This is a genomic window from Roseateles amylovorans (assembly GCF_025398155.2).
Lineage (GTDB): Bacteria > Pseudomonadota > Gammaproteobacteria > Burkholderiales > Burkholderiaceae_C > Roseateles > Roseateles amylovorans.
Genome location: NZ_CP104562.2, coordinates 1718527 through 1776197, shown reverse-complemented (window position 1 = coordinate 1776197; position 57671 = coordinate 1718527). Strand labels below are relative to the sequence as shown.

The window sequence follows — 57671 nt, the reverse complement described above, 5'->3', positions numbered from 1 at the left end:
GAAAGCTTCGTGAAATCAGGCCTCGGACAAAGCGGAATCAAGGGGTTGGGCGGCACGGCCACCGGAGGGACGTCACAGGATGTCCACGGTACGCGCCTCACAATCGCTTGCAAAGACGCGGTTCGGCGGCTCATGACTGAGCGTGAGTCTTTCGCTCGACCAGGCGCTTCGCGTGGCTGTGACCCAGTGACACCGAAACGCCTGCCCAAGCGCATGGAAAGAATTTCGATCCGGTCGGTGTTCGCGCACAGCGCGCCCACCCTCGATCACCGCACCCGCCCGCCAGGCCAGACAGCAAAGGACAGGCATGAAAGCCGCAGAGATCCGCAACACGTTCCTGAAGTTCTTCGAATCCAAGGGGCATCAGATCGTCGCCTCCAGCCCGGTCGTGCCTGGCGACGACCCGACCCTGCTGTTCACCAACGCGGGCATGAACCAGTTCAAGGACGTGTTCCTGGGCCAGGACAAGCGGCCGTACTCCCGCGCCACCACGGCGCAGAAGTGCATCCGCGCCGGCGGCAAGCACAACGACCTGGACAACGTCGGCTACACCGCGCGTCACCACACCTTCTTCGAGATGCTGGGCAACTTCAGCTTCGGCGACTACTTCAAGAAGGACGCGATCAGCTTCGCCTGGGAACTGCTCACCGAGCACTTCAAGCTGCCCAAGGACAAGCTCTGGGTCACCGTCTATTCCGAGGACGACGAGGCCTACGAGATCTGGAACAAGCAGGTGGGCGTGCCCGCCGAGCGCATCGTGCGCATCGGTGACAACAAGGGCGGCCGCTACATGTCCGACAACTTCTGGATGATGGGCGACACCGGTCCCTGCGGCCCGTGCACCGAGATCTTCTTCGACCACGGCGCGGACATCCCCGGCGGCCCTCCGGGCAGCCCGGATGAAGACGGCGACCGCTACATCGAGATCTGGAACAACGTCTTCATGCAGTTCAACCGCACCGAAGACGGTGTGATGCATCCGCTGCCCAAGCCGTCGGTGGACACCGGCATGGGCCTGGAGCGCATCGCTGCGGTGCTGCAGCATGTGCATTCGAACTACGAGATCGACACCTTCGTCGCGCTGCTGGCCGCCGCCAAGGCGGCGGTGGACGGTGCCAGCGCCGGTGACTGCGACAAGGACTCCGCCTCGCTGAAGGTGATTGCGGACCACATCCGCGCCTGCTCGTTCACCATCGTCGACGGCGTGATCCCGGGCAACGAAGGCCGCGGCTATGTGCTGCGCCGCATTGCCCGTCGCGCCATCCGCCACGGCTACAAGCTGGGTGCCCGCACCCCGTTCTTCCACAAGATCGTGGCGGAGCTGGTCAACCAGATGGGCGAAGCCTACCCGGAGCTGCGCCAGGCACAGGGCCGCGTGGTGGAGGTGCTCAAGCAGGAAGAAGAGCGCTTCTTCCAGACCATCGCCAACGGCATGGAAATCCTGGAGGCGGCCTTGTCCGGCCTGACCGGCGCCTCCCGCCAGCTCGACGGCGAGACCGCCTTCAAGCTGCATGACACCTACGGCTTCCCGGTCGACCTGACGGCGGATGTCTGCCGTGAGCGCGGCGTCACCGTCGACCAGGCCGGCTTCGACGCCGCCATGACCCGCCAACGCGAGCAAGCCCGGGCCGCCGGCAAGTTCAAGATGCAGCAGGGCCTGGAGTACACCGGCGCCGCCACCACCTTCCACGGCTACGAGCACCTGGTCACCGAGACGGCCACCGTCACGGCGGTCTATGTGGACGGCGCGTCCGTTGCCCAGGCCCAGGCCGGTGATGACGTGGTGGTGGTCCTGGACCACACCCCGTTCTATGCCGAGAGCGGCGGCCAGGCCGGCGACAGCGGCGAGCTGCGCAACCACACGACCCGGGTCGCGGTGGAAGACACGCTGAAGATCCAGGCCGATGTGTTCGGTCACCACGGCCGGGTGCTGGAAGGCACGGTCAAGGTCGGTGATGTGTTCAAGGCGCAGATCCATGCAGAAGCCCGTGCCCGCACGGTGCGCAACCACAGCGCCACCCACCTGATGCACAAGGCGCTGCGCGAAGTGCTGGGCGCCCATGTGCAGCAGAAGGGCTCGCTGGTCAATGCCGAGCGCACCCGCTTCGACTTCGCCCACAACGCCCCGATGACGGCGGAGGAGATCCGCAAGGTCGAGGCCATCGTCAATGCCGAAATCCTGGCCAATGCCGACGCGCAAGCGGAAGTCATGGCCCTGGACGATGCGCAGAAGAGCGGCGCGATGATGCTGTTCGGCGAGAAGTACGGCGACACGGTCCGGGTGCTGAGCATCGGCAGTTCCAAGGAACTGTGCGGCGGCACCCATGTGCGCCGCACCGGTGACATCGGCCTGTTCAAGATCGTCTCCGAAAGCGGCGTGGCCGCCGGCATCCGCCGGGTCGAGGCGATCACTGGCGACAACGCGCTGCACTACCTGCAATCGCTGGAGTCGACGCTGGGCGCCGTCGCCGGCACCCTGAAGGCCGCGCCCAACGAGGTCGAACTGCGGGTGCACTCGGTGCTGGATCAGGTGCGGTCGCTGGAGAAGGAACTCGCTGCAGCCAAGAGCAAGCTCGCTTCGGCACAAGGCGACGAACTGCTGGCACAGGCGGTGGACGTCAAGGGTCTGAAGGTGCTGGCCGCCACGCTGGTGGGCGCCGATGCCAAGACGCTGCGCGAGACCATGGACAAGCTCAAGGACAAGCTCAAGACGGCCGCCATCGTGCTGGCCGCGGTCGATGGGGACAAGGTCCAGTTGGCCGCCGGCGTGACCGCCGACAGCACCGCCAAGGTCAAGGCTGGCGAGCTGGTGAACTTCGTGGCCCAGCAGGTGGGCGGCAAGGGCGGCGGCAAGCCGGACCTGGCCATGGCCGGCGGCACCGACGCCAAGGCACTGCCCGCGGCGCTGGCCAGCGTGCAAGGCTGGGTGGGCGAACGCCTGTGACCTTCCGCGCCCTTGTGGGCGCACCGATTGCCGCGTGCCGACCCTGTCTCACCGGGCCGGCACGCACCACTTCCGCGAAGGGCCCCGGTCGGGGCCCTTTGTCTTGATCGAATCCCGCACCCTGACGGAGCCCCGATATGGCACACACCGACGACATGGACACCCCTTCCCTCGACATCGAGAACGCGCAGCGCCTGGCTGAATACCTGACCCTGCTGGCTGGCGCCGCCAACCAGGATGCGCCCGCGGTCACCCTGGACACGCTGGACGGCTACATGACCGCCCTGCTGGTTGGCCCGCAGCCGACCGCGCCGCTGCAAGCGATGGATGCCCTGTTCGGCGACAACTGGCCCGCTGCCTTCGAGGAACAGGACCTGACCGACGCCTTCATGGATGCCCTGCACCTGCGCTGGAACGAGATCGGCGACAGCCTGGATCCGCAGCCGCTGCTGGATGCCCCGGAACAGATGCATCTGACCCCGCTGATCTCCGAGTTCGACGACGAGACCAAGGAGCGTCTGATCGCCGAGGGCGCGCTGAGTGCCGATCTGCTGGCGCGCCTGCCTGCGCCTGGCGCGATGTGGGCCCAGGGCTTCCTGCAAGCCGTGGAAGACCTCGACACCTGGGAACTGCCCGAAGGCGATGCCGACGAGGACCTGACGCTGATGCTCCAGGCGATCCAGGCTGTGACCTTGGCCGAGGGTTCGAGCGCCCGCGCCGAGTACATCGAGCAGGCCTACGAAGAGCCGGAAGGCATCGACCAGAATGCGCTGATCGACGACATGCTGTTCACCGCACAGGACATGCGCCTGTTCTGGATGCAGCAGGCGGTGCTGAAGGGTGCCCATGCCCAGGGCGCTGACGACGACAGCGAAGGTCAGACGACGCACTGATCCCGCATGGCCACCTGAGCGGCCCGCGTGAGCCAAAGAAAAGGCGCCCTCTTGGGGCGCCTTTTTCGTTCGTCCATTGACCTAGGCAGTCGGCGATCAGCGATCAGCGATCAGCGATCAGCAGTCGGAGGTCGGAGGTCGGAGGTCGAAGGTCGAAGGTCGGCATCGGTATCAGCATCAGCATCAGCATCAGCATCAGCATCAGCAACTGAATCGTGTGCGCTCACGCCTCGCGCTTCAGAGCCGGCCTTTGCAATTCGGCGCGCCGCACCGGCACCGCAGGCGGCCCTCGTGATGGCTCTCGCCGTAGTCCGCGCAGATCTCTTCGCCGGGCTCGATGTCACGCATGGCATAGAACTCCGCACGACCCTGCCGAATCCGCAGCACCGCATTAGGGGAACAGCTGTGATTGACATGCCGCAGCGCGCAGTCCGAGCGGGTGGCATCAATGGCGGTCTTGTGGGTCACCTCGACCACATGAATGCGACGCTTGCCCTCGATGCGCCGGCGGGCCTCCCGCACAGGCACGACCTCGCCGCGCATCTCGCCGATCTTGCGCCGGGCGGGGATGGCCTCGCCGGCGAAGACGCCGAGGCCGTCGATCGGGCTCGGTCCCACGGTGAGCTCAAAGCGCTCGGCGGGCAGCGGCTGGCCTTTCTGGCCGGGCTGGCGCGAGACCGGCACACGCGCATCGGCATCGACCGCAGCCGGCGGCGCGACAGGAAGGGAACTCAGACGAGGCATGGCACTCAGGTCGCGGCGCAGACCGCAGCAAATCGACGAGTGTGCATTGTCGCGCCGTTGCCACTGGGATCGCGCCTTCTTCGCTTGACCGCCCTGTGGGCTCAACAACATACTGGATCGCATGTCCCGCTCACACCACCCGTTCGTCCTAGGCCATCAGATGCCGGTGCACACGATGCACCAGCACCTGTGTGCAGCCATGGATGGCAGGCGTCGAACGCGGTAGACGCCCCAGGACCCGATCCAGGACAGCCCCCCGGCTCTCCGAGATCCCAAAGTCCCCACCCTCCCCCCACAAGGCCCGCGCAACCCGCGGGCCTTGTTGCTTTCCGCCCGGTCCCTGCCCCTTTCATCCATCCCCCAAGGAGATACCGATGCAGACCCCGACGCCGTCCCTCACCCGCCGCGACACCGGCCGCGATGACGGTCGCGATGACGGTCGCGACGTCAGCCCGACCCTGCGCCGCCCTCGTGCCGACGACGCGCCCGCCCTGGCTGAGCTGTTGGGCCACCCCGGGGTGCAGCCGTGGCTGCTGCAATTGCCGTTCACCTCCGAAGCCTTCTGGCGTGAGCGTCTGGGCAAGACGCCCGATGTGCAGTCCGGCGAGTTGCAACTGCTGGCGTTCGACGGCGATCGGCTGCTGGGTTCGGCCGGTCTGCATCTGGTCGGCCCCCAAGCACGCCGCCGGCATGCAATGGCGCTGGGGATCGGCGTTCATCCGGACGCGCAAGGCACCGGCGTCGGCACGGCCTTGATGTCGGCCTTGATCCAGCAGGCGGATGACTGGCTGGGAACGCTTCGGATCGAACTCACCGTCTTTGCGGACAACCTGCGCGCGATCCGGCTCTATGAGCGTTTCGGCTTCGTGCATGAAGGCCGCTTGCGCGCCTATGCGCTGCGCAGCGGACGCTATGTCGATTGCCTGAGCATGGCCAGACTGCATCCCCATCCGCCGCGCTGGGATTGAGGCGCGCGGGCCGGCGTGTCACCGCCAGACGCCGCATCTGGCATCTGGCATCTGGCATCTGGCCGTGCACTGGCGCGGGACGTGATTGGCGTGCCGTGCGACGCGCGCGGCACCCGGCGAGCGCACTCGGTCATCACACGACACCACAGGACACCGCATCAAGGCGGCGCCAGGCCTCTGGCGCCGCTTTCCCAGCGGACGACGCACGAAGCCACCTACCGCAGCGCGCCGGGACCTGCCGATCCTTGGGACATCAGCGGCCCATCATTGGGACATCATTGGCCCATCAACTGGACGCCAGCAATTGGACGTCCGACACCGTCACCTCGGCAGAAGAGGCGGCCACCCCGCTGACCAGACTCCACAGGTCGTCGGTATCGAGCAGCGTCAGCATGTGCGGTCCCTTGCCTTTGAGCAGTCGCACTTGCGCCTGGGCCGCCCAGCCGGGTCGCGTGGGGCTGGCTTGCAACTGCGCGGTGCCCGCGACAAACACCTGCCCCAGCTGCTGTACGGCCAGCACCAAGCGCTGTCCACGGGCCGTGCGACACACCAGCAGCGCGGCCTCGTCGCCACACGGGCGATTGAAGAGCAACTGCCCCAGGTCCAGCACCGGCAGCATGCGGCCTTCGAAACCAATCATGCCGCGCACGGCCATCGGCGCTTGAGGCCAGGCGGTGACGCGTTGGCGCTCCAGGGCGGCAAGCACCTGGATCGCGGGCAAGCCCAGCCATTGGTGATCGACCAGGAAACTGGCGACATCCAGGTGCTCAGGGCCAGCGGGCGGCAACGGCACGAAGGCGGCTTCCGTCTCGGTCGCCGCCAGACCGCTCATGCGCGGTCCCAGCGGGAGCAGCACCAGCGCGGCGAGATCCTGCGGATCGGCGGGCATGTCGCGACGGTATTCGCGGTAGCCGCCGGACATGGCCAAGCCATACGCCTGCACGCGGCCGTCCAGTTCGAGTTCACCGGTGATGTGTTGATCGGCGCCCAGCGCGCTGAGTTCGGCCAAGGGCGCGGGTGAGCGGTCACCCGGTGCCCAGCGCTCGTCACTGCTGGCGACGACGATGCCGGCGCGCGTGACCAGCAACGCGGCCGATCCCGCCTGCGTCGGCAAGGCCGCGCGGAGCATGGCGCGGAATTGAGGCTGCCCATCGAAGACGATGGCGATGCCACCGGCGAGCCGGCCACCGTCCGGATGCGGCACGCCGGCCGCATACACGAGGCACGGCGCCTCGCCTTGCTCGCCATACAGGCCGCAAGGGGCGTGGTCGGAGACCACATACTGGCTGCTGTCACGCAGGGCCAGGGCGCCCTGAACCCAGTCGCCTTCCAGCCGCCGACCGACCTGGTGGGCCTGGGCCGGATCCGACACCGCCACCACCCGGCCATGGACGTCAAAGACCAGCAGCAGCGAATACACCGTATAGAGCGCGTGGATGCTGCCCAGCACCTCGGCCGCGACATCGGCCCGGCCATCGGCCAGCGCACGCTGCAGGCGCGCATCGAGGGCCCACCATCGGCAGTCATTGGCGCGTTCATAGAGATTGCGATTGACGATGGAGATCGCCAACTCCCCCTGAAAGCCCACGCTGTCAAAGATCGCGCCCAGCGCACCGTGTTCGAGTTGCGCAATCGCGCGTTCGAACACCTGGCGAAGCTGATCGCCGGTGCGTTGCACTTCATTGAGCAAGGTGACCGCGAAATCGGCGTTGCCGCTGCTGTCGGTGCCACCCGCCGCTGGCCCGGAACCGGACGGATGCGCATGGGCGCGGCTCTTGAGCTTGCCGTTCCACAACGACCGGGACAGTTCACGCTGGATGCGCCGCGCCTCGACCGGGATGCTGCGCAGTTCCTCGTCGAACAGATCCCGGGTGTCGATCTGCTGCGCGCGGCCTTGCGTCTGCTCAGGCGGCGCCTCAGCGAAGGCATGATTCAGCGGTTGCAGCATCTGGGCCGACCAACCGGGGCCGAAATAGCCTTCGTACCCACTGGCTGCGGCGCAGGTGGACAGGTAGTCACGTCCGGCGAAATCGATGCGCCAGCCCTGGCTGTTGCCGGCATCAGGCAGCGGCGCGCCCAGCGGGATCTGCCAGGGATCCGAGGTGAGCAGCACGCGGCCTTGCGCATCCTTGAGGACCAGGACCGACCGGGGCACACCCGCGCAGAGCGCGCGGAACAGCCCCAGCATCTCGTCCTCCAGCTTGAAGGACAGGCACAACACGCCCTGCGCGCCTGCGGCGCCCTTCACTGCGGCGGCATAGATCAGTCCCGCCGAGCCCCCCAGCAATCCGCTGGGCCCATGCACTTCGACGAAGGCCTGACCGGGCTGGAGCGCCGCCATCAGGCGCGGATCGTGGACCACCTCGGCGCATCGCTCGGCATCCAGGGCCGCCAGGCGGCGACCATCAGCCGCCAGCAAGACCACCTGGTCATAGACCGAGTACTTGGCGACGTAATCGCGGAATCGGCGCTGCAGCGACTCGGCGTCGCCAGACGCCAGGGACCCTTCGGCATCGGCCTGCAACAGCGCGCAGAGCGGCGCGTCGGCCGCCAGGAAGCCGACATCGGCGGTGCGCTCGAAGAGGTTGCGGATCAGGATGTCGATGGCCACCTGAGAACGGCCCTGCAGCTGCTGCACCGCGTTGTGCAACTGGCGGCGGGCCAGGCTGTCCAGCAGCCGGCCGGTGAGCGCCTCGAAGGCGCTGCGGGTGTCGGCCATGTCGGTGGCGGCACCGCTCATCTGGCCCAGCAAGGCCAGGCTGTCCCACGCGCCCTGCAGCCGCATGAGCGGCTCACGGTATTCATCCAGCAGCGGCATCGCCGCCAGCAAAGGTGCCACTTCCGTACTGAAGGGCAGGCCTTTTCTCCAGACCTTGGTCATTCCCCGATCCTCGTCGTCTCGCCCTTGTGGGGCTAAAGCGGCGCAGTGTGGGGCCGTCGGATGACGATGTCAGGTGGGGGAATCCGCGGTTTTGAGTGCGATGGCGAAATACCGCACAGCACTTGATCGTCAGGCACGAAGGCGGTGCGCCGAAGGTCAACGGTGGGGCGAAATGAGCGGAGACGGTGCAGGGTGAGAAAGGCCGGGTTCGAGCATTCTTGACGCATCCAGCAACGGCTTGCGCGGCTCGGGACTGCACCGCTCGGCACCTTCAGGCACCGCACGGTCGATCAGTCCACCATCGTGAGGGCAGCTTCGGGACCGCGCCGCTGTGAAGCGGCATGCAACTCGGCGTTGTCGCTGCTTCGGGTTTGAGGGCCAGTGCCCTCGGCACTGCCGCTGCGGTCGGTCGGCGCGGGTGCAGGCGCGGCCGGAGGGCGACTGGGTTGGCGCTTGCCGGTGATGAGCAGACGCGCCAGCTTGACCACCTCGCTGGCCTGGACCGGCGCGGTCGGCGCCAGCAACGCCAAGCCCAGCACGCTGGCGCTCAGGATGCGAAGTCGGGATGGACGGCGAAGGCTGCGGCTCATGGTGTCCCTTTGAGGCGGGATGCGACGATGATGGGAGTATCGAAAGTCAGGTGACCCCACGCCACCGATGCGCGACGAACTGCGTCCTGGACACGCTGACCTGCGGCTGGCGCGGACGAAGCCCATCAAAATCTGTGACGAATCCCACTGAATCTTGAAGGGCCGGCGCGCCGGCCACAATCCCCTGATGCATGACGATGTGAAGCTTCCGGCGCGTACGCTGAGCACGGATCGACTGATCTTGCGCGCGTCCGCACCGTCCCAGTACGCCGCAGTCAGCGATTTTCATCAACGCAATGGACGCCACTTCGCGCCTTGGTCACCACCACAGCCGCCCGGGTTCTGGGACTACGGCCCCACCCGCGATCGGCTGGCGCGGGAAGCCGATGATTTTGACGATGGGCGCCTGTGGCGTTATTGGATCAGCCTGAAGGCGAGTCGCGGCAGTGGCCTGTTTGTTCATACGGAGGACGACCTGCCTGAGGCCTCGGACGGCGAGCACCGGGTGATCGGGCAATGTCAGATCTCGCAAATCTCGCGAGGCGTCTACCAGAGCGCGATGCTGGGCTACAGCCTGGACGAGCAGGCGCAAGGCCGGGGGCTCATGCATGAAGCCGTCCGCCGCGTGATCCAGGAGATATTCAGCCCGGCGGTGTGGCTGCACCGGCTGCAAGCCTCGGTGCGCCCCGACAACGCGCCCAGTCTGCGGGTCCTGCAGCGCCTGGGATTTCAGCGCGAAGGCGTGTGTCCGCGTTACCTCTTCATCGACGGACGATGGCGGGACCACGAGACCCATGCACTGCTCAATCCGGCCTGGGATGACGAACAAGCGCCTCGGTGAAGACAGTGACGGATCAGGGTCGGCGCGGGTCACTGCCTCGATACGGCGTCGGGCATCACCCCTCAGCGAATCAACGCGGGCGCGACCGGAGGGCGGCCGCTGCCCGGTGACGCCACAGTTGCGGATCCCACCGGCGGCGCGCCGGGCGGCCCGGAGGCGCGCAGGCCCGCGCCACGGACCTCGAACCGCACGCGCTGCAGTTCACGTCCGCGATCATCCAGCAGCGCCAGCTCGTGCCGGCCCGGCATGGGCATCCAGTCGAACGACGGCCCCCGACCGACCACCCGCCCATCCAGGCGCCATTGCGCCCTCGCCTGCCGGTCCAGATGGCCCTCATGCGCAAATCGCAAACGCTGGGCCGCGGGCGGAATGTCCGGATCCAGCGCATAGATGGCGCCGGGCGCTGGATTGCGAATGCTGACTGGCGTGGCGGCCAAGCGGATCACCGACTGCTCGGTGCCCGCCACGAACAGCTCGCGGCGCGGCGGCTCGCCATTGGCCTCGAATTGCATCTCGCGGGTCACGATGCCGGAGGGCGGCGCCAGCGGCTTGGGCGAGCTTCCCGCGTGCAGCGCCAGCATCAGCTCTCGCCAGATGGGTGCGGCCCCGCTGACCCCGGACACCTGCTGCATGGCCTGGCCACTGGAGTTGCCGACCCAGACGCCCACGGTGTAGCGGCTGGTCCAGCCGATGCACCAGTTGTCGCGCATGTCCTTGCTGGTGCCCGTCTTGACTGCGGCGGGGAACGGCAGCGCCAGCGCGCTCGCCAGTCCAAACGTGAGCGCCCGGGCGTTGTTGTCGCTCAGCATGTCGCCGACGATGTAGGCCGCTCGCGCATCGGCGACCTGACGAGACACGACAGGCTTCGACAACGGTCCGGCACGCGCAGCGGCAGCCGCATTCGCGGATGGCGGCATCCCTGTGGTCGGTGACGTCACGGGGCGAGCCCTCCCGAACGCCGACGGCGATGGGGGTGAAGGCGGCGCTGAAGAAGATGGCGGAGACACCGGTGGTGTCGACCCACTCGGCGTTGCGAGCGAGGCAGTAGAAATGGTTGCAGACCCTGTGGCGATGTCGACGGGAAGTTTCACGTCGCTGTAGCGCCCGCCGTTGGCGAGTGCACGGTAAGCATTGGTGAGCGCGAGCAAGCTCACATCGGCGCTGCCCAGCGCGAGCGAATGGCCGTAGAAGCCGCCGGTCTCGGGCAGTTGAAGTCCGAGCGCATTCAGCCGCTCAAACAGCAGTTCGGGCGTGAGCATCAATGACACGCGTACCGCAGGGACGTTCAGGCTGTTGCCCAGGGCCGCACGCGCGGTCACCCAGCCCCGGTAGGTCTTGTCGTAGTTCTGCGGCAGATAGATGCCTGCGCCGGTCGGCACTTGTGCGGGCGAATCGTCCAGCAGGCTGGCGGCGGTGATCAGCCGACGCTCGATCGCCAGTTCATAGACGAAGGGCTTGAGGGTGGAACCCGGTTGCCGCCGCGCCAGCACATGGTCCACCTGAGCCGCCTCGGACAGACTGCCACTGGAGCCGACCCAGACACGCACCTCGCCGCTGGCGTTGTCGAGCACGACCACCGCGCCATCCTCCACCTGTCGCCCGTCCAGCTCGGCCAATTGACGACGCAGGGACTGTGTGGCCAAGCGCTGCCACCGCGCGTCGAGCGTGCTGCGCTGCCCGACCGGCCCGTCCGCGCGCAAAGCCAGGCGGGCAAAGTGTGGCGCCCACTGCGGCGTATCCGCCAGGAGCAGCGGCTTGCGGCGTAGCACCGCGCCGACTTCGTCGGGCAGACCGCCGCAGGTCGACCCCATGGCCTTCAGCAGACCGCAGGCCCGCGTGGCGATCACTTCGGCCGACGCATTCGGCCCGCGCAGCATGACCGCCAGCATCGCGGATTCCCGCGCATCGAGTCCAGCAGCTCGTTTTCCGAACAGCGCCTGCGCCGCTGCCGGCACGCCGATCAGTTCCCCCCGCAGCGGCACGCGGTTCAGATAGGCCTCGAGGATCTGCGCCTTGGTCCACCGCTTTTCCAGCCGACCAGCCACCCAGGTCTGACCGAGCTTCTGGGTCAGGCTGCGGCCACCGCGATGGGCCAGGTCCTCGTCCAGCAGACCCGCCAGTTGCATGGTGACGGTCGATGCGCCGCGGGTGCGGGTGTTCCAAAGGTTGCCCCAGGCACTGGCCGCCACCGCCGACCAATCCACGCCGCTGTGCGCATAGAAATGCTGGTCTTCCGACAGGAGGATCGCATGCAGCAACGCGGGCGACATCTGAGCCAAGGGCACCCAAGCCAGCGTGCGATGACGAAGATCGAGTCGCATCGACTGCAGCGGCTCGCCGCGGCGATCCAGAAGCAAGCGGTCGGAGGTCTGGTGGGCGGCGCGCGTCTGCTCGAAGCTGGGCAGCTCTGCGGCGTTGGCCGCAGAGGCTCCGACGATGCCGCCCCAGGCAAGCATGACCGCACAAACCCACGCACGAGCCCGGGCCCGAGCCCGAGCGGCAGTCACGTCCCACTGCGCAGGTGCCCGCCGAGCGACGGCGGCGGCCCACCCGCGCAGACGCCTCACGGCGCCACCTCCAAGGTCGCATTCGGCAGTTCACCAAAGCGGTCGGGGGCATACATCGCCTCCGCGCGGGTGGAGGGCATCTGGAAGCGGCCTGCGTTGTTCAGCCGCACCGTGTACTCCAGCACGTGATGGCCACGCGGCAGGTAGCTGAAGTAAGCCCGCCAGGCGGAGAAGCTCCGTTCGATGAAGTCGGGCCAGGCCTCTCCTTCTCGACGCTCGCCCTGGCTTTCGATGGTGCCATCCACGATGGAGGCGCCCGTGGGCAAGGGATCGCTGAGCACGACCCAGGTCATGTCCGCAGCCGCGTCGATCTCCAGGCGGACGCGCATCACGTCACCGCGCGTCCAAGCGGGCGCGGCCTTCTGCGACACCGGTTGCAGGCTGCGCTTGATCGAATAGCCGGCCGTCAGCGGCGCCTTCAACGGCACGGCGGCCAGCGCCTGGACGGTCGCCCAGGGCTTGCCGTCGCCGGTGTGGGTGATCGACAGGGGATTTGATCCCCCGGCCGGCCAGGGCAGCGGCAGCACGCTGCCGTCGGGCTTGACACTCCACTCCTGCACGGCGGACTTGCCGGCCAGTTGGGCTTCGGTCCGGCCCTTGACTGCCTGCGCCTCGAACTTGGCGGAGAACCGTTCCAACGCCAGCGCGCCCCACAGGTTGGCGGTCGTGCTGTACCAGGCGCCCCGCTCCTGACGGGCCAGCGTGCCGGTGATGATGCGCGGCAGGTCCTCGCGCCAGGATGGATCGTCCACCAGCGCGAGGATGACGCGAGCGGCATTGCCGTCGCCGCTGTCCATCAACCACCACCAGGCGTCGGTGTCTTCATTGACGAAGCGCAGCGTCGTCCCGGCGTAGCTCAGGCGCGAACGCAACTGGGTCTGGGCACCGCTGATCTGCGCCTCGCGCTGGGGGGCCTGGGTCATGCGCTGGTGGATCACCAGCCAATCGATGACCGCACTGGTCGGCCAGGTCGGCAGATTGCGGGCATCGACCGTGGCCAGCTGCCGCGGCGTCGCCCGTCCATACCGCGCCAGCGCGGCCAATGCGGCGACACGTCGAGGTTCGTCATCCGGGCGAGGCGACCAGTACCGGCGGGCGATCCGGCCTTCGACAAACGCCGACAGCCCATCGAGCGCCTTGTTCAACTGCGCCTCCGGCAACCGTCGTCCGCCCTCCTGCGCGGCGGACAGCACATAAGCTGTCAGCACGTCGCTGCCCTGGGTGATGTAGTTGGACAGCGGAAAGTAGGCAAACAGCCCATCGCCGTCCTGATAGGTGCTCAGCCGCCCCATCAGACCGTCCCAGCCGCCGGCATCATGCAGCGCGAGCAGTCGCGAGCTCTGCTGCTCCAGGCAGGTGTAGGGATAGGTCTCGAAGAAACGGCGAATGCCCGGCAGCGCGCTGGACAAGCGCGGCTGAAGTCCGATCTGCAAGCCACCGCGCTTTGCGCCCTGCGCCGGCAAGGCGTCTGAGGGTGGTGCGACCGGCAGGCTCATCGGCCCATCCAGTTGCTTCAGCGTGGCCTGCATCACCCGCAGTGGCACCGCGGGCTCGACCTGTTGGGTGGTGCGCATCGCATCCTTGGCGGCGCCAGCGCCTTGCTCGGTGGCCACGGCTTCCCAAGTGATGCGTTGGGCCCCTTCCGGCACCACGACGGACCAGCTCAATTCCTGCGCGGCCCCTGCGGCCAGCTTCAGGGTTTGCGGCTCCTGGATGAGCGGTTGTTCGCCGCCATCGGTCGTGGCTTTGCCCTGCAGCGTGATGCGAAGGTCCATGGCGCGATTGCTGGCATTGCGCAGCGTCATCATGGCCTGAACACGGTCGCCCTCACGCACCAACGGCGGCAAGCCGGACAGCAGTTGGAGGTCCTGGCTCACCTTGATGCTGTTTTCCCCGGTACCGAAACGCTGGCCCGGTGCATCCGCGACCGCGACCAGACGGAATCGGGTCAACGAGTCATTCAGCGGTACCTGCACGACGGCCTCTCCCTGGGCGTTGACCTGCACGGCGGGCTGCCAGGTGAGCAAGGTATCGAACAGCTCGCGCGTGGCAAAACCACCGCCACCGCCGGCCGCCACCGCCTTGCGTCCGTAATGACGGCGCCCGATGATTTCGCTGTGAGCGGTCGACGTCGACACCGCCCAGGGGCGCGTCTGGAGCAGGCTGTCCAACAGCTTCCAGCTCGTGTTGGGCGCCAATGCGAGCAAGCCTTCATCGACCGCCGCGAAGGCAATCAGCGCATCCGGGACGGGCTTGCCATCCTGCGTGACACGGAGCTTGACCTGCGCCGTCTGACGCACGCCGTATTGCGTCTCTTGAGGAACGACGTCGACCTGAAGCTGATGCTTTGCACGCCCGACCTCGATCATCGCCATGCCCAGCTTGAACGAGGGTTTGGAGAGGTCCACCATGGCCGTCGGCGGCTGGTAGTCACCGGATGCGCGCCATTCGCGCCACCAGTTCAACGGCTCACGCCAGCCCCAACTGAAAAACGAATACCACGGCACATCGCGAAGCCGACCACGCAGCACCATCACGCTCACGTAGGCGTTGGGCGTCCAGTCCTTTTGAATCTTCAGATCGATCCATGGGTCGGTGCCTGAAAGTTGCCGGACCTCGCTGTGCATCAAGCCTTCGCGCTCAACGGTCACCAGGGCGGTGGCTTCCCGATAGGGCATCCGCACTTGGAAACGCGCCGTCTCGCCCGGCTCCCACCGACGGCGCTCGGGGATCACATCGATGCGATCGTCGTTGTCCTGAGAGAACCAAAGCTGCCCGGCGCGGGTCACCCAGACCGACCGCGCGGCCTTGGCGCTGCGATTGCTGGTGTCGGTCGCGGTGGCGATCAATTCCAACTGGCCGCTTTGCGTCAATTTCACGTCACAACGGATCAGCCCCTGGGCGTCGCTGGTGCCACGGCACAACTCGCCCATGTCCTTGGCGGTGCTCTGATGTTCGTAGCCGTAGAAGCCGCCGACGAGACGTTTGCGCGTGCTCAGCGTTTGCAACTGTCGGCCCGAGATGCTGATCGAACGCCCCGACACCGGCTTGCCATTGGTATCGAGCGCGACCGCATTCACCTGCAATGTCTGGCCGTTGGCGACCCAGCTTGCGGCGCGAATCCCCACCTGGACTTCAGCCGGCCACAGCGTTTGGGAGGCCGCACGGGTGTGCGTTTGCCCATCGGGATCTCGGTAATTCAACTCCACCCGGAGTTCGGACGGACGGTCCAACGGCGCACGCACTGGCACTCGGAATTGCGCCGCACCTTGCGCATCGGTCTGCACGGCGAGCTTGTCCAGCAGCAGCCGATTGCCACGACTTTCTGCTGCGCTCTGTCCGCCGTCCCCTTCTCCGTCTTCAGGCCCATCGCCTTCGTCGACGGCGCCTCGCTGGGCATCTCGCTCGGAAGGCGGCTCAAAAGCAAAGTCTTCGTAGCCGGCCACCGATTGCCAACGCGGCTGCAGCACCGCATTGATCTGAACCGGCGACTTCGCCATCGGGCCTCCAGCCATGTAATTCAGCTGCGCGCCCCAGGTGTAGTCCTTGGCCCCGACGGACGGCGCCTTGGGTGGCAGCAACCGCGCGTCCACCAGAGGCACGCGGAACTCCTCCACGCGAACGCTGCCGCTGTCCCAACTCCGCCGGCGATTGGCCGTGCCGGTGGTGCGCTCAAGAATCAGCCGGTAGGTGCCCAGCTTCGCGCCGGGCGGCACTTTCCAGGTCGACAACGCATAACGGCTGCCTTGCCAAGGCAGGTCGATCGTGGTGACGTCCTCGCCCGTTCCCTCAAAGACGACCCGAAGACGATTCGGCAACTGATCAGGCGGCGCATCATTGAGCCCCTGCATCGTCTCAAGCCGGAAGAAATGCTTCATTGACAGCGTTTCGCCGGCCCGGAGCATCGGACGATCGGTCACGGTGTGGGCGCGGGCTTGGCTCTCACTGCCGTATGAAATCGGTGCATTGAAGCGCCAGGTCTCAATGCCTCGGTCCCAGGCGGTGAACATGAAGGAAAAGTCAGTCGGACGCCCGGCCTGCTCCAGACGCGCCGTCACGAACAGCCCGCTTTCTCCCACACAACGCTGACGCTCGTTGCGACCCAGGTTCTGCTGGTCGATGCGCGCCAGACCATTTGCGTCTGTCTTGCCCGTCCACAGTTGAGTGCCAGCGCAGTCATACACAGCGATCTGCGCATCGGAAACCGGTCGTCCCTTGTCAAGGCTGGTGACCCACGCGAGGCTGTTGTCACGCCCCCGTTTGAAGTGAAGGCCCAGGTTGGTCACCAGCACGCCGGTCCGCACATACATTGGTCGACGTGTCTCCAGGAGTGACTGGCCCAGCTGGGGAGACTGCAGCTCCAGCACGTGGTATCCCGGCTGCGTCAACGGGATGCCCACCACGTTGATGGACTTCTCAGCTGGCGACGGTGCCGGCACGGTCAATGTCTGCAGGCCGGACTCGCCGCGCAGCAACTCTTCCTTGCGGGTATCCCATTCGGCCTGGGATGCCTTGTACAGCTTTGCATGCCAGCGCAGCGCTTCCAGGTCCTCACCGATGCGCTTGACGCGCAATTGACCAGCGCCGCCGGCTCTCAACTCCTGCTGCACATGGCGAAGGCTGAGCGGAACCAAACTGGGACCTTCACGCTCCCATTCGACAATCCCAAACGGCGCCGCGGCGAATTTCGCCAACGGCGGGGCAGCGCCGGTGCGAACAGTCAGTGGGAAACTGGCTGAATTCGCCAAGGGGCGGCCACTCAAATCACGGATACCGCTTGGCAACTCGATCTTGAACTGCTGGTCCTCGGGCAAGGGCACCGGGAATCTCACGCTGGTGAGCGAGGCTGATTCGCTATCGGACCCATCGCTGTCGGGTGACACCGGCGCGATCAGTTGGTTATCACTTCCCCTGAGGCGTATTGCGAGCGCCTGAGCACGCGGAATCGCCTCCGAGAACGACACGCTCAGAGGGAGAATGGGAAGGCATGGCGCGTTCGCTCTTTCGCGCTCGCAGCTGAATTCTGCAGTCAGCGGCTGGCGCACCGTGAATCGATAACGGTGCTCGCCTCGGGTACGCACGGCGTCGTCCACAGCAGCAGCAATCCCCGGCCCCCACACGAGCGCCGAATCAACGCCAGCTGGCAACGGACGCTGGCAGCCGACCAACACCCAAGGCTGCTGTTTGGCGTCTAGCTTGAGCGCCTTCATCAAGCTGTCTCGCTCGCCCGCAGAATAAAGCTTCACCGGAATGCGCTCGCCGATGGCCTTGGACTCGCACCACATCCCGTTGGCGATCGTCGACTCGTTTGCCGCACCGGAGAGGCGCAGCAAGAATCGTTGGTCCTCTTCAATTTGCGAGCCTTCCCAGGGTCTCACCTGATCGACGGTCGGCGCCGCAATATTGAACGTGAAGCTCCGAGGCCCTTGCCACTGTGGGTTCGCCCCGGGCGCACTGGGCTTGAAATCTTCATTGACGCTGATTCGGCAACGCGCCCCAGACGGCAGCGCCTGTCGAAAATCAAAGACCCACTCCTTCTCGTTGGTCCATCGTCCTTGCCCATCCACACGCACGCCCGGTGAGCACTGCAGGGCCACCGGTGCAGAACCACGAGGATCACCGAGAGGTACGACAGCCTCCTTGAACTGCACCGACACGTTCTGCAATCGGCCGACCTCGCCCTGAGGCGAGACCTTCACCAATTCGATGGCGACAACCGATTTTCCGGCCAACAAAGCAACCGCAGCGACCGCATATCCGGCGTATGCGCGAAGGGACGAGGTATTGCGGGTGCATCGACGGAGCTTGGTGTTCGACATATCCGGCCAGATTGTTCGGGATGCCTTTAGTCTAGCGGCTGCGACAGCGCCAATCCGTCCCTCGAAAGGGGGCACGAATTTGTACAAATCGGGCCATACATACGTCTTACTGCCATCCACCAAAATGAATCGGGGAAGCAGGAATATGAAAGTATAAAAACACACCCCAAAAGCAAAAACCCCTTGAACCGATTGGTTCAAGGGGTTTGGCGGGATATTAGCCTGACGATGACCTACTTTCACACGGGAATCCGCACTATCATCGGCGCTGAGTCGTTTCACGGTCCTGTTCGGGATGGGAAGGGGTGGGACCGACTCGCTATGGTCATCAGGCTTAACTGGTTGGCTGCTGTCTGTCTTTGGGGGACGGGACAACGAGCCCAATTCGGTAGAGTCAAATCAGCTTTTGATTGCGTCTTCAGGAATGAAGAACGGTTGTTGATCTCTCCCTGCAGGGGGAGGAGATCTGCGTGACCACACACCTTGACGTTTTGAGTGTCAAAGTTATAGGGTCAAGCCTCACGGGCAATTAGTACTGGTTAGCTTAACGCATTACTGCGCTTCCACACCCAGCCTATCAACGTCCTGGTCTTGAACGACCCTTCAGGGGGCTCAAGGCCCCGGCAAGACTCATCTTGAGACGAGTTTCCCGCTTAGATGCTTTCAGCGGTTATCTCTTCCGCACTTAGCTACTCGGCGATGCCACTGGCGTGACAACCGATACACCAGAGGTGCGTCCACTCCGGTCCTCTCGTACTAGGAGCAGGCTCTCTCAATCTTGCAGCGCCCACGGAAGATAGGGACCAAACTGTCTCACGACGTTTTAAACCCAGCTCACGTACCTCTTTAAATGGCGAACAGCCATACCCTTGGGACCGGCTACAGCCCCAGGATGAGATGAGCCGACATCGAGGTGCCAAACACCGCCGTCGATATGAACTCTTGGGCGGTATCAGCCTGTTATCCCCAGAGTACCTTTTATCCGTTGAGCGATGGCCCTTCCATACAGAACCACCGGATCACTTAGTCCTACTTTCGTACCTGCTCGACTTGTCAGTCTCGCAGTCAAGCACGCTTATGCCTATGCACTATTAGCACGATTTCCGACCGTGCCTAGCGTACCTTCGAACTCCTCCGTTACACTTTGGGAGGAGACCGCCCCAGTCAAACTGCCCACCATACACTGTCCCCAACCCGGATAACGGGCCAAGGTTAGAACCTCAAACACACCAGGGTGGTATTTCAACGTTGGCTCCACCTGATCTAGCGACCAGGTTTCAAAGCCTCCCACCTATCCTACACAGATCTGTTCAAAGTCCAATGTAAAGCTACAGTAAAGGTTCATGGGGTCTTTCCGTCTTTCCGCGGGGAGATTGCATCATCACAAACATTTCAACTTCGCTGAGTCTCTGGAGGAGACAGTGTGGCCATCGTTACGCCATTCGTGCAGGTCGGAACTTACCCGACAAGGAATTTCGCTACCTTAGGACCGTTATAGTTACGGCCGCCGTTTACTGGGACTTCAGTCAAGAGCTTGCACCCCATCATTTAATCTTCCAGCACCGGGCAGGCGTCACACCCTATACGTCGACTTTCGTCTTTGCAGAGTGCTGTGTTTTTAATAAACAGTCGCAGCCACCGATTATCTGCGGCCTCATTGGGCTCCCCAAGTAAATGGTTCACCTACTAAAGGCACACCTTCTTCCGAAGTTACGGTGTCAATTTGCCGAGTTCCTTCTCCAGAGTTCTCTCAAGCGCCTTAGAATACTCATCTCGCGCACCAGTGTCGGTTTGCGGTACGGTCGTCTGTAGCTGAAGCTTAGTGGCTTTTCTTGGAAGCAGGGTATCACTCACTTCGTCTGCAAGCAGACTCGTTATCACACCTCAGCTAAGCCCTCCGGATTTGCCTAGAGGGCACGCCTACATGCTTGAACCGGGACATCCAACACCCGGCTGAGCTAACCTTCTCCGTCCCCACATCGCACTACAGATCGGTACAGGAATATTGACCTGTTTCCCATCAGCTACGCATCTCTGCCTCGCCTTAGGGGCCGACTCACCCTACGCCGATGAACGTTGCGTAGGAAACCTTGCGCTTACGGCGAGGGGGCTTTTCACCCCCTTTAACGCTACTCATGTCAGCATTCGCACTTCTGATACCTCCAGCAGGCCTCACGACCCACCTTCACAGGCGTACAGAACGCTCTCCTACCACGCACAGTAAACTGTGCATCCGCAGCTTCGGTAACTGGCTTAGCCCCGTTACATCTTCCGCGCAGGACGACTCGATCAGTGAGCTATTACGCTTTCTTTAAATGATGGCTGCTTCTAAGCCAACATCCTGACTGTTTTAGCCTTCCCACTTCGTTTCCCACTTAGCCAATTTTAGGGACCTTAGCTGGCGGTCTGGGTTGTTTCCCTCTTGAGTCCGGACGTTAGCACCCGGTGCTCTGTCTCCCAAGCTGTACTCTTCGGTATTCGGAGTTTGCATAGGTTTGGTAAGTCGCCATGACCCCCTAGCCTAAACAGTGCTCTACCCCCGAAGGTAATACTTGAGGCACTACCTAAATAGTTTTCGGAGAGAACCAGCTATCTCCAGGTTTGTTTAGCCTTTCACCCCTATCCACAGCTCATCCGCTAGTTTTGCAACACTAGTCGGTTCGGACCTCCAGCACCTGTTACGGTACCTTCATCCTGGCCATGGATAGATCACCTGGTTTCGGGTCTACACCCAGCGACTAATTCGCCCTATTCGGACTCGATTTCTCTACGGCTACCCTATTCGGTTAACCTCGCCACTGAATGTAAGTCGCTGACCCATTATACAAAAGGTACGCAGTCACCCTTGCGGGCTCCTACTTTTTGTATGCATGCGGTTTCAGGATCTATTTCACTCCCCTCCCGGGGTTCTTTTCGCCTTTCCCTCACGGTACTTGTTCGCTATCGGTCGATTACGAGTATTTAGCCTTGGAGGATGGTCCCCCCATATTCAGACAGGATTTCACGTGTCCCGCCCTACTCTATTCGTGCCTAGTTCCACAAAAGACATTTCTCATACGGGGCTATCACCCGCTATGGCCGGACTTTCCATTCCGTTCTGATATGCCAAATGCTAAATCACGAGGGCTACTCCGATTTCGCTCGCCACTACTTTCGGAATCTCGGTTGATGTCTGTTCCTCGAGCTACTGAGATGTTTCAGTTCGCCCGGTTCGCCTCGCATACCTATGTATTCAGTATGCGATACCTCTAAAGAGGTGGGTTTCCCCATTCGGAAATCTCCGGATCAAAGCTTATTTGCCAGCTCCCCGAAGCTTATCGCAGGCTATCACGTCCTTCGTCGCCTGTAATCGCCAAGGCATCCACCACATGCACTTAGTCACTTGACCCTATAACTTTGACATCCGCAGATGTCGTCAAGGACAGACGCTCAGCTTCCTGAGCGTTCAATTGAGTATCACGCGTTTCGCCGTTCTTCATTTCTTCTCTGAACTTGTCCAGAGTTGAAGTTTGGTGACGCAATCAAATGTCGCTGGCGGCACGGTGCCGAGTGCCCCTTTACGAGCACCAGCTTTCCGCCAGCAACGCTGATTCGACTCTACGAATTGTTAAAGAACAACAGCCGACTTCTTTCAAAGCCGAGACTGGCAAACCACAGCATCAATCGCTTGACGCTGTGGTTTGCCAACCCTTCAGGAGTGAGAAATTGGTGGAGGATGACGGGATCGAACCGACGACCCCCTGCTTGCAAAGCAGGTGCTCTCCCAGCTGAGCTAATCCCCCTTTCCAGTTCGGCGCGCTCGCCTCACTGTCCGTGGTGGGTCTGGCTGGATTCGAACCAGCGACCCCCGCCTTATCAAGACGGTGCTCTAACCGACTGAGCTACAGACCCACGCGTTCTGGCGTGACCCTGTCCTCAGCGCTCGCCCCTTCAAGGCCAGCTTGCCAGGCTCACGTGTTTTCTCACTCACTGTTGTGTCTGCAGCCGATAAGTGTGGGCGCACTGAACTGAGCTATGTGGACGCCGCTCAACGCTCAACCGAAGTTGATCATTGGCTTTGTCATTCTCTAGAAAGGAGGTGATCCAGCCGCACCTTCCGATACGGCTACCTTGTTACGACTTCACCCCAGTCACGAACCCTGCCGTGGTAATCGCCCTCCTTGCGGTTAGGCTAACTACTTCTGGCAGAACCCGCTCCCATGGTGTGACGGGCGGTGTGTACAAGACCCGGGAACGTATTCACCGCGGCAAGCTGATCCGCGATTACTAGCGATTCCGACTTCACGCAGTCGAGTTGCAGACTGCGATCCGGACTACGACCGGGTTTCTGGGATTAGCTCCCCCTCGCGGGTTGGCAGCCCTCTGTCCCGGCCATTGTATGACGTGTGTAGCCCTACCCATAAGGGCCATGATGACCTGACGTCATCCCCACCTTCCTCCGGTTTGTCACCGGCAGTCTCATTAGAGTGCCCTTTCGTAGCAACTAATGACAAGGGTTGCGCTCGTTGCGGGACTTAACCCAACATCTCACGACACGAGCTGACGACGGCCATGCAGCACCTGTGTTCAGATTCTCTTTCGAGCACTCCCAAATCTCTCTGGGATCTCTGACATGTCAAGGGTAGGTAAGGTTTTTCGCGTTGCATCGAATTAAACCACATCATCCACCGCTTGTGCGGGTCCCCGTCAATTCCTTTGAGTTTCAACCTTGCGGCCGTACTCCCCAGGCGGTCAACTTCACGCGTTAGCTACGTTACTGAGAAGAAACCCTCCCAACAACCAGTTGACATCGTTTAGGGCGTGGACTACCAGGGTATCTAATCCTGTTTGCTCCCCACGCTTTCGTGCATGAGCGTCAGTACAGGCCCAGGGGATTGCCTTCGCCATCGGTGTTCCTCCGCATATCTACGCATTTCACTGCTACACGCGGAATTCCATCCCCCTCTGCCGTACTCTAGCCATGCAGTCACAAATGCAGTTCCCAGGTTGAGCCCGGGGATTTCACATCTGTCTTGCATAACCGCCTGCGCACGCTTTACGCCCAGTAATTCCGATTAACGCTTGCACCCTACGTATTACCGCGGCTGCTGGCACGTAGTTAGCCGGTGCTTATTCTTCAGGTACCGTCATCCCTCCGAGGTATTAACCCAAAGGATTTCTTCCCTGACAAAAGCGGTTTACAACCCGAAGGCCTTCTTCCCGCACGCGGCATGGCTGGATCAGGGTTGCCCCCATTGTCCAAAATTCCCCACTGCTGCCTCCCGTAGGAGTCTGGGCCGTGTCTCAGTCCCAGTGTGGCTGGTCGTCCTCTCAGACCAGCTACAGATCGTCGGCTTGGTAGGCCTTTACCCCACCAACTACCTAATCTGATATCGGCCGCTCCAATTGCGCGAGGTCTTGCGATCCCCCGCTTTCACCCTCAGGTCGTATGCGGTATTAGCTGCTCTTTCGAGCAGTTATCCCCCACAACTGGGCACGTTCCGATACATTACTCACCCGTTCGCCACTCGTCGCCAGGTTGCCCCGCGTTACCGTTCGACTTGCATGTGTAAGGCATGCCGCCAGCGTTCAATCTGAGCCAGGATCAAACTCTACAGTTCGATCTTGATTTACTCAACGGAATTGAACAAAGACTATTTACATAGCTTCATTCTCTTTCCGTGAGCGTCTTTTCGATTTAACCTTCTCAGGTCGCTCGGCCCAGACGCCCACGCTTATCGGCTGCAAATTCTTAAAGAACATCAAAACAACTTGCGTCGTCTTGTTTCGCGTCGCTGACTTGTCAGCAGCGAAGAGATGAGACTATAAACAAGTTCGCTAGAACTTGTCAACCCCTTTGCAGCAACTTCTTCAAGAACCTGCTGCAGGTGTTGGTCTCACCCTCAGAGATCAGCACTCATCACAAGCACTCATCTCTACGGGTAAAAATAGGAACGCCCGGTCACACGACCGGGCGTCTCCTCGATATTAGCCTGACGATGACCTACTTTCACACGGGAATCCGCACTATCATCGGCGCTGAGTCGTTTCACGGTCCTGTTCGGGATGGGAAGGGGTGGGACCGACTCGCTATGGTCATCAGGCTTAACTGGTTGGCTGCTGTCTGTCTTTGGGGGACGGGACAACGAGCCCAATTCGGTAGAGTCAAATCAGCTTTTGATTGCGTCTTCAGGAATGAAGAACGGTTGTTGATCTCTCCCTGCAGGGGGAGGAGATCTGCGTGACCACACACCTTGACGTTTTGAGTGTCAAAGTTATAGGGTCAAGCCTCACGGGCAATTAGTACTGGTTAGCTTAACGCATTACTGCGCTTCCACACCCAGCCTATCAACGTCCTGGTCTTGAACGACCCTTCAGGGGGCTCAAGGCCCCGGCAAGACTCATCTTGAGACGAGTTTCCCGCTTAGATGCTTTCAGCGGTTATCTCTTCCGCACTTAGCTACTCGGCGATGCCACTGGCGTGACAACCGATACACCAGAGGTGCGTCCACTCCGGTCCTCTCGTACTAGGAGCAGGCTCTCTCAATCTTGCAGCGCCCACGGAAGATAGGGACCAAACTGTCTCACGACGTTTTAAACCCAGCTCACGTACCTCTTTAAATGGCGAACAGCCATACCCTTGGGACCGGCTACAGCCCCAGGATGAGATGAGCCGACATCGAGGTGCCAAACACCGCCGTCGATATGAACTCTTGGGCGGTATCAGCCTGTTATCCCCAGAGTACCTTTTATCCGTTGAGCGATGGCCCTTCCATACAGAACCACCGGATCACTTAGTCCTACTTTCGTACCTGCTCGACTTGTCAGTCTCGCAGTCAAGCACGCTTATGCCTATGCACTATTAGCACGATTTCCGACCGTGCCTAGCGTACCTTCGAACTCCTCCGTTACACTTTGGGAGGAGACCGCCCCAGTCAAACTGCCCACCATACACTGTCCCCAACCCGGATAACGGGCCAAGGTTAGAACCTCAAACACACCAGGGTGGTATTTCAACGTTGGCTCCACCTGATCTAGCGACCAGGTTTCAAAGCCTCCCACCTATCCTACACAGATCTGTTCAAAGTCCAATGTAAAGCTACAGTAAAGGTTCATGGGGTCTTTCCGTCTTTCCGCGGGGAGATTGCATCATCACAAACATTTCAACTTCGCTGAGTCTCTGGAGGAGACAGTGTGGCCATCGTTACGCCATTCGTGCAGGTCGGAACTTACCCGACAAGGAATTTCGCTACCTTAGGACCGTTATAGTTACGGCCGCCGTTTACTGGGACTTCAGTCAAGAGCTTGCACCCCATCATTTAATCTTCCAGCACCGGGCAGGCGTCACACCCTATACGTCGACTTTCGTCTTTGCAGAGTGCTGTGTTTTTAATAAACAGTCGCAGCCACCGATTATCTGCGGCCTCATTGGGCTCCCCAAGTAAATGGTTCACCTACTAAAGGCACACCTTCTTCCGAAGTTACGGTGTCAATTTGCCGAGTTCCTTCTCCAGAGTTCTCTCAAGCGCCTTAGAATACTCATCTCGCGCACCAGTGTCGGTTTGCGGTACGGTCGTCTGTAGCTGAAGCTTAGTGGCTTTTCTTGGAAGCAGGGTATCACTCACTTCGTCTGCAAGCAGACTCGTTATCACACCTCAGCTAAGCCCTCCGGATTTGCCTAGAGGGCACGCCTACATGCTTGAACCGGGACATCCAACACCCGGCTGAGCTAACCTTCTCCGTCCCCACATCGCACTACAGATCGGTACAGGAATATTGACCTGTTTCCCATCAGCTACGCATCTCTGCCTCGCCTTAGGGGCCGACTCACCCTACGCCGATGAACGTTGCGTAGGAAACCTTGCGCTTACGGCGAGGGGGCTTTTCACCCCCTTTAACGCTACTCATGTCAGCATTCGCACTTCTGATACCTCCAGCAGGCCTCACGACCCACCTTCACAGGCGTACAGAACGCTCTCCTACCACGCACAGTAAACTGTGCATCCGCAGCTTCGGTAACTGGCTTAGCCCCGTTACATCTTCCGCGCAGGACGACTCGATCAGTGAGCTATTACGCTTTCTTTAAATGATGGCTGCTTCTAAGCCAACATCCTGACTGTTTTAGCCTTCCCACTTCGTTTCCCACTTAGCCAATTTTAGGGACCTTAGCTGGCGGTCTGGGTTGTTTCCCTCTTGAGTCCGGACGTTAGCACCCGGTGCTCTGTCTCCCAAGCTGTACTCTTCGGTATTCGGAGTTTGCATAGGTTTGGTAAGTCGCCATGACCCCCTAGCCTAAACAGTGCTCTACCCCCGAAGGTAATACTTGAGGCACTACCTAAATAGTTTTCGGAGAGAACCAGCTATCTCCAGGTTTGTTTAGCCTTTCACCCCTATCCACAGCTCATCCGCTAGTTTTGCAACACTAGTCGGTTCGGACCTCCAGCACCTGTTACGGTACCTTCATCCTGGCCATGGATAGATCACCTGGTTTCGGGTCTACACCCAGCGACTAATTCGCCCTATTCGGACTCGATTTCTCTACGGCTACCCTATTCGGTTAACCTCGCCACTGAATGTAAGTCGCTGACCCATTATACAAAAGGTACGCAGTCACCCTTGCGGGCTCCTACTTTTTGTATGCATGCGGTTTCAGGATCTATTTCACTCCCCTCCCGGGGTTCTTTTCGCCTTTCCCTCACGGTACTTGTTCGCTATCGGTCGATTACGAGTATTTAGCCTTGGAGGATGGTCCCCCCATATTCAGACAGGATTTCACGTGTCCCGCCCTACTCTATTCGTGCCTAGTTCCACAAAAGACATTTCTCATACGGGGCTATCACCCGCTATGGCCGGACTTTCCATTCCGTTCTGATATGCCAAATGCTAAATCACGAGGGCTACTCCGATTTCGCTCGCCACTACTTTCGGAATCTCGGTTGATGTCTGTTCCTCGAGCTACTGAGATGTTTCAGTTCGCCCGGTTCGCCTCGCATACCTATGTATTCAGTATGCGATACCTCTAAAGAGGTGGGTTTCCCCATTCGGAAATCTCCGGATCAAAGCTTATTTGCCAGCTCCCCGAAGCTTATCGCAGGCTATCACGTCCTTCGTCGCCTGTAATCGCCAAGGCATCCACCACATGCACTTAGTCACTTGACCCTATAACTTTGACATCCGCAGATGTCGTCAAGGACAGACGCTCAGCTTCCTGAGCGTTCAATTGAGTATCACGCGTTTCGCCGTTCTTCATTTCTTCTCTGAACTTGTCCAGAGTTGAAGTTTGGTGACGCAATCAAATGTCGCTGGCGGCACGGTGCCGAGTGCCCCTTTACGAGCACCAGCTTTCCGCCAGCAACGCTGATTCGACTCTACGAATTGTTAAAGAACAACAGCCGACTTCTTTCAAAGCCGAGACTGGCAAACCACAGCATCAATCGCTTGACGCTGTGGTTTGCCAACCCTTCAGGAGTGAGAAATTGGTGGAGGATGACGGGATCGAACCGACGACCCCCTGCTTGCAAAGCAGGTGCTCTCCCAGCTGAGCTAATCCCCCTTTCCAGTTCGGCGCGCTCGCCTCACTGTCCGTGGTGGGTCTGGCTGGATTCGAACCAGCGACCCCCGCCTTATCAAGACGGTGCTCTAACCGACTGAGCTACAGACCCACGCGTTCTGGCGTGACCCTGTCCTCAGCGCTCGCCCCTTCAAGGCCAGCTTGCCAGGCTCACGTGTTTTCTCACTCACTGTTGTGTCTGCAGCCGATAAGTGTGGGCGCACTGAACTGAGCTATGTGGACGCCGCTCAACGCTCAACCGAAGTTGATCATTGGCTTTGTCATTCTCTAGAAAGGAGGTGATCCAGCCGCACCTTCCGATACGGCTACCTTGTTACGACTTCACCCCAGTCACGAACCCTGCCGTGGTAATCGCCCTCCTTGCGGTTAGGCTAACTACTTCTGGCAGAACCCGCTCCCATGGTGTGACGGGCGGTGTGTACAAGACCCGGGAACGTATTCACCGCGGCAAGCTGATCCGCGATTACTAGCGATTCCGACTTCACGCAGTCGAGTTGCAGACTGCGATCCGGACTACGACCGGGTTTCTGGGATTAGCTCCCCCTCGCGGGTTGGCAGCCCTCTGTCCCGGCCATTGTATGACGTGTGTAGCCCTACCCATAAGGGCCATGATGACCTGACGTCATCCCCACCTTCCTCCGGTTTGTCACCGGCAGTCTCATTAGAGTGCCCTTTCGTAGCAACTAATGACAAGGGTTGCGCTCGTTGCGGGACTTAACCCAACATCTCACGACACGAGCTGACGACGGCCATGCAGCACCTGTGTTCAGATTCTCTTTCGAGCACTCCCAAATCTCTCTGGGATCTCTGACATGTCAAGGGTAGGTAAGGTTTTTCGCGTTGCATCGAATTAAACCACATCATCCACCGCTTGTGCGGGTCCCCGTCAATTCCTTTGAGTTTCAACCTTGCGGCCGTACTCCCCAGGCGGTCAACTTCACGCGTTAGCTACGTTACTGAGAAGAAACCCTCCCAACAACCAGTTGACATCGTTTAGGGCGTGGACTACCAGGGTATCTAATCCTGTTTGCTCCCCACGCTTTCGTGCATGAGCGTCAGTACAGGCCCAGGGGATTGCCTTCGCCATCGGTGTTCCTCCGCATATCTACGCATTTCACTGCTACACGCGGAATTCCATCCCCCTCTGCCGTACTCTAGCCATGCAGTCACAAATGCAGTTCCCAGGTTGAGCCCGGGGATTTCACATCTGTCTTGCATAACCGCCTGCGCACGCTTTACGCCCAGTAATTCCGATTAACGCTTGCACCCTACGTATTACCGCGGCTGCTGGCACGTAGTTAGCCGGTGCTTATTCTTCAGGTACCGTCATCCCTCCGAGGTATTAACCCAAAGGATTTCTTCCCTGACAAAAGCGGTTTACAACCCGAAGGCCTTCTTCCCGCACGCGGCATGGCTGGATCAGGGTTGCCCCCATTGTCCAAAATTCCCCACTGCTGCCTCCCGTAGGAGTCTGGGCCGTGTCTCAGTCCCAGTGTGGCTGGTCGTCCTCTCAGACCAGCTACAGATCGTCGGCTTGGTAGGCCTTTACCCCACCAACTACCTAATCTGATATCGGCCGCTCCAATTGCGCGAGGTCTTGCGATCCCCCGCTTTCACCCTCAGGTCGTATGCGGTATTAGCTGCTCTTTCGAGCAGTTATCCCCCACAACTGGGCACGTTCCGATACATTACTCACCCGTTCGCCACTCGTCGCCAGGTTGCCCCGCGTTACCGTTCGACTTGCATGTGTAAGGCATGCCGCCAGCGTTCAATCTGAGCCAGGATCAAACTCTACAGTTCGATCTTGATTTACTCAACGGAATTGAACAAAGACTATTTACATAGCTTCATTCTCTTTCCGTGAGCGTCTTTTCGATTTAACCTTCTCAGGTCGCTCGGCCCAGACGCCCACGCTTATCGGCTGCAAATTCTTAAAGAACATCAAAACAACTTGCGTCGTCTTGTTTCGCGTCGCTGACTTGTCAGCAGCGAAGAGATGAGACTATAAACAAGTTCGCTAGAACTTGTCAACCCCTTTGCAGCAACTTCTTCAAGAACCTGCTGCAGGTGTTGGTCTCACCCTCAGAGATCAGCACTCATCACAAGCACTCATCTCTACGGGTAAAAATAGGAACGCCCGGTCACACGACCGGGCGTCTCCTCGATATTAGCCTGACGATGACCTACTTTCACACGGGAATCCGCACTATCATCGGCGCTGAGTCGTTTCACGGTCCTGTTCGGGATGGGAAGGGGTGGGACCGACTCGCTATGGTCATCAGGCTTAACTGGTTGGCTGCTGTCTGTCTTTGGGGGACGGGACAACGAGCCCAATTCGGTAGAGTCAAATCAGCTTTTGATTGCGTCTTCAGGAATGAAGAACGGTTGTTGATCTCTCCCTGCAGGGGGAGGAGATCTGCGTGACCACACACCTTGACGTTTTGAGTGTCAAAGTTATAGGGTCAAGCCTCACGGGCAATTAGTACTGGTTAGCTTAACGCATTACTGCGCTTCCACACCCAGCCTATCAACGTCCTGGTCTTGAACGACCCTTCAGGGGGCTCAAGGCCCCGGCAAGACTCATCTTGAGACGAGTTTCCCGCTTAGATGCTTTCAGCGGTTATCTCTTCCGCACTTAGCTACTCGGCGATGCCACTGGCGTGACAACCGATACACCAGAGGTGCGTCCACTCCGGTCCTCTCGTACTAGGAGCAGGCTCTCTCAATCTTGCAGCGCCCACGGAAGATAGGGACCAAACTGTCTCACGACGTTTTAAACCCAGCTCACGTACCTCTTTAAATGGCGAACAGCCATACCCTTGGGACCGGCTACAGCCCCAGGATGAGATGAGCCGACATCGAGGTGCCAAACACCGCCGTCGATATGAACTCTTGGGCGGTATCAGCCTGTTATCCCCAGAGTACCTTTTATCCGTTGAGCGATGGCCCTTCCATACAGAACCACCGGATCACTTAGTCCTACTTTCGTACCTGCTCGACTTGTCAGTCTCGCAGTCAAGCACGCTTATGCCTATGCACTATTAGCACGATTTCCGACCGTGCCTAGCGTACCTTCGAACTCCTCCGTTACACTTTGGGAGGAGACCGCCCCAGTCAAACTGCCCACCATACACTGTCCCCAACCCGGATAACGGGCCAAGGTTAGAACCTCAAACACACCAGGGTGGTATTTCAACGTTGGCTCCACCTGATCTAGCGACCAGGTTTCAAAGCCTCCCACCTATCCTACACAGATCTGTTCAAAGTCCAATGTAAAGCTACAGTAAAGGTTCATGGGGTCTTTCCGTCTTTCCGCGGGGAGATTGCATCATCACAAACATTTCAACTTCGCTGAGTCTCTGGAGGAGACAGTGTGGCCATCGTTACGCCATTCGTGCAGGTCGGAACTTACCCGACAAGGAATTTCGCTACCTTAGGACCGTTATAGTTACGGCCGCCGTTTACTGGGACTTCAGTCAAGAGCTTGCACCCCATCATTTAATCTTCCAGCACCGGGCAGGCGTCACACCCTATACGTCGACTTTCGTCTTTGCAGAGTGCTGTGTTTTTAATAAACAGTCGCAGCCACCGATTATCTGCGGCCTCATTGGGCTCCCCAAGTAAATGGTTCACCTACTAAAGGCACACCTTCTTCCGAAGTTACGGTGTCAATTTGCCGAGTTCCTTCTCCAGAGTTCTCTCAAGCGCCTTAGAATACTCATCTCGCGCACCAGTGTCGGTTTGCGGTACGGTCGTCTGTAGCTGAAGCTTAGTGGCTTTTCTTGGAAGCAGGGTATCACTCACTTCGTCTGCAAGCAGACTCGTTATCACACCTCAGCTAAGCCCTCCGGATTTGCCTAGAGGGCACGCCTACATGCTTGAACCGGGACATCCAACACCCGGCTGAGCTAACCTTCTCCGTCCCCACATCGCACTACAGATCGGTACAGGAATATTGACCTGTTTCCCATCAGCTACGCATCTCTGCCTCGCCTTAGGGGCCGACTCACCCTACGCCGATGAACGTTGCGTAGGAAACCTTGCGCTTACGGCGAGGGGGCTTTTCACCCCCTTTAACGCTACTCATGTCAGCATTCGCACTTCTGATACCTCCAGCAGGCCTCACGACCCACCTTCACAGGCGTACAGAACGCTCTCCTACCACGCACAGTAAACTGTGCATCCGCAGCTTCGGTAACTGGCTTAGCCCCGTTACATCTTCCGCGCAGGACGACTCGATCAGTGAGCTATTACGCTTTCTTTAAATGATGGCTGCTTCTAAGCCAACATCCTGACTGTTTTAGCCTTCCCACTTCGTTTCCCACTTAGCCAATTTTAGGGACCTTAGCTGGCGGTCTGGGTTGTTTCCCTCTTGAGTCCGGACGTTAGCACCCGGTGCTCTGTCTCCCAAGCTGTACTCTTCGGTATTCGGAGTTTGCATAGGTTTGGTAAGTCGCCATGACCCCCTAGCCTAAACAGTGCTCTACCCCCGAAGGTAATACTTGAGGCACTACCTAAATAGTTTTCGGAGAGAACCAGCTATCTCCAGGTTTGTTTAGCCTTTCACCCCTATCCACAGCTCATCCGCTAGTTTTGCAACACTAGTCGGTTCGGACCTCCAGCACCTGTTACGGTACCTTCATCCTGGCCATGGATAGATCACCTGGTTTCGGGTCTACACCCAGCGACTAATTCGCCCTATTCGGACTCGATTTCTCTACGGCTACCCTATTCGGTTAACCTCGCCACTGAATGTAAGTCGCTGACCCATTATACAAAAGGTACGCAGTCACCCTTGCGGGCTCCTACTTTTTGTATGCATGCGGTTTCAGGATCTATTTCACTCCCCTCCCGGGGTTCTTTTCGCCTTTCCCTCACGGTACTTGTTCGCTATCGGTCGATTACGAGTATTTAGCCTTGGAGGATGGTCCCCCCATATTCAGACAGGATTTCACGTGTCCCGCCCTACTCTATTCGTGCCTAGTTCCACAAAAGACATTTCTCATACGGGGCTATCACCCGCTATGGCCGGACTTTCCATTCCGTTCTGATATGCCAAATGCTAAATCACGAGGGCTACTCCGATTTCGCTCGCCACTACTTTCGGAATCTCGGTTGATGTCTGTTCCTCGAGCTACTGAGATGTTTCAGTTCGCCCGGTTCGCCTCGCATACCTATGTATTCAGTATGCGATACCTCTAAAGAGGTGGGTTTCCCCATTCGGAAATCTCCGGATCAAAGCTTATTTGCCAGCTCCCCGAAGCTTATCGCAGGCTATCACGTCCTTCGTCGCCTGTAATCGCCAAGGCATCCACCACATGCACTTAGTCACTTGACCCTATAACTTTGACATCCGCAGATGTCGTCAAGGACAGACGCTCAGCTTCCTGAGCGTTCAATTGAGTATCACGCGTTTCGCCGTTCTTCATTTCTTCTCTGAACTTGTCCAGAGTTGAAGTTTGGTGACGCAATCAAATGTCGCTGGCGGCACGGTGCCGAGTGCCCCTTTACGAGCACCAGCTTTCCGCCAGCAACGCTGATTCGACTCTACGAATTGTTAAAGAACAACAGCCGACTTCTTTCAAAGCCGAGACTGGCAAACCACAGCATCAATCGCTTGACGCTGTGGTTTGCCAACCCTTCAGGAGTGAGAAATTGGTGGAGGATGACGGGATCGAACCGACGACCCCCTGCTTGCAAAGCAGGTGCTCTCCCAGCTGAGCTAATCCCCCTTTCCAGTTCGGCGCGCTCGCCTCACTGTCCGTGGTGGGTCTGGCTGGATTCGAACCAGCGACCCCCGCCTTATCAAGACGGTGCTCTAACCGACTGAGCTACAGACCCACGCGTTCTGGCGTGACCCTGTCCTCAGCGCTCGCCCCTTCAAGGCCAGCTTGCCAGGCTCACGTGTTTTCTCACTCACTGTTGTGTCTGCAGCCGATAAGTGTGGGCGCACTGAACTGAGCTATGTGGACGCCGCTCAACGCTCAACCGAAGTTGATCATTGGCTTTGTCATTCTCTAGAAAGGAGGTGATCCAGCCGCACCTTCCGATACGGCTACCTTGTTACGACTTCACCCCAGTCACGAACCCTGCCGTGGTAATCGCCCTCCTTGCGGTTAGGCTAACTACTTCTGGCAGAACCCGCTCCCATGGTGTGACGGGCGGTGTGTACAAGACCCGGGAACGTATTCACCGCGGCAAGCTGATCCGCGATTACTAGCGATTCCGACTTCACGCAGTCGAGTTGCAGACTGCGATCCGGACTACGACCGGGTTTCTGGGATTAGCTCCCCCTCGCGGGTTGGCAGCCCTCTGTCCCGGCCATTGTATGACGTGTGTAGCCCTACCCATAAGGGCCATGATGACCTGACGTCATCCCCACCTTCCTCCGGTTTGTCACCGGCAGTCTCATTAGAGTGCCCTTTCGTAGCAACTAATGACAAGGGTTGCGCTCGTTGCGGGACTTAACCCAACATCTCACGACACGAGCTGACGACGGCCATGCAGCACCTGTGTTCAGATTCTCTTTCGAGCACTCCCAAATCTCTCTGGGATCTCTGACATGTCAAGGGTAGGTAAGGTTTTTCGCGTTGCATCGAATTAAACCACATCATCCACCGCTTGTGCGGGTCCCCGTCAATTCCTTTGAGTTTCAACCTTGCGGCCGTACTCCCCAGGCGGTCAACTTCACGCGTTAGCTACGTTACTGAGAAGAAACCCTCCCAACAACCAGTTGACATCGTTTAGGGCGTGGACTACCAGGGTATCTAATCCTGTTTGCTCCCCACGCTTTCGTGCATGAGCGTCAGTACAGGCCCAGGGGATTGCCTTCGCCATCGGTGTTCCTCCGCATATCTACGCATTTCACTGCTACACGCGGAATTCCATCCCCCTCTGCCGTACTCTAGCCATGCAGTCACAAATGCAGTTCCCAGGTTGAGCCCGGGGATTTCACATCTGTCTTGCATAACCGCCTGCGCACGCTTTACGCCCAGTAATTCCGATTAACGCTTGCACCCTACGTATTACCGCGGCTGCTGGCACGTAGTTAGCCGGTGCTTATTCTTCAGGTACCGTCATCCCTCCGAGGTATTAACCCAAAGGATTTCTTCCCTGACAAAAGCGGTTTACAACCCGAAGGCCTTCTTCCCGCACGCGGCATGGCTGGATCAGGGTTGCCCCCATTGTCCAAAATTCCCCACTGCTGCCTCCCGTAGGAGTCTGGGCCGTGTCTCAGTCCCAGTGTGGCTGGTCGTCCTCTCAGACCAGCTACAGATCGTCGGCTTGGTAGGCCTTTACCCCACCAACTACCTAATCTGATATCGGCCGCTCCAATTGCGCGAGGTCTTGCGATCCCCCGCTTTCACCCTCAGGTCGTATGCGGTATTAGCTGCTCTTTCGAGCAGTTATCCCCCACAACTGGGCACGTTCCGATACATTACTCACCCGTTCGCCACTCGTCGCCAGGTTGCCCCGCGTTACCGTTCGACTTGCATGTGTAAGGCATGCCGCCAGCGTTCAATCTGAGCCAGGATCAAACTCTACAGTTCGATCTTGATTTACTCAACGGAATTGAACAAAGACTATTTACATAGCTTCATTCTCTTTCCGTGAGCGTCTTTTCGATTTAACCTTCTCAGGTCGCTCGGCCCAGACGCCCACGCTTATCGGCTGCAAATTCTTAAAGAACATCAAGACAACTCGCGTCGTCTTGTTTCGCGCCGCCAACTTGTCAGCAGCGCAGAAGCGAGATTATGAACGATTCTTTTCGAATCCGTCAAGCAGTCAGCGAATTATTTTTATCGTCGACTGCGAGAATCTCGCCGCCAAATGAAACCAGTGAATCGAATCAGATTAACTGGGCGCCAACTCGCTGACAAACTCGTTTCCGAATATCTGTCGAGCCATCTGGCTTATTCATTTGACTACCGCCAGCAGTTCCTCCGGCAGCTGCTGAAACAACGTCTGTCGTTCAGCGAAGAGCGCGACTGTAGCACAGCAAAACTTCGCGTTGCAAGAGGGAGCAGTGAGGTGATGCAGAAACGCGCGATTGACGCACGACACTCCGCTAAGTAATTGATTTTCAAGGCCATCGGCAGCGCCGCCTTACAAATCTCAGCACTCAGTCCATGCTACGGGTCTGAACAGCGCACGCTACAACGTCGGAAGTCGCCCCTCCAGACGCAGCAATTGTTCGAGGGTCTGACTGCGGAGACCATAAAACCGCTTGATCTCGTCCAACTGCCGAGCCAGTTCAGTGCGCCGGGACGCCGACAGCTCCTTTTGTCGACGTACCGCCAGCACCATCTTGTTCTTGCTGGTGTGCTCCAGAGCGATGAACTCGATCACCTGGGTCTCATAACCCATCATCTCCAACAGCAAGGCGCGCACGGAGTCAGTCACCATCTCGGCTTCCTGACCCAGGTGCACGCCGTGCTGCAGCAGAGGTCGCAATGCCGCCGGAGTCTGAATCTGCGGCCTCACCTCCTTGTGACAGCAAGGCGCACACATGATGATGCGTGCGCCGCTGCGCAGGCCGAAGTGCATGGCGTAGTCGGTCGCGATGTCACAGGCATGCAGCGCCACCATGACATCGAGGGCCGCGTCGCCACGCTCACGGACATCGCCTTGCTCGAAGCGCAGGCCCTGCAGGCGATGGCGAGCGACTGTCGCGTTGCCGACAGCCACCATGTCAGGCCTCAACTCCACGCCCTGCACATCGGGCTGGAGTCCGAGCGACCCGAGGTAGTCGTGCATTGCAAAGGTCAGGTAGCCCTTGCCGGAACCGAAATCGGCCAGACGGATGGGTGATGCCGATTCGGCAAGCCCAGCATGGCGCACGGCAGCACCGAAGATCTCGATGAACTTGTTGATCTGTTTCCACTTGCGCGCCATCGCTGGAACAAGTTGGGCCTGACCCTGCACCTCATGGGTCACGCCAAGCTCGCGCCAAAAGGGGCTGTTCAAGGTGAGGGCTCGCGACTTGCTGCGGTCATGACGGGTGCTGTCAATGGAAGGCACCTCGACAGGCACCTTGCGCTTGCCCACCTGAAGCAGGGCTTTGCCCTTGCGACTGAAGCGAAGCTGAACCTCTTCCTGAAATGTATCCAGATGGGCGTGTTCGAAGTCGCTGCCAATCAGGCGCTCGATCTCGGCCAGTCCCTCGTCGACCGCATGATTCTTGGTGACGTCCTTGGTCCGGTGTCGCCACAGGAAGCTCAGCGCCGGGGCGCCCTTGAGCTCAATGTCGCGCACGATGACGCGCTCGACCGTCTCATCGTCGCCTTGGTATTTGCCCAGCAACAGACGATCGAAGCGCCGCTCAGTCAGCGCAGTGCGCAGCAGACGCATGAAGCGTTGACGCTCATCGAGCGTCGGGCGGGTATCGGAGGAATCGAGAAGCGGGCTGAACATGGCGGATCCGGTATCAAGGGGGTGATTGTCCCGCCAAAGCCATGGGAAGGTGCGCAAGCGACGCGCTGGGATGACGCACGAGCGCTGCCAAACCGTTCCATGCCACCGTCCCACCCAGCGCCTATGCTGCCTTTACCCAACGCCCCCACCTACGGCTTCTGCGCCGACTTCTATCGATCGATGGTGCCGGCGACGGCCGTCGCCAGATCCGCCGCCGAGCCCGGAGCGGCCCGCCAGGACGTCTTGTCCACGCGTAGCTACGCGCCCTCGCCGCTCGCAGATATCGAGGCCGACCAGGCGTCGCTGACCGAGTTCTGCCGCAGCCCCTCCTTCCTGAAGGCCCGTGAGGAGTGGCAGCAAGCAATTGACGACATTCTGAAGGTCGCCGAAGACAACGAGTGGCAGGACGCTCTTCAATTGCTGAAAAGGGCGACCACCCGCCTTGGCCCCCCGCGCTCCCCGGTCGTGGACGTCCATACCGGCGCCGCACAGACGGAAGCCAAGGACTATCGACCGGATGTGAAGCTTCATCTGGAGAGCATCGCGCGCCACCTTCACGATGCTCGTGTCCCGATGGATACCCGACGCCTGGCCATCGAAGCCATGGCGGAGGGCTTCTACCATTGCCAGGAGCGCTTGAGACACGAACTATGGAGAGCGGCGCTGATGCTCAGCAGCTGGTGCAGTGAGCTGGGTGGAGAGGTGCGCCGGGCCTTTGACCTGATGGCCTTCAGCCAAGTCCAGGCCTTTCTTCGCACAGAGACCGAGCTCACGCTCAATCAGCTGAGCTCGCCCCACGTGGTCGATGCATTCGGCAGGGCACTCGGCTTGCCGTTCGGCGGGGTGCCCGACACCGTCGACCCCTTCGCGCACCCCATCCCGGACCAAACACAACTCGCCCAGCGCTGCGGCGCCCGCCTGGCGCGGAGCCTGACCCCCGCCACCGTCGCCCACGCGCTGGCACAGGAGTGTCTGGCCGACTTGACGCAATCATTGGAAGAACGGCTCAACGGGACACCGCTGTCACTGCGCCATGACGTCACCCACTGGCCGTTGGTGGAACAGGCGCTCGGGAAGCTGAGCGCGCGCTTTGGATCGCTTCGCATGCAGAGCGTCGTCTTGATGGACGACGATCTCATGCCCGTCGACCTGATTCGCCACCCGGGCCTGCTGGCGATCGACATCCGCCGCAACATGGCCAGCGGCCACATCGCGCCGCCCGCATCCGAAACCTCCTGGCACCGCTGGAAGACGGACAGCGGCGAGGTGGAGTTGGTCCTCGTGGATGACTGCCTCCCCTGCGTGCGAACCGTCCAGGAGCCCCCTCTCGAGCGTCTGCTCACCCTGGAAGAGGCCTGGAAGCTTCGCGAGCGCATGCCATGGACGTCGTCGCCAGCGACTCGCCCCCTGACCGAGGAACTCTGGGACCGTCTGAGCATGATGGCCACCTCCGCTTCATCCAACGACGACACGCTCCGACTGGCGCGCGCCTTCCCCAGCACCAGCACCATCCATGGTCTGATGGGTCGGCTCCGCGATGATGAGCTGGTCCAGTGGATCCGTCGGCAGATCCATGCCCAGACCCCAGAAGGTGTGCTGAATGAGGTGTTTGTGGAGGTGATGGCCCGACGCCCCACCGCCCCATTGATCGAGCTGTTGCGTCGTTGGAAGCGCGACCGTTTTGACGACGTGTGGGGCAACGAAGTCCGCGCACAGACGCGTCGCGATCAGGCACGGATGGCTGCAGGCCGCGCCGGCGCCGGGAGGCAGGTCGCGCAAGACACCAGTGCCCTGAAGAAGATTGCCGAATCCAACCTGCTGGACCGGATTGAACAGAAGCTGGAGGGGCCTCAAGCCCTGCTGGCCAGCAGGCGCGCGGTGCGGGCGTTCAGCGATCGGCACCCGATCGGCAGCGTCCGACGCTTGGACGACGACGCCCTGGCCCAAGTGCTGGCGCCGCTGAAGGCCATGCGCGAGGGCCCGCTGTCCATCCTCACCGTTCCCATCCTGCGGGCCGACGGCAAGCTGCCGGATGCGCTGTCGTCCACCGTGTGTTCATTCGGCAATGAGGCATTGGTCGCCGAACTGCAATTGATCCGGCGCCTGTCCGCCGAGCTGCATCTGGATGGTTTCGAGGTCGCAGGGCTGCTGCACGCGCGAGACCTCCGAGGTTCAGACTGCATCCCGCTGGTCAGCCTGTTATCGCTGCAGGCGCGAGCGGCCAAGGTCGAGCTGCTGTTCGACTGGGCTTGGCAGATGCATCGCGAGGCACGGCTCGATGGCGCCGCCATGAAACACATCCTGATGCCGGACGGCACGGAGGCTGACCGCATCATCACCTCGGTGCCGCACGGCCAGATCGCGACCACCTTGAACACTTATCTGCAATGCCTGATGGCGAGCTGTGAGGATCATGGGGCCCTGACGGAAGACGATCTGCGTCAAGCGAGCGGCCAAGCGCCCGGCGACATCCCGCCACTGCTGCAGTCGCTGCAACGGGCTGGCGGCGCGAGGGCGAACGAGATTTTTCCTCGTTGGCAGGCGGATGTCTCGAAGCGACTGAAACTCATCGCTGAGCGGCGAGCGAGCTGGTGGGATCTCTCGGCACCTTCGGCGGCTCACCCGGCCTGGACAAGCAGGAGTGCGCTCGGCCATGCCGGTGCCATTCGGGAACTGCTGAGCCAGGCGTTGGACCGGCGCGCGCAGGGCCGAATGGAGGCCAAGCAACTGCACCAACACTTGGCGCTGCGCGACGTGGCGCAGACCCCGGGGCTGTCGCGGGCGCTGGCGACCGGTCATCTAGAGCTGACACGGATCCTCTCGGACGCCTTGCGCCGAGCGGCCAGCCAGTCGCTTGTGACAGCGCACCAACTCGCGGAGCTGGTGCGCGCGGTGGATCGGGATGGCACACCAGCGCTCCTCCACGCGATGGCCTCAGGAACCGCCGAAACGCTGCTGCTCTACCTCCGGCTGATTTCGGACGCTGTTGCGGCCAACCAGCTTCCGCGCAGCGCCACCTTCTCGCTGCTTCAGGGTCGCAGAACCTCGGACAGCAGCACCGCCGCATTCGCCGCCATGCAGGCCGGGCGAGGGGACACCTTCCAGATCTGGCTGGGGCAGGTCCAGACCGCGCATCGCCGCGGCGATCTCACTCACCAAGAATGGGTGCAGTTGCTGAAGGCGGAGACCGGCGACGGACGTCCCGGCGCCGCCTGGGGGAAGGAGGCCGGGAGTGACGATGACAGCCGACGCCAACTCTGCGCTGTCTTGACGGCCGCGGCCCAGGCGGGCGAGCTGACGGAGGCCGAAACGACCGAGATCCTTGGCGAACCGCTGCCGTCAGACGCGGCCTGAGGGCCGCTGCGCCATGGGTTCTGCCTGTCTCCTGCCTGCCTCCTGCCTGTCTCCTGCCTGTCGCATCACGCAGCGCGTCGTGCGTCGTTCGTTGCTGAATGCCCGCGCCCCGCGTTCGACGTGCTGCCTGCCACCCTTCAATGGTCCGCTCGCAGGACTTGCCTGGCCTGCGCAAGCGCCTGATCCAGATTGGCGGATCCCAACCGATGGCAAAGCCCTTCCACTCGGCGCTGAAACGCCAGTTCGCCCAGCCCCAATGCGGCCGCCACGCGTGAGGTGTCCGTCTTGCCCTGCAGCAGGAACAGCAGCTCGGCATCGGGCTGAGGCAATGCCAGGCCATGAGCGAGCCGCGCAATGGCATCGGCCTCGTCCGCCTGATGCAGCACCAGCAGCCAATGGCCTTCGCCGATCACCGCCCCATCCGCGGCCATCAAGCTGAAGCTCAGCCGCTGACGCTGGGCATCAGACCGCGGCGCCACGGTCAACAAGGATGGCGCGGCGCCTGCGCGTCGACGAAGCGCCTCCCGATGCAGCCACGCCATCACTTCGGGCGGCAAGCGGGCATGTTCCGACCAGGGTGGCGGAAAATAATCGGCCATCAGCGCGCGGGCTTGCGGCGACTGCCAACTGCAGTGGCCGTCGCGCTCCCGCACCGTCATGCTGGCGACCGGGCGTGTGGGCTCGGCTGGACCGCGAGCGACCCGCGGCTGAATCAGGCGTTCGATGCGCGCCAGCAGTTCGCTCATCCGCACCGGTTTGACCAGGCACTCGGTGGCGCCGGCGGCCACCAGCGCACTCAGGCGCTGCACATCCTGCCGGCGACTGAGCGTCAGCACCGGTATGCCGCTCGATGCCAGACGATGAAGCAGCTCCAGTGGCGCATCACCCGGCAGGTCGGGCAGCTCCATGTCCATCAGCACCAATTGGGGCAACGCGGCCAGCCCGTCCATCGCGGCGATGGGATCGCCCGCCCGCATCAGTTCATAGCCGCTTTCCTCCAGCGCATCCGCCAGCGGCTGAACGGACAAGGCCTGCACCACCAGCAGGCGCGCGGGCGTGGAAGAGAGAGCGGGGTCGACGTACTGCAAGGCGGACATGAAGACCACCATACAAATCCCATGCCCGCTTCACAAGCCGGACGCGAAACCCGAAAAGCTTGAATTCCGGGGCAATCCGACCGGTTGTGTGCGTTTGGGCGGCGCAGCCCCTGACAGACAATGGCCGCGCCATGGATGAAACCTCCAGCCCGTCCCCAGAGCCCACGCCCGCGCCGACCGCAACCGCGACGCCCGCTGCGCCAGCCACGCCCTGGGAGGGCCCCACACCGGATGTGGTGGCCTGGACGCTGGTCAACTGGCACAACCGCCACCCGCTGGCCCGCCGCATCGGCATTGCCGATGTGCACACCGTGGGCGCGGTGGCCCTGCCCTTCATGGCGCAGCCGCTCCCCAAAGAGCCCAGCCTGGAGGGTGGCACCGCCGACATCCCGCCGCCGCCCGCCAAGCGACGCTTTCCATGGCAGCGAAAAGGCGCCGTCAGCGGACCACGCCGCGTCTGGAATGAAGCCTTCATCCCTGGTCTGACACCGGACCAGGTTGCCGCGCTGGCCCTGAACCATGGCTTCACCAGTGCGCCCGACGATCTCCCGATGCGGCGCGTCGATATCGCGAACAGTGAACTGGAATCGGGCGCCACGACCCAAAGCGGTGCCTGGCCGATGGAATTGATACTGCTGAGTGCAGCGATCGATGCCGGCCCGGCGCGCACCCGCGTCCTGATCGGACGGCGCGACAAGGTCGTCGGCAAGCGCGCGCTGGATCCGATCCGCCTGGCCCTGGCCGGCGGCTTTGCGCTGTTGTTGCTGGTGCTGTTGATCTGGGCGCTCTGGCCTGCGTCCCATGCCAAGGACGATGCCGCGCACGCTGCCGACACGGCCGCCTCCGCCGCGTCCGCCAGCGCCTCGACACCGCTAGCGGCCGCCTCACCCGCTTCCGCCCCAGGTCCGGCCGCCTCGGCCACGACGCCGGTCGCCGCCTCGGAAGCAAGTGCCAGCGCGCCGGAACTGGAAGCCTCGGCCGCATCGACGCCGCTGACAGGCATCACGGCGGCATCCTCACCCGCCGCATCAGCCCCGCCGGTGACAAGCAGTGCAGCCGCTTCGTCACCGGAGGCCGCCTCCGCACCGGGCATCCGATCCATCCGCCCCAGCCTTCAATCCAGCGCGGAGCGCACGCGGCTACAGGAGCAGGCGGCCAAGGAGCCACCACAGCCCCCGGGCAAGTCGTCGCCGTCCGCATCCGCCCCGACATCAACGGCCGGCAGTGCCACCGAGGCCGAGCAGCGCCTGAATGTGGACGATGCCGGTCTGGGCCAATTGATGAAGCGAGCCGCGCCCGGCGGCAAGCTGGTCGCACTGGTCAGCCTGCCGCAGAAGACACGTCCGGAAGCCGAGGCCCAGTTGGCGAAGATGAAGGAGCTGATCAGTCAGACCCTGCGCGGCTCCGCCGTGCCCAACGGCGAGGTCTTCCAGACCAAGGAAGGCTGGCGCGCCGCCGTCTGGCCCTTCGCCAGCCGTGAAGAAGCACAGCTGATCAATGCCACGCTGCTCGCGCGCGGCATGCGGGCTCGCGCAGTCGATTTCTGACCGCGCCGCCCTGACCGCCGCCCGCTGCAGGCACCGCTTCAGGAGCGGTAGTCGGCGTTGATGCTCACATAGTCGTGGCTGAGGTCGCAGGTCCAGACCGTGGTCTCGGCCGTGCCGCGGTTCAGGCCCACGCGCACGGTGATCTCACTCTGCTTCATCACCCGCTGGCCATCCTCTTCCTTGTAGGACGGATGACGGCCGCCCTGGGTCACGACGTGGACATCGTCCAGATGCAGCTCGATCAGCCCCTGGTCCAGGTCATCGATGCCGGCATAACCCACCGCCGCCAGGATGCGCCCCAGGTTGGGGTCGCTGGCGAAGAAGGCCGTCTTGACCAACGGGGAGTGGGCAATCGCATAGGCGGCCTGGCGGCATTCAGCCTCATCCTTGCCGCCTTGCACCACCACCGAGATGAACTTGGTCGCGCCTTCACCATCGCGCACGATGGCCTGCGCCAATTGCTGGGACACCGCGACCACGGCGTCACGCAGCGCCCGACCTTCTTCACTGCTGAGCGAGGTGATTTGGGCATGACCCGCCTGATGGGTCGCGATCAGCACGAAGGAATCGTTGGTGGAGGTATCGCCATCAATGGTGATGCGGTTGAACGACAGATCGGCGGCCTCGGTCACCAGCGGTTGGAGCAGTTCCGGCGCGATCGCCGCATCGGTCGCCACAAAGCCCAGCATCGTCGCCATGTTGGGACGGATCATGCCGGCGCCCTTGGAGATGCCGGAAATTGTCACCGTCTTGCCGCCGATCGTGACCTGGCGCGAACAGGCCTTGGGCAAGGTGTCGGTGGTCATGATGCCGGCTGCCGCCTCGGCCCAGTTGTCCGCCTTCAGCGCGTCGAGTGCCGCAGGCAGTCCGGCCACGATGCGGTCCACCGGCAGGGTTTCCATGATCACGCCGGTGGAGAACGGCAGCACCTGCGCCGGCTGGATCTTCATCAGCGCGGCCAACGCCTCGCAGGTCTGGCGGGCGCGGCCCAGGCCATCCGCGCCGGTGCCGGCATTGGCATTGCCGGTGTTGATGACGATGGCGCGGATCTGCGCGCCCGCGGCCAGATGCTCTCGGCAGATCTGCACCGGGGCGGCGCAGAAACGATTGCGGGTGAACACGCCGGCCACGCTGGCGCCCTCATCAATGGCGATCACACTGAGGTCGCGACGATTGGCCTTGCGCACGCCGGCCATCGTGACGCCCAGCCGCACGCCAGGCACGGGCAGCAGGGTTTGGGGATCAGGAGCAGTCAGATTGACGGGCATGGCAGGGTATCGATAGGTAGGGTGCGGCCACGAAGGGCCGGATGCCGCGGATTGTAGGAGCGTCAGAAACCACAACGGCGTCCCTGGGGACGCCGTCATGGCGATGCTTGCTGATCCGGAACGAGTGGGGTGGCGTGCCCACCCTTGCGCTCGCCGATCCGGCTGGGTTCAGTCGATCAAGCCAGCTTGCCGTGGCACTGCTTGAACTTCTTGCCGCTGCCGCACGGGCAGGGGTCGTTACGCCCCACATGGCCCCACTCGGCGGGCGCCGCTGGCGTGCCGTCTGCGGAGGCCACATCCTGCGACACCGAGCCATCCTCGTTTGGATGGGTGTAGGTCACGTTGCTCACGTTCTCGGCGCGTTGCTCGATCGCCTCGGCGGCCGCGCTGGCCTCCTCTTGCGACTGGATGCGCACATTCAGCAGCACGCGGGTGACTTCCAGCTTGACCGAGTCCAGCAGCTGCGAGAACAGCTCGAACGCTTCGCGCTTGTATTCCTGCTTCGGGTTCTTCTGCGCGTAGCCGCGCAGATGAATGCCCTGGCGAAGATAGTCCAGCGCCGCCAGATGCTCACGCCAATGCTGGTCGATGCTCTGCAGCAGCACCATGCGCATGAACGGGGTGAACTGCTCCAGACCGACCCGCTCCAGCTTTTCCTGGAAAGCGGTATCGCCCGCCTTCAGCACCTGGTCGAGGATGTCTTCGTCGGTCAGCGATTCGCTCTTCTTGAGCAGATCGGCCAGCGGAACGACCAGTTGCCACTCGTCCTTGAGCACGCGCTCCAGAGCGGGCAGATCCCACTGCTCTTCCAGGCTTTCCTCGGGCACGAAGCCGCGCACCACATCGGTCAGCGTGCCGCGACGCAGATGGCTGATCTGCTCCAGCAGCTCGGAGGCTTCGAGGATCTCGTTGCGCTGCTGATAGATGACCTTGCGCTGGTCGTTCGACACATCGTCGTACTCCAGCAGTTGCTTGCGGATGTCGAAGTTGCGCGCTTCCACCTTGCGCTGTGCGCTTTCGATCGACCGAGTCACGATGCCGGCTTCGATCGCCTCGCCCTCGGGCATCTTCAGGCGGTCCATGATCGCGCGGACGCGATCGCCGGCGAAGATGCGCATCAGTTGATCGTCCAGCGACAGGTAGAAGCGCGACGAGCCCGGGTCACCCTGACGACCGGAACGACCCCGGAGCTGGTTGTCGATGCGGCGGCTTTCGTGGCGCTCGGTGGAGATCACCCGCAGGCCACCTGCGGCCTTGACCTGTTCATGGACCGGCTGCCAAGCCGCCTTGAGTGCCGCCACGCGGGCGTGCTTCTCGGCGTCGGGCAGCGAGTCGTCGGTCTCGATCGCCTGCACTTCCTTTTCGATGCTGCCGCCCAGCACGATGTCCGTGCCGCGGCCCGCCATGTTGGTGGCGATGGTGATCACACCGGGGCGTCCGGCCTGGGCAATGATGTCGGCCTCGCGGGCGTGCTGCTTGGCGTTCAGGACCTGGTGCTCCAGGCCCGCCTTGGTCAGCAGCGTCGACACCTGTTCCGAGTTTTCGATCGAGGTCGTGCCCACCAGCACCGGCTGGCCGCGCTCATGGCAGGCACGGATGTCTTCGGTGACCGCCTTGTACTTTTCATCGGAAGTCTTGTAGACCAGGTCCAGTTCGTCGCGGCGCACCGTGGGACGGTTGGGCGGAATGACCACGGTTTCCAGACCGTAGATTTCCTGGAATTCGTAGGCTTCGGTATCGGCCGTGCCGGTCATGCCGGCCAGCTTGCCGTACATGCGGAAATAGTTCTGGAAGGTCACCGAGGCGAGCGTCTGGTTTTCCGCCTGGATCTGCACGCCTTCCTTGGCTTCGACCGCCTGGTGCAGGCCGTCGCTCCAACGGCGACCGGTCATGAGACGTCCGGTGAACTCGTCGACGATGATGACCTCGTCGTTCTGCACGACGTACTGCTGATCGCGCTTGTAGACGTGATGCGCCCGCAGCGAGGCATACAGGTGATGCATCAGCGTGATGTTGGCGGCGTCATACAGGCTGGCGCCTTCTGCCAGCAGGCCGGCCTGACTGAGCAGCCGTTCGGCATTCTCATGACCGTCTTCGGTCAGATAGATCTGATGGGATTTCTCGTCGACGGTGAAGTCGCCCGGATCGATCACGCCCTCGCCGGTGCGGGGGTCCAGTTCGCCGATCTGGCGCTTCAGCTTCGGGGCCACGACATTGATGGCCTGGTAGAGCGAGGTGTGATCCTCGGCCTGGCCGGAGATGATCAGCGGGGTGCGGGCCTCATCGATCAGGATCGAGTCCACCTCGTCGACGATGGCGTAGGCCAGGCCGCGCTGCACGCGGTCCCGCACTTCATAGACCATGTTGTCGCGCAACAGGTCGAAGCCGTATTCGTTGTTGGTGCCGTAGGTGACGTCGGCCGCGTAGGCGGCCTGCTTCTGCTCGCGCGGCGCGTGCGGCAGGTTGATGCCGACCGTCAGACCGAGGAAGGTGTAGAGGCGACCCATCCATTCCGCATCGCGGCGGGCGAGGTAGTCGTTCACCGTCACCACGTGCACGCCCTTGCCGGTCAGCGCATTCAGGTAGACCGGCAGCGTCGCCATCAACGTCTTGCCTTCACCGGTGCGCATTTCCGCGATCTTGCCGGCGTTGAGGACCATGCCGCCGATCAACTGCACGTCGAAGTGACGCATCTTCAGGATGCGCTTGCTGCCTTCCCGGCAGATGGCAAAGGCTTCCGGCAGGATCTGGTCGACGGTCTCGCCAGCGGCGATCCGTTGCTTGAATTCTTCGGTCTTGCCGCGCAATTGCTCGTCGCTCAGGCCCTCGAACTGCGGCTCCAGCGCGTTGATCTGCTGGACGACCTTGCGGTAAGTCTTGAGCAGGCGCTCATTGCGACTGCCAAAAATCTGGGTCAAAAGCTTGGGCAACATGAAGCTGGTGGAGTTCTTTGCATGAGGCTCGGAACTGCCTGGATCGTGTCCGGGCAGGCCCGTGCCGGAACCGCCCTTGGCCTGCATGGAGCATGCAGACCGGGGCGGCGACCGTCCTGGCGCCGACGGGCGGCGCGCGCGATCCATCCAGCTTGGGGTGCAAACACCGGATTGCAAGCAAGGACAAACCAACGCGTAGAAAAACCGGCGGAGTTTAGCACCCGCCCCTGGCGCCGCCGCGGCCACTACACTGCCGAGATGACGACCCGTTACCTGCCGCGCAGACCCAGGCCATCGGCACCCGATCCCATGGATTTCGGGCGGGCGATGTCGCGCCACGGCGCGCTGACGGTACTGGGGCAACGGCTGGCGGCCTCGCAGCGTCACCTGGCGGTGATCAGTGTGGCCCTGCCTGGCGCGATGAAACGTTTCGTGCAGGCTGGGACCCTGGACGATGCCGGATGGACCCTGGTCGCCGACAACGCCGCCGTCGCCACCAAACTGCGACACCTGCAGCCACAACTGTTGCGACTGCTGCAGGAGGAAGGCTTGTTGCTGGACGGGGAATTGCGCATCCGAGTGCGACAGTCCTGAACCGGACGACCGCACGGAAACGGAAGACGCGGCTGAAAAGAAAAACGGGATCCAGCACCAGGCTGGATCCCGTTTTTTGATTCACATCGCAGAATGCGTGGTGCCGGCTATCGGATTCGAACTGATGACCTACCGCTTACAAGGCGGTTGCTCTACCAACTGAGCTAAGCCGGCACGCTGAAACTGGTGAGCCGCAGATCCTGCGGCGCGGGTCGCATTCTAGTCGCAGAAATGCGGCTCAACGCACGAGCCGCACACCTTCATTTGATGCGTTTGAGCGCGGGACGCCCACCGGACGGCGCGCCGCCCGGATCGTCATCGCCGTCGCCCGACACCACCGGGGTGGCGGGCTCCTCCGGCTTGGCTGCCGGCGCCTCACTGTCCGAACCGGACGCCAGACGCAATCCCCGAGGGGCTGCGCCGGGCACGGCGGCGGGACGTTGATGCGGGGCGGCTTCGTCCGGAGACGGCGGCGGGAAGGCCATGCCCTGCCCGTTCTCGCGCGCATAGATCGCGACCACGTGATCGATCGGCACAATGATTTCGCGCGCCACGCCGCCGAAACGAGCCTTGAACTGGATGGTCTCGTTGCCGAGGTCCAGGTTGCTGGTCGCTTCAAAACCGACGTTGAGCACGATCTCGTTGTTGCTCACGTACTCCAGGGGCACCTGCACCGAACGGTCGACGTGAACCGCGATGTAGGGCGTGAAACCGTTGTCGGTGCACCACTCGTGCAGGGCGCGGACCAGATAGGGCCGCGTCGAGCTGGCGGCGGTGCCGCCGTCCTTGCTGTCATCCATGGGCGCGAGTGTATTACTTGCGCATCACCTTCTCGGACGGCGTCAGCGCTTCGATGTAAGCAGGACGCGAGAAGATGCGTTCAGCGTACTTCAGCAGCGGCAGCGCGTTCTTCGACATGTCGATGTCGTAGTAGTCCAGGCGCCACAGCAGCGGGGCGATGGCCACGTCCAGCATCGAGAAGTCGTCGCCGAGCATGTACTTGTTCTTCAGGAAGATCGGCGCGAGCTGGGTGAGGCGGTCGCGGATCTGCGAACGGGCCTTCTCCAGTTGCTTTTCCGTCGGCTTGACGGCCTGACCGCGGTTTTCCAGCACGTTGACGTGGGCGAACAGTTCCTTTTCGAAGTTGAACAGGAACAGACGCACGCGGGCGCGGGCCACCGGGTCGCCGGGCATCAGCTGCGGATGCGGGAAGCGCTCGTCGATGTACTCATTGATGATGTGCGATTCATACAGGATGAGGTCGCGTTCCACCAGGATGGGCACCTCGTTGTACGGGTTCATCAACGCGATGTCTTCGGGCTTTGCGAACAGGTCGACGTCCCGGATCTCGAAGTCCATGCCCTTCTCGAACAACACGAAACGGCAGCGGTGCGAATAAGGGCAAGTGGTTCCGGAATAAAGCACCATCATGGCGGCGGACTCCTGATCGAAGCCTTGCGGCTTCATCGTTTTCTGAAGGCCGGCGAACCGGCCCATTCAAGACCAAAGAAATGGCAAACGCAGTGGGGGCTTTTCAGCCCCCACTGCGCGGAGGACCCGACCGAAGTCGGGTCATCGGTTTACTTGACGTCCTTCCAGTAGGAAGCGTTCAAGCGCCACGCGAATACGGAAAACACCAACAGGAACAGCACCACGATGACGCCGAGGCGGAATCGTTGACCCTGGGCCGGCTCGCCCATCCACTGGAGATAGGCCACCAGATCGGCAACCGACTCGTCGTATTCCTGAGGCGTCATCGTCCCGGGCGTCACCTGCTCGAATCCCTTGAAGACATGCACGACTTTGGCGGAGTCATGCGGGTCTGGTCGATCCTCGAACGTGGCGGTGCGGATGCCCTGGAGTTCCCACAGCACATGCGGCATTGCCACGCTGGGGAAGGCGAGATTATTCCATCCCGTGGCCTTGGTTTCGTCCCGGTAGTATTTTCTCAGGTACGTGTAGAGGTAATCCGCCCCACTTCCCTTGGCGCCATCGGCCCTGGAACGGGCGATCACGCTCAGGTCGGGCGGGGTGGCGCCGAACCAGTCCTTGGCCTGTTTCGGGTCCAGGGAGACCTTCATGGTCTCGCCCACCTTCTCTCCAGCGAACAGCAGGTTGCCCTTGATCTGGTCGTCGGTGAGGTTCAGGTCCCTCAGCCGGTTGTACCGCATGGAACTGGCCGAGTGGCAGTTCAGGCAGTAGTTGACGAACAGCTTGGCGCCATGCTGCAGCGCGGCCACATCGTTCATCTTCTGCGTGGGGAAACGGTCCCACTCGATCCCGCCTTCGGCAGCCTGAGCCATCGGCATCAGCCCGCCGCACAGCGAGAGCGACGTCAGCAGCGTAGCGATGAGTTTCTTCATTCGGTCGACTCCGTGACGTTCGCGGTTCAGTGCGGATGGAAGGTGACGCGGTCCGGCACCGGCTTGAAACTGCCCAGCCGGCTCCACCAAGGCATCAGCAGGAAGAAGCCGAAGTAGAAGAGCGTGCCCACCTGAGACACCAGGGTGCCTGCATCCGAAGGCGGCTTGATGCCGAGGTAGCCCAGCGCCAGGAAGACCACCACGAACACCGCATACAGGTATTTGTGCCACTCGGGCCGGTAGCGGATCGACTTGACCGGGCTGTGATCCAGCCAGGGCAGGAAGAACAGGATGATGACGGCACCACCCATCACGACCACGCCCCAGAACTTCGCATCGAAGGCCTTCAGGAGTGCGATGCCGACCACCGCAGCCACCAGGGTGATCAGCTTGCCGCGGGAAGACAGGCCGCCGCGCAGCACGCTCAGCCCCGCGCCCAGCGCCACCACCACGCACAGCACCGTCACCATCACGTCGGTGGTGGCGCGGAGCATCGAGTAGAACGGCGTGAAGTACCAGACCGGCGCAATGTGCAGCGGCGTCTTCAACGGATCCGCGGGGATGAAGTTGTTGTACTCCAGGAAGTAACCGCCCAGTTCCGGTGCGAAGAAGATGATCGAAGTGAACACCAGCAGGAACAGGCTGACTGCGAAGATGTCGTGCACCGTGTAGTAGGGATGGAACGGCACGCCATCCAGCGGACGACCCTGCGCATCCTTGTGGGCCTTGATCTCGACCCCGTCCGGATTGTTCGAACCCACCTCATGCAGCGCAATGATGTGCGCCACCACCAGCCCCAGCAACACCAGCGGCACCGCGATCACATGGAAGCTGAAGAAGCGGTTCAGCGTCGCGTCGCCGACGACATAGTCACCGCGGATCATCAGCGCCAGGTCCTCGCCCACGAAGGGAACGGCAGCAAACAGGTTCACGATCACCTGCGCACCCCAGTAGGACATCTGGCCCCACGGGAGCAGGTAACCCATGAAGGCCTCGGCCATCAGGCACAGGAAGATGCCGCAGCCGAAGACCCAGACCAGTTCCCGCGGCTTGCGGTAGGAGCCATAGATCAACCCGCGGAACATGTGCAGGTACACCACGACGAAGAACGCGGAGGCGCCTGTCGAGTGCATGTAGCGCACCAGCCAGCCCCAGGGCACATCCCGCATGATGTACTCGACCGACGCGAACGCCTGCGCGGCGTCGGGCTTGTAGTGCATCACCAGGAAGATGCCGGTGACGATCTGGATGACCAGCACCAGCAGCGCCAGCGAGCCGAAGATGTACCACCAGTTGAAGTTTTTCGGAGCGTAATACTCCGACATGTGTTCCTTGAACAGCTTGGACGCCGGAAACCGGTTGTCCACCCATGTCAGGACCTTGACGCCCAAGGGGGCGCCGACGGGTGCTTCCTTGAATTCAGCCATGTCGTCTGCCTCGCTCGGGGTTAGGCCTTCTTGTTGTCTTCACCGATCACCAGCTTGGTGTCGGACAGGTACATGTGCGGCGGAACCTCGAGGTTGTCCGGCGCCGGTTTGTTCTTGAAGACACGCCCCGCCATGTCGAATGTGGAGCCGTGGCAGGGGCACAGGAAGCCGCCATGCCAGTTGTCCGGCAGCGAGGGCTGCGGGCCGGCCTGGAACTTGTCGCTGGGCGAGCAGCCCAGGTGCGAGCAGATGCCCACCACCACCAGGTATTCCGGCTTGATCGAGCGCCACTCGTTCTTGGCGTAGTCCGGCATCGGGAAAGCCTTGCGATCGGAATTCGGATCGGCCAGGCTGGCGTCGTTGCCCTTGAGCTCGTCGAGCTGTTCTTTGGTGCGGCGCACGATCCACACGGGCTTGCCGCGCCATTCGACGGTGAGCTTCTGGCCAGGCGCCAAGCCGCCGACATCCACCTCCACGGCCGCACCGGCAGCCTTGGCGCGCTCGGACGGCTGGAACGTGCTCACGAACGGCACGGCGGTGGCGACACCGCCGGCAGCTCCCACGCAGCTGGTGGCAATCAACCAGTTGCGTTTGCCTTGGTCCACTTGTTGGTCACTCATGAGGGTCCTTACAGGGAACTTCTGATCAGGGGCAACCGAAGATTCTAGGTGTGAAAAACTGCCATCACCCCTAGGCGCTCTACCAATGTGCATTCACGCACCAAGTTGACATTTATCGTAGCGAGAAGGCCGTTAGGATGCTTGGCTCGCGGCGACAGCGCCGCCATCCACCGCCAAGCGGAGAAGGAGCAGAGGAATGGGCTTCATGAGCGAATTCCGCGAGTTCGCGGTCAAGGGCAATGTCATGGATCTCGCCGTCGGCGTGATCATCGGCGGTGCCTTCGGAAAGATCGTGGATTCGGTCGTCAAGGATCTGATCATGCCGCTGGTCGGCCGGGTGGTCGGTGGCCTGGACTTCAGCAACTACTTCGTCATGTTGGGCAGCCCGCCGGCCAACTACAACGGCCCGATGACCTATGAAGCGCTGACCAAGGCCGGTGTGCCGCTGTTCGCGTACGGCAGCTTCCTGACGGTGCTGCTGAACTTCATCATCCTCGCGTTCATCATCTTCGTGATGATCAAGCAGATCAACCGCCTCAAGCGCGACAACCCGCCGCCGCCCGCCGCGCCGGCCGCGCCACCGGAAGATGTGCAGCTGCTTCGCGAGATTCGCGACGCACTGACTCGTGACAAAGCGTAAAGCTTCCTTCAAACGTCTGCTTTTGCGCATAGTCCGGGCGGGTTACGCCCGGGCAGGGCGTGAGCTTGGACGATACTGCACGCTGTGGTGTGGTCGCCACAATGCGTGCCTGATGCATCGATGAACCGTCTCAATCCCCACCTCGACGCGGCCCTCCATCGCGTGCGCACGGCGGTGGAACAAGCCGCCGAGCGTGGCGCCGAAGGTCTCGGTCTCGCCGCCCTGTCCTCAGGACAGGCCAAGCGGCGGGATGCGCTGCTGTCTGCGCAATTCATCTTCCGAAAGCAGCAAGCGCTGTTTTCGCAGCGCTTCGACCAGTCGATGCGCCAACAGGCTCTGGAAAGCGGCGCTGACTCCTCGTCGTCCTCCTCCTCCTCATCGCCCAAACACACCCAGTGGGACGAGCTCTCGCTGATGGACGATGCGCAGGTCAACGCGCTGGTCGCGGCCGACCGCATCGGCCTGGCGATCGGCCATCAGAGCGAATGGGAGCTGCGCGAGGTCGACACCTACATGGGCGGCATTCCCGGCATCGGCAAGGAAGACCGCCACCCGCTGCGCCCCCAGAACATCGCCCAGGCGCTGCTGGACGGCGTGAATGCCGTCACCGATGACCAGGACACCCGGCAAGTCCTGGTCGATGAACTCACCCGTTCGCTGGCGCAGGAAATGCGCGCCTGCTATTCGGACATCGCCGGTCTGTTCCGCAGCCGTGGATTGCGTCCGCAGGACCTCAAGGTGCGCGGCACCGAAAACACGCGGGGCCAGTCCTTGCGTGGCGGCATGGGCGCCGGCGGTCACAGCAGCCATGCGCCGCTGCACGACAGCCGCTACGCCACCCAACCCGGCGCCCTGCACAGCGGCCAGGGTTATCTGACCCGACCCGGCGGCTTGCATGGTCTGGGCGGAGGCATGCCGGGTGGAGGCAGCGGCGGCGGCGGCGTGGGTGGCCACAGCGGCCATGGGGCCTTTGGCGGCTATCCGGCCGGTGCGGTCGACCCCCAGTTGATGGACCTGATGCGCCGGCTGGCGATGAGCCCGATGGCCGGCGTGAGCGGATCCGCGGGCGGATTGGGCGGACCGAACTCCGGCGGCATGCCGCTGGGCACGCCGAGCCAGTGGCAGGGTTGGGATGGCGACGGCGCCGTCCTGGGCGACGGCCCGATCGTGCTGCCACCCAACCTGATCCACCTGCATCGCGACGAACTGCGCCAGGCGGCCACCGGCTCGCTGGATCACATGGTGATCGACGTGGTGGCGGGTCTGTTCGATCAGATCCTGGCGGACCCCAAGCTGCCGCCGCTGATGTCGCAGCAAATCGCGCGACTTCAACTGCCGGTGCTGCGCGCGGCGCTGGGTGATCGCACCTTCTTCTCGTCGCGCCGGCATCCGGTGCGGCGACTGGTCAACCGCATCGCCTCGCTGGCGGTGGCGTACGAGGACTACAGCGAAGACCCCGGCAAGAGCTTCCTCGCGCTGGTGCGCGAACTGATCCAGGACATCGTCAGCGGCGACTTCGACCGCATGGATCTGTATGACGCCAAGCTCAACCAGCTTGAGACCTTCATCGCGGAGCAAACGGCCCATTCGCTGAAGTCCCAAGGGGATGCCGCCGCGCTGCTGGAGCGCAAGGAAACCGAGATCCGACTGCAGCAGCGCTACATGCAGCAGCTGCAGCAGGCGATGGCCAATGTGGACATGCGCGATTTCCTGCGCAATTTCCTCACCCAGACCTGGAGCGAGGTGCTGGTTCACGCGTCGCGGCATCCCAACCTGGATGCCGGACTGGTGGACCGGCTGCGCAACATGGGTCGGGACATCGTGCTGTCGGTGCAGCCCAAGACCACGCCGCAACAGCGCCAGGCCTTCCTGGCCTCACTGCCGGTGTTGATGCGCACGCTCAACGAAGGCCTGGACCTGGTCCGCTGGCCCGAGTCCGAACGCAAGAAATTCTTCGCCGAGCTGCTGCCCGCGCACGCCGATTCACTGAAGGGCCAGGCGCTCAGCCCGCTGGAATACAACCTGCTGGCCAAGCAGCTGGAGTCCGTCTTCGGCATCGCACCGCCGCGGGAGCAGGACCTGCCCGCCGGCGCCCCGCTGGACCTGGACCTGAGCGAGCGCCTGACCGACGAGGAGGCCCGCCGCCTCGGCGTCGTCGAGGACGAACATGTCGACTGGGACGGCCAGATCGACATCGACCTCAGCGGCGAGGATCAACGCCCGCTGATGGCGGTCGACATCAGCATCGACGGCCTGCCCTCCGCCGAAGAAGCGCCCGAGCCCGCCGCAGGCGGCCTGCTGCTGGATCATCTGCAACTGGGCTTCGCCTATCAGATGCGCCGGGAGGACGAGTGGACCAAGGTGCGCCTGGCCCATATCAGCGCCAGCCGCAGCTTCTTCATCTTCACTCATGGGGATCGGCATCACGAGACGCTGACCATGACCTCCCGCATGCTGCGCCGGCTCTGCGAAAGCGGACGCCTGCGCGCATTCGAAAGCGCCTACCTGCTGGAGCGCGCCACTGCGCGGGCTCGCAAGCAATTGGCCGCGCTGAGCGCCAAGGCGCCGTCGGTGAAGGCATGAACGGCTGACAGGCTGACAGGCTGTAGGGCTGTAGGGCTGTAGGGCTGTAGGCGTGAGGGCTTGAAGGGGAAAAAACCTGAAGCCAGTGCCCTCACCCCGGTCGCCTGCGGGGCGTCTGCCGCCAGCGGCCCGTTGCGCTACGTCACCGCCCTCGTCCAGCGCCTTCATCCAGCGCCCGTTAGCCCCCGCGCCCTTCATCCACCGCGGACAGTTGCCGCGCCATGCGGATGGCCGCCAGCATGCTGGACGGGTCCGCCCGGCCGGTGCCGGCAATGTCGAAAGCCGTCCCATGGTCGGGACTGGTGCGCACCAACGGCAGGCCCAGCGTCACATTGACGCCCTCCTCCACACCCAGGTATTTCACCGGGATCAGCCCCTGGTCATGGGTCATCGCCACCACCGCATCGAACTCGCCGGGATGGCGCGGCGGCGCATGCCGGGCCCGCATGAAGACGGTGTCTGGCGCGAACGGGCCGCGCGCATCAATACCCAGTGATCGCGCCTGCTCGATGGCCGGCGCGATGTGCTGGATTTCCTCGTCGCCGAACAGACCGCCCTCACCCGCATGCGGATTCAGCCCCGCCACGCCGATGCGCGGCGCCGCGATCCCGAACCGACGCAGTGCGGCGTCGGTGATGCGCAAGGTCTGCAGCACCCGCCCGGCCGTGATCTGATCGACCGCCTGTCGCAAGGCCACATGGATCGTCACCAGCACCACCCGCAGCTCGTCATTGGCCAGCATCATGCGCACCGGAGGCAACTGCCCCTGCACATCGGCGCACAGTGCCTGCAGCAGCTCGGTGTGACCGGGGTGGTCCACGCCGGCGGCGTGAAGCGCCTCCTTGTGGATCGGGGCCGTCACTACAGCCCGGGAGCGTCCAGCCTGCTGCAGCCGGACCGCTTCGACGATGCATCGCGCCGCCGCCGCACCGGCCTCGGCGCTGACCTGGCCCAACGGCTGGTCGACCAGATCCGCAGGCAGATCGCTCGGCTGCCAGATCGGCAGGCAATCGGGCGGCGCCACCTCATCGGGCTCGGTCAGAACTGCGACCGGCATCGACACATGCATGAAGCCCATGGCACGGCGCAGGACGGCCACATCGCCGACCAGACGCAGGTCGGTCCCGCGGTCGCGCGCCCAGGCGGCCACGGCCACTTCCGGTCCGATGCCACAGGCATCGCCCATGGTGATCAGCAGCGGTCTGGTGATGGCGGACGTATCGGTGCTCATGCGGGATTGGGGATGTCGATGAACTGCCACTGCAGTCCCAGTTGCTCGGCGACCTGGCGGCCGACCGCCTGCACGCCGTAGCGTTCGGTCGCGTGATGGCCGGCGGCAATGAAGGCGACGCCCGTCTCCGCCGCGTAGTGGGCCTGCGGTTCAGAGATTTCGCCGGTGATGAACACATCGGCGCCTGCGGCGATCGCCGCTTCGAAATAACCTTGCGCGCCGCCAGTGCACCAGGCCACCCGCCGCAGCGGGCGACCGTCACCCGGCGCCTGCACCGTTGCCCGGTCCAGACGAGCGGCCAGATGTCGGCTCAAGGCCCCGAGTTCATCCAATTGCGGCGGCAGATCGCCGATCGACCCCAGGTTCTGTTCGCCGAAACGGCCGTCGGCGGCCCAGCCCAGATGCCGGGCGAGTTGGGCGTTGTTGCCCAGCTCGTCGTGCGCATCGAGCGGCAGGTGATACGCGAACAGATTGATCTCATGCTGCAGCAGCCGCGCCAGGCGCTGCTTCATCCATCCCACCACGCGCCCGTCCTGGCCACGCCAGAACAAGCCGTGGTGGACGAGGATGGCATCGGCGCCGACCTCGATCGCCGCGTCGATCAGCGCGAGACTCGCAGTGACCCCACAGACCAGGTGCCGGATCATGTCGCGACCCTCGACCTGCAGACCGTTCGGCCCATAATCCTTGAAGCGCGAGGGCTCCAGCGTGGCGGCCAACAGCCGCTCCAGCTCCGTGCGATGTGCCATGACAGGGTCCCAATTGCGTCAAACCTGGCTGATTTTCTCCCAGGCCACCACGGT

At 61.9% G+C, this 57671-nt stretch carries 26 protein-coding genes, 7 tRNA genes and 9 rRNA genes (1 of these 42 running past the window's edge); 10 read left to right on the top strand and 32 right to left on the bottom strand.

Annotated elements, in window-relative coordinates; translation table 11 throughout:
- The first annotated feature begins 307 nt into the window (after positions 1-307).
- Together alaS and N4261_RS07650 are read left to right on the top strand one after the other, a co-directional pair.
- The gene (alaS, locus tag N4261_RS07655) at positions 308-2944 is read left to right on the top strand and encodes an alanine--tRNA ligase (protein WP_261759580.1); all 2637 of its coding nucleotides are present in this window, start codon (positions 308-310) and stop codon (positions 2942-2944) included.
- A 137-nt stretch (positions 2945-3081) separates the two neighbouring features.
- The gene (locus N4261_RS07650; protein WP_261759579.1) at positions 3082-3837 is read left to right on the top strand and encodes a UPF0149 family protein; all 756 of its coding nucleotides are present in this window, start codon (positions 3082-3084) and stop codon (positions 3835-3837) included.
- Positions 3838-4074: 237 nt separating this feature from the next.
- Here the strand turns inward: N4261_RS07650 and N4261_RS07645 are convergent, their stop codons facing one another.
- Positions 4075-4581 (bottom strand): SET domain-containing protein, encoded by a 507-nt coding sequence (locus tag N4261_RS07645; protein ID WP_261759578.1) that lies wholly within the window; start codon positions 4579-4581, stop codon positions 4075-4077.
- 374 nt (positions 4582-4955) lie between these two features.
- On the opposite strand from N4261_RS07645, the gene N4261_RS07640 reads away from it, so the two are divergent.
- Positions 4956-5549, top strand: a complete 594-nt coding sequence (locus tag N4261_RS07640) for a GNAT family N-acetyltransferase (protein WP_261759577.1) — start codon at positions 4956-4958, stop codon at positions 5547-5549.
- Between the two features lie 286 nt (positions 5550-5835).
- On the opposite strand, the gene N4261_RS07635 is transcribed toward N4261_RS07640, so the two are convergent.
- Both N4261_RS07635 and N4261_RS07630 read right to left on the bottom strand, forming a co-directional pair.
- Positions 5836-8430, bottom strand: a complete 2595-nt coding sequence (locus N4261_RS07635; protein WP_261759576.1) for a chemotaxis protein CheW — start codon at positions 8428-8430, stop codon at positions 5836-5838.
- A 290-nt stretch (positions 8431-8720) separates the two neighbouring features.
- The gene (locus N4261_RS07630) at positions 8721-9020 is read right to left on the bottom strand and encodes a hypothetical protein (RefSeq protein ID WP_261759575.1); all 300 of its coding nucleotides are present in this window, start codon (positions 9018-9020) and stop codon (positions 8721-8723) included.
- 187 nt (positions 9021-9207) lie between these two features.
- Between N4261_RS07630 and N4261_RS07625 the strand changes: the two genes are divergently transcribed.
- Complete coding sequence (locus tag N4261_RS07625; protein WP_261759574.1) at positions 9208-9861, top strand: GNAT family N-acetyltransferase; 654 nt, start codon at positions 9208-9210, stop codon at positions 9859-9861.
- Between the two features lie 62 nt (positions 9862-9923).
- Here the strand turns inward: N4261_RS07625 and N4261_RS07620 are convergent, their stop codons facing one another.
- The 18 genes from N4261_RS07620 to N4261_RS07535 all read right to left on the bottom strand — a co-directional run bounded on the left by N4261_RS07620 (position 9924) and on the right by N4261_RS07535 (position 37211).
- On the bottom strand, positions 9924-12317 hold the full coding sequence (locus tag N4261_RS07620) for a transglycosylase domain-containing protein (RefSeq protein ID WP_261759573.1): 2394 nt from the start codon (positions 12315-12317) through the stop codon (positions 9924-9926).
- Between the two features lie 107 nt (positions 12318-12424).
- Positions 12425-18448, bottom strand: coding sequence for an alpha-2-macroglobulin family protein (locus N4261_RS07615; protein ID WP_261759572.1), 6024 nt, complete (start codon positions 18446-18448; stop codon positions 12425-12427).
- 19 nt (positions 18449-18467) lie between these two features.
- Positions 18468-18580 (bottom strand): 5S ribosomal RNA (gene rrf, locus N4261_RS07610).
- 175 nt (positions 18581-18755) lie between these two features.
- Positions 18756-21635, bottom strand: a 23S ribosomal RNA gene (locus N4261_RS07605).
- Positions 21636-21953: 318 nt separating this feature from the next.
- A tRNA-Ala gene (locus N4261_RS07600) sits at positions 21954-22029 on the bottom strand.
- 32 nt (positions 22030-22061) lie between these two features.
- Positions 22062-22138: transfer RNA gene (locus N4261_RS07595), tRNA-Ile, on the bottom strand.
- Positions 22139-22318: 180 nt separating this feature from the next.
- Positions 22319-23847 (bottom strand): 16S ribosomal RNA (locus tag N4261_RS07590).
- Between the two features lie 370 nt (positions 23848-24217).
- Positions 24218-24330, bottom strand: a 5S ribosomal RNA gene (rrf, locus tag N4261_RS07585).
- A 175-nt stretch (positions 24331-24505) separates the two neighbouring features.
- Positions 24506-27385 (bottom strand): 23S ribosomal RNA (locus N4261_RS07580).
- Between the two features lie 318 nt (positions 27386-27703).
- Positions 27704-27779 (bottom strand) — tRNA-Ala (locus tag N4261_RS07575).
- A gap of 32 nt (positions 27780-27811) precedes the next feature.
- A tRNA-Ile gene (locus tag N4261_RS07570) sits at positions 27812-27888 on the bottom strand.
- A 180-nt stretch (positions 27889-28068) separates the two neighbouring features.
- Positions 28069-29597 (bottom strand): 16S ribosomal RNA (locus N4261_RS07565).
- Positions 29598-29967: 370 nt separating this feature from the next.
- Positions 29968-30080, bottom strand: a 5S ribosomal RNA gene (rrf, locus tag N4261_RS07560).
- A 175-nt stretch (positions 30081-30255) separates the two neighbouring features.
- Positions 30256-33135: ribosomal RNA gene (locus N4261_RS07555) — 23S ribosomal RNA — on the bottom strand.
- 318 nt (positions 33136-33453) lie between these two features.
- Positions 33454-33529: transfer RNA gene (locus tag N4261_RS07550), tRNA-Ala, on the bottom strand.
- A gap of 32 nt (positions 33530-33561) precedes the next feature.
- Positions 33562-33638: transfer RNA gene (locus N4261_RS07545), tRNA-Ile, on the bottom strand.
- Positions 33639-33818: 180 nt separating this feature from the next.
- Positions 33819-35347, bottom strand: a 16S ribosomal RNA gene (locus tag N4261_RS07540).
- Together the 16S, 23S and 5S rRNA genes with 6 tRNA genes alongside form the textbook arrangement of a ribosomal RNA operon.
- A 604-nt stretch (positions 35348-35951) precedes the next feature.
- Complete coding sequence (locus tag N4261_RS07535; protein ID WP_261759571.1) at positions 35952-37211, bottom strand: class I SAM-dependent methyltransferase; 1260 nt, start codon at positions 37209-37211, stop codon at positions 35952-35954.
- A 123-nt stretch (positions 37212-37334) separates the two neighbouring features.
- Here N4261_RS07535 and N4261_RS07530 point away from each other — a divergent pair, with 123 nt between their 5' ends.
- Positions 37335-40565 carry a hypothetical protein gene (locus N4261_RS07530; RefSeq protein WP_261759570.1) on the top strand — a complete coding sequence of 1077 codons (3231 nt, stop codon included), beginning with the start codon at positions 37335-37337 and terminating at the stop codon, positions 40563-40565.
- 137 nt (positions 40566-40702) lie between these two features.
- Here N4261_RS07530 and N4261_RS07525 read toward each other — a convergent pair whose 3' ends face one another.
- Positions 40703-41662 carry a response regulator gene (locus N4261_RS07525; RefSeq protein ID WP_261759569.1) on the bottom strand — a complete coding sequence of 320 codons (960 nt, stop codon included), beginning with the start codon at positions 41660-41662 and terminating at the stop codon, positions 40703-40705.
- Positions 41663-41793: 131 nt separating this feature from the next.
- Between N4261_RS07525 and N4261_RS07520 the strand changes: the two genes are divergently transcribed.
- Positions 41794-43209 carry a hypothetical protein gene (locus tag N4261_RS07520; RefSeq protein ID WP_261759568.1) on the top strand — a complete coding sequence of 472 codons (1416 nt, stop codon included), beginning with the start codon at positions 41794-41796 and terminating at the stop codon, positions 43207-43209.
- A 38-nt stretch (positions 43210-43247) separates the two neighbouring features.
- Here N4261_RS07520 and argJ read toward each other — a convergent pair whose 3' ends face one another.
- Both argJ and secA read right to left on the bottom strand, forming a co-directional pair.
- Positions 43248-44477 (bottom strand): bifunctional glutamate N-acetyltransferase/amino-acid acetyltransferase ArgJ, encoded by a 1230-nt coding sequence (gene argJ / locus N4261_RS07515; protein WP_261759567.1) that lies wholly within the window; start codon positions 44475-44477, stop codon positions 43248-43250.
- Between the two features lie 176 nt (positions 44478-44653).
- Positions 44654-47410, bottom strand: a complete 2757-nt coding sequence (secA, locus tag N4261_RS07510) for a preprotein translocase subunit SecA (protein WP_261759566.1) — start codon at positions 47408-47410, stop codon at positions 44654-44656.
- 258 nt (positions 47411-47668) lie between these two features.
- Here secA and N4261_RS07505 point away from each other — a divergent pair, with 258 nt between their 5' ends.
- Positions 47669-48004 carry a DciA family protein gene (locus N4261_RS07505; RefSeq protein WP_261759565.1) on the top strand — a complete coding sequence of 112 codons (336 nt, stop codon included), beginning with the start codon at positions 47669-47671 and terminating at the stop codon, positions 48002-48004.
- A 98-nt stretch (positions 48005-48102) separates the two neighbouring features.
- Here N4261_RS07505 and N4261_RS07500 read toward each other — a convergent pair.
- The 6 genes from N4261_RS07500 to petA form a co-directional block, all read right to left on the bottom strand.
- Positions 48103-48178: transfer RNA gene (locus N4261_RS07500), tRNA-Thr, on the bottom strand.
- Between the two features lie 86 nt (positions 48179-48264).
- Positions 48265-48804 carry a ClpXP protease specificity-enhancing factor gene (locus N4261_RS07495; RefSeq protein WP_261759564.1) on the bottom strand — a complete coding sequence of 180 codons (540 nt, stop codon included), beginning with the start codon at positions 48802-48804 and terminating at the stop codon, positions 48265-48267.
- 13 nt (positions 48805-48817) lie between these two features.
- On the bottom strand, positions 48818-49435 hold the full coding sequence (locus N4261_RS07490; RefSeq protein ID WP_261760643.1) for a glutathione S-transferase N-terminal domain-containing protein: 618 nt from the start codon (positions 49433-49435) through the stop codon (positions 48818-48820).
- 149 nt (positions 49436-49584) lie between these two features.
- Positions 49585-50367, bottom strand: coding sequence for a cytochrome c1 (locus N4261_RS07485; RefSeq protein ID WP_261759563.1), 783 nt, complete (start codon positions 50365-50367; stop codon positions 49585-49587).
- 26 nt (positions 50368-50393) lie between these two features.
- The gene (locus tag N4261_RS07480) at positions 50394-51794 is read right to left on the bottom strand and encodes a cytochrome b (protein ID WP_261759562.1); all 1401 of its coding nucleotides are present in this window, start codon (positions 51792-51794) and stop codon (positions 50394-50396) included.
- A gap of 20 nt (positions 51795-51814) precedes the next feature.
- Positions 51815-52414 carry a ubiquinol-cytochrome c reductase iron-sulfur subunit gene (petA, locus tag N4261_RS07475; protein WP_261759561.1) on the bottom strand — a complete coding sequence of 200 codons (600 nt, stop codon included), beginning with the start codon at positions 52412-52414 and terminating at the stop codon, positions 51815-51817.
- A 196-nt stretch (positions 52415-52610) separates the two neighbouring features.
- Between petA and mscL the strand changes: the two genes are divergently transcribed.
- Positions 52611-53054, top strand: coding sequence for a large conductance mechanosensitive channel protein MscL (gene mscL / locus N4261_RS07470; RefSeq protein WP_261759560.1), 444 nt, complete (start codon positions 52611-52613; stop codon positions 53052-53054).
- 120 nt (positions 53055-53174) lie between these two features.
- Complete coding sequence (locus N4261_RS07465; protein ID WP_261759559.1) at positions 53175-55637, top strand: DUF1631 domain-containing protein; 2463 nt, start codon at positions 53175-53177, stop codon at positions 55635-55637.
- 178 nt (positions 55638-55815) lie between these two features.
- Here the strand turns inward: N4261_RS07465 and pdxA are convergent, their stop codons facing one another.
- Both pdxA and N4261_RS07455 read right to left on the bottom strand, forming a co-directional pair.
- Positions 55816-56868, bottom strand: coding sequence for a 4-hydroxythreonine-4-phosphate dehydrogenase PdxA (gene pdxA / locus N4261_RS07460; RefSeq protein WP_261759558.1), 1053 nt, complete (start codon positions 56866-56868; stop codon positions 55816-55818).
- Positions 56865-57617, bottom strand: coding sequence for a Nif3-like dinuclear metal center hexameric protein (locus tag N4261_RS07455; protein ID WP_261759557.1), 753 nt, complete (start codon positions 57615-57617; stop codon positions 56865-56867). The genes pdxA and N4261_RS07455 overlap by 4 nt, the downstream gene beginning before the upstream one ends.
- On the opposite strand from N4261_RS07455, the gene N4261_RS07450 reads away from it, so the two are divergent.
- Positions 57616-57671, top strand: partial view of a trypsin-like peptidase domain-containing protein gene (locus N4261_RS07450; RefSeq protein ID WP_261759556.1) — the start only. 1114 nt of this gene lie beyond the right edge of the window; the window shows 56 of its 1170 coding nt (coding positions 1-56); the start codon lies at positions 57616-57618; its stop codon lies off the right edge, out of view. The genes N4261_RS07455 and N4261_RS07450 overlap by 2 nt on opposite strands.

What these genes read in the sequence shown, in the direction of transcription:
- N4261_RS07650 (WP_261759579.1), top strand. Translation starts at nt 3,082, where the DNA reads ATGGCACACACCGACGACATGGACACCCCTTCCCTCGACATCGAGAAC.
- N4261_RS07495 (WP_261759564.1), bottom strand. Translation starts at nt 48,804, where the DNA reads ATGGATGACAGCAAGGACGGCGGCACCGCCGCCAGCTCGACGCGGCCC.
- N4261_RS07485 (WP_261759563.1), bottom strand. Translation starts at nt 50,367, where the DNA reads ATGAAGAAACTCATCGCTACGCTGCTGACGTCGCTCTCGCTGTGCGGC.
- N4261_RS07620 (WP_261759573.1), bottom strand. Translation starts at nt 12,317, where the DNA reads ATGCTTGCCTGGGGCGGCATCGTCGGAGCCTCTGCGGCCAACGCCGCA.
- N4261_RS07635 (WP_261759576.1), bottom strand. Translation starts at nt 8,430, where the DNA reads ATGACCAAGGTCTGGAGAAAAGGCCTGCCCTTCAGTACGGAAGTGGCA.
- N4261_RS07640 (WP_261759577.1), top strand. Translation starts at nt 4,956, where the DNA reads ATGCAGACCCCGACGCCGTCCCTCACCCGCCGCGACACCGGCCGCGAT.
- secA (WP_261759566.1), bottom strand. Translation starts at nt 47,410, where the DNA reads ATGTTGCCCAAGCTTTTGACCCAGATTTTTGGCAGTCGCAATGAGCGC.
- mscL (WP_261759560.1), top strand. Translation starts at nt 52,611, where the DNA reads ATGGGCTTCATGAGCGAATTCCGCGAGTTCGCGGTCAAGGGCAATGTC.
- N4261_RS07465 (WP_261759559.1), top strand. Translation starts at nt 53,175, where the DNA reads ATGAACCGTCTCAATCCCCACCTCGACGCGGCCCTCCATCGCGTGCGC.
- N4261_RS07630 (WP_261759575.1), bottom strand. Translation starts at nt 9,020, where the DNA reads ATGAGCCGCAGCCTTCGCCGTCCATCCCGACTTCGCATCCTGAGCGCC.
- N4261_RS07525 (WP_261759569.1), bottom strand. Translation starts at nt 41,662, where the DNA reads ATGTCCGCCTTGCAGTACGTCGACCCCGCTCTCTCTTCCACGCCCGCG.
- N4261_RS07455 (WP_261759557.1), bottom strand. Translation starts at nt 57,617, where the DNA reads ATGGCACATCGCACGGAGCTGGAGCGGCTGTTGGCCGCCACGCTGGAG.
- alaS (WP_261759580.1), top strand. Translation starts at nt 308, where the DNA reads ATGAAAGCCGCAGAGATCCGCAACACGTTCCTGAAGTTCTTCGAATCC.
- N4261_RS07490 (WP_261760643.1), bottom strand. Translation starts at nt 49,435, where the DNA reads ATGATGGTGCTTTATTCCGGAACCACTTGCCCTTATTCGCACCGCTGC.
- N4261_RS07625 (WP_261759574.1), top strand. Translation starts at nt 9,208, where the DNA reads ATGCATGACGATGTGAAGCTTCCGGCGCGTACGCTGAGCACGGATCGA.
- N4261_RS07645 (WP_261759578.1), bottom strand. Translation starts at nt 4,581, where the DNA reads ATGCCTCGTCTGAGTTCCCTTCCTGTCGCGCCGCCGGCTGCGGTCGAT.
- N4261_RS07520 (WP_261759568.1), top strand. Translation starts at nt 41,794, where the DNA reads ATGGATGAAACCTCCAGCCCGTCCCCAGAGCCCACGCCCGCGCCGACC.
- N4261_RS07535 (WP_261759571.1), bottom strand. Translation starts at nt 37,211, where the DNA reads ATGTTCAGCCCGCTTCTCGATTCCTCCGATACCCGCCCGACGCTCGAT.
- pdxA (WP_261759558.1), bottom strand. Translation starts at nt 56,868, where the DNA reads ATGAGCACCGATACGTCCGCCATCACCAGACCGCTGCTGATCACCATG.
- petA (WP_261759561.1), bottom strand. Translation starts at nt 52,414, where the DNA reads ATGAGTGACCAACAAGTGGACCAAGGCAAACGCAACTGGTTGATTGCC.
- N4261_RS07505 (WP_261759565.1), top strand. Translation starts at nt 47,669, where the DNA reads ATGACGACCCGTTACCTGCCGCGCAGACCCAGGCCATCGGCACCCGAT.
- argJ (WP_261759567.1), bottom strand. Translation starts at nt 44,477, where the DNA reads ATGCCCGTCAATCTGACTGCTCCTGATCCCCAAACCCTGCTGCCCGTG.
- N4261_RS07530 (WP_261759570.1), top strand. Translation starts at nt 37,335, where the DNA reads ATGCTGCCTTTACCCAACGCCCCCACCTACGGCTTCTGCGCCGACTTC.
- N4261_RS07480 (WP_261759562.1), bottom strand. Translation starts at nt 51,794, where the DNA reads ATGGCTGAATTCAAGGAAGCACCCGTCGGCGCCCCCTTGGGCGTCAAG.